A 57671-nucleotide genomic window follows, 5' to 3' on the forward strand; every position below is an offset into this window, starting at 1 on the left:
TTGAATGGCGGACAAAACCAAATCAAGGCCATTGACGCAAGCCGGAGCGAGGCGTAAGCCGGTTTTATCCCGTGGTGATTTGGCCGGTCGGCTTGCAGCCACGTTAAACAAGTGGCTAAAAAGACCGGGATGAAAGCCGGTCTGCTTTTGCGGCCGGTTTTTTTGTATCACGAAGGTGGTCAGTCCATGAGCAAAACTCCCAACAAGAATTGGCGCCCGGCAACGACACTCGTGCATGGCGGCACGCTGCGCTCGCAATATGGCGAGATGTCGGAAGCGATCTATCTGACGCAGGGTTTTACCTACGACAGCTCGGAAGCCGCGGAAGCACGTTTCAAGGGCGAGGAAGAGGGCTATATCTACGCCCGCTACGGCAGCCCCACCAATGACATGTTCGAAAAGCGCATGTGCGCGCTGGAAGGCGCCGAGGAAGCCCGCGCCACTGCCTCTGGCATGGCCGCGATCACGGCAGCGCTCCTGTGCCAGTTGAAGGCCGGCGACCACATTGTTGCCGCCCGCGCCCTGTTCGGCTCCTGCCGCTGGGTGGTCGAGACGCTGGCACCGCGTTACGGCATCGAATGCACGCTGGTCGATGGCCGCTACCTCGAAAACTGGGAAAAGGCGATCAAGCCGAACACCAGGGTGTTCTTCCTCGAAAGCCCGACCAACCCGACGCTGGAAGTGATCGACATTGCCGGCGTGGCGGCCCTTGCCAACCAGATCGGCGCCCGCGTCATGGTCGACAACGTGTTTGCCACCCCACTTTTCCAGAAGCCGCTGGAACTCGGTGCGCATGTGGTGGTCTATTCCGCGACAAAACATATCGACGGACAGGGCCGCAGTCTGGCCGGCGTCATTCTTTCCGACAAGGAATGGGTGACGGAGCATCTGCAAGATTATTACCGCCATACCGGCCCGGCCATGTCGCCGTTCACCGCCTGGACGCTGATCAAGGGTCTCGAAACCCTGCCGATCCGCGTGAAGCAGCAGACCGAAAACGCCGGCCGCATCGCCGATTTCCTGGCCGAGCAGAGACAGGTCGCCAGGGTTATCTATCCGGGCCGCAAGGACCATCCGCAGGCCGATATCATCGCCAAGCAGATGACGGGCGGCTCGACGCTGGTGGCCTTCGAGCTGAAGGGCGGCAAGGAGGCGGCATTCAAGCTGCAGAACGCCATGGAGGTCGTGACGATCTCCAACAATCTCGGCGACACGCGCTCGATCATCACCCACCCGGCGACGACGACGCACAAGAACCTCACCGATGAGGCGCGCGCCGAACTGGGCATTTCCGCAGGCACGGTCCGCTTTTCCGCCGGCATCGAGGACCCGGACGATCTGATCGAGGATTTTGCGCAGGCTTTGTCGAAAATTTCCGCGTAAATATCAGCTTTGCGTCAAAAGCCCGCCATTTACCATGGCAGTTATCCCTAATATACGGAATCCCGGCCGCAAATGCCCTCTGCGGCCGGGATTTCTTGACGTCAGCCACGCTCTATACGATACGGATAGTATCAGCGTGAGGTGTATCGGGCATGTATAGTGCGCGAACGAAAGATATCGAAGTGGCGGTCGAGCCCTATTATCTGGAGGAGCAATCCGATCCGGACGATAGCCGATATGTCTGGGGCTACCGCATCGTCATTTCCAACCACTCGTCACGGTCGGTGAAACTGGTGCAGCGCTACTGGCACATAACCGACGAGAACGGATTGGTCGACGAGGTCGAGGGTCTGGGTGTCGTCGGCGAGCAGCCGCATTTGAAACCCGGCGACAGTTACGAATATTCCTCCGGCTGCCCGCTCGACACGCCTTCGGGCATGATGTTCGGCCATTACCAGATGGAAACCGACGACGGCGAGACCATGATCGTCAACATTCCAGCGTTCTCGCTGGATTCACCGGGGCATTTGCGGATTTTGAACTGATGTGTTTGTCATCCTCGGGCCTGTCCCGAGGATCCAATCACATCAATCGCAGCACGCCGGTGCAGATCCTCGGGGCAGGCCCGAGGAGGATGGTGGAGAGGGTTGCGACCCTTCCGTCGCCGAAGCCGTCAGGACCTTACGCCACTGCAAATTCCGCCACATCATACCGATAGGTGGTCGAGCAGAATTCGCAGCTGACGGCAATCTGGCCGTCCTCCTGGCTGGCGTCGATCTCTTCCGCCGTAAAGCCAGAAAGCACACTCTTGATCTTGTCGCGCGAGCAGCTGCAACGGTCGAAAACCGTCTGCGGATCGTAGATGCGCACGCCGCGCTCGTGAAACAGCCGATAGAGAAGCCGTTCGATGCCGACCTGCGGATCGGTCAGCTCGTCGGTATCGACGGTTTCGACCAGCATGCGGGCTTCCGACCAGGCGTCGTCCAAGGAATGGTCCTCGGCCTCGCGCTCATCACCATCGCCGCCATGCAGATCCGGCTGGCGCATACGCTCGGGCGCCTGCGGCAGGAACTGCGCAACGATGCCGCCGGCCCGCCAGTTGTGGCGCGGCTTGCCGTCCTCGTCACGGTCGAACAGTTCCGCGACACCGAGGCGGACCTTGGTCGGGATCTGTTCCGACTGGCGGAAATAGACGCCGGCAATTTCCTCCAGCGTCGAGCCGTCAAGCGGCACGATGCCCTGATAGGGCTGCATGCCCGTACCCTGATCAATGGTGAAGGCAAGAATGCCCTCGCCCAGCAATTCCTGCGGCAACGTCCTGCCGGCCTCGACGGCGGCGGCCAGTGCGTCTTCGTCGTAACGGGCATAGGCGCGAAGCGCGTCGGGCGTCGAGAAATCGGCAACCAGAAGATCGACCGGGCCGTCGCCCTTTGTCTGCACCGTAAACTTGCCCGAGAATTTCAGCGAGGTCCCGAGCAACGCGGTGAGCACGATCGATTCCGCCAGCAGGCGGGCAACCAGCGCCGGATAGTCATGCCGTCGCAGAATGGTGTTCAAAAGCGGCCCGAGCTGAACCGCACGGCCGCGCACGTCCAGACCCTCGACCTGGAAGGGCACGACGCGATCATCACCGGCAAGGGTGAGATCGGTGAGTTCGACGGTTGCTTCTGCCATTTTTCCGCTCCTTTTGCGCCGCTCATCGCAACTTGACACAGGCCCCTGCCGAGCGGAACCGCTGGCCGGGGCGAAGGACGACGCCGATATAGGTTGAAAGGCCGGCGCGACCAAGTCGCCCAGCCCGTTTGAAGTGCATGAAGTGGTGAGAGCAGCCGCCGAATTCAAGCGGGTGTGCCGCCCTCCATGGCCTCGACCTCAAACGGCGCCGAAGCACCAGGCGAGGATCGATTTTTGCGCATGGAGGCGGTTCTCGGCCTCGTCGAACACAACCGATTGCGGGCCATCGATGACGCTGTCGGTGACTTCCTCGCCGCGATGCGCCGGCAGGCAGTGCATGAAAAGCGCATCGTCCTTGGCCCGTTTCATCAGCGCGTCATTGACCTGATAGGGCTGGAAAATGTTGTGCCCGCGCGCCTTGTGCTCCTGGTTCATCGAAACCCAGGTATCGGTGACGACCATGTCCACCCCGGTGACCGCCTGTTCGGCATCGTGGTAGAGTTTGACGTTACCGCCATTGTTGCGCGCCCAGTTCAGGAACTTGTCGTGGGGTTCAGATCCCATGGGAACGGCCATGTTCATCGTGTAACCGAAACGGGCAGCACCTTCGACGAAGGAATGCAGCACGTTATTGCCGTCACCGGTCCAGGCGAACGTCTTGCCTTCGACGGAACCGCGATGTTCCTCGAAGGTCATCAGGTCGGCCATGATCTGGCAAGGATGCGTATCGTCGGTCAGTGCGTTGATGACCGGCACGGTGGCGTGTTCGGCGAGTTCGAGAAGGCGCTTGTGATCGGTGGTGCGGATCATGATCGCATCGACGTAACGCGACAGCACCTTCGCCGTATCGCCGATCGTCTCAGCGCGACCGAGCTGCATCTCGGTGCCGGACAGGAACAGGGTTTCCCCGCCGAGCTGACGCATGCCGACATCGAAAGAGACGCGGGTGCGGGTGGACGGCTTTTCGAAGATCATCGCCAGCATCTTGCCGGCCAGCGGCTTGTCGGCCGTGCCGGCCTTGGTGGCCTCCTTGCGGACCTTGGCGTCGTCGAGGATCGTGCGCAGATCCTGCTTCGAGACGGCGGACAGATCTAGAAAATGCTTGGGAGATGCCATTTCAAAAATTCCCTTCACGAGGGAACCCGAAACGGCGTCCCCTCTCCTGCCCTCAGGCGGTTTTCTTCAACTGTTCGGCGGTAAGTGCTTCCGCCGCGCGTTCGATGCGGGCCAGTCCCTCGCGGGCTTCCTCCGCAGTGACGACCAGCGGCGGCAGCAGGCGCACGACATTGTCGCCGGCCGGCACCGACAGCATCTTTTCGTTGCGCAGGCCGGTAACCAGATCGCCGGCCGGGATTTTCGCCTTGATGCCGAGCAGCAGGCCTTCGCCGCGGATATCCTCGATCACGTCCGGGAAACGATCCTTAAGCGCCGCAAGGCCCTGACGGAAGACGAGCGCGACATCACGGACATTGTCGAGGAAACCGTCGGCAAGGACGATGTCGAGCACGGCGTTGCCGCAGGCCATGGCCAGCGGATTGCCGCCATAGGTCGTACCGTGAATGCCGGGTTTCATGCCGGAGGCGGCTTCGGCCGTTGCAAGGCAGGCGCCGAACGGAAAACCGCCGCCGATGCCCTTGGCAATCGCCATGATGTCGGGCGTCACGCCCAGCCACTCGTGTGCGAAAAACTTGCCGGTGCGGCCGACGCCGGTCTGAACCTCGTCGAGGATCAGCAGCAGGCCCTTTTCATCGCAGATGCGACGCAGCTCGCGCATGAATTCCTTCGGCACGGGGCGCACGCCGCCCTCTCCCTGGATCGGCTCGATCAGCAGGGCGCCAGTATTTTCGGTGATGGCGGCATTGAGCGCATCGAGATCGCCGAACGGCACCTGATCGAAACCCTGCGCTTTGGGGCCAAAACCTTCCATGTATTTTTCCTGCCCGCCGGCGGCGATCGTTGCGATCGTGCGGCCGTGGAAGGCACCTTCGAAGGTGACGATGTGGAATTTTTCCGGATTACCCTTGGAGAAGTGATAACGACGCGCCGTCTTGATGGCGCATTCCAGCGCTTCCGCTCCCGAATTGGTGAAGAACACTTTGTCTGCGAACGTCGCTTCCGTCAGGCGGCGGGCGAGCCGCTCCTGCTCCGGGATTTCATAGAGGTTGGAGAGGTGCCAGACCTTTTCCGCCTGCGCCTTCAGCGCATTGACCAGATGCGGATTGGAATGGCCGCAGGAGGTGACTGCGACGCCCGCACCAAAATCGAGATATCGCTCGCCGCCTTCCGTCACAAGCCAAACGCCCTCGCCGCGCTCGAAGCGAAGCGGAGCCCGGGCAAACGTGTCGAAAAGGGCGGCTTCAGCCATGGCGACATATCTCCTGAATGCTCACAGATCGACCGCGTTCGCCACGGCCGGAATTGAAAATGCCGCCTGGAAAGGCGGCGGGAGGACTATCCGCATTTCCCTGTGCGCTGTCAACAAAACACCTTTCAAAGCAGGCAATTTCGCCCTATCCCGCGCGACGGTTCACTCGCCCAGAAGCTGTGACAAATATGACTCGCCGGGCCAGCAAGTTGGGGAAAACCGGAAAATCGATTCGCGGTGATTCGCCCGACTCTTGCCACGGAGTCACCCCCACACTAGGTTATTCTCAATTACTAGGCTGCATGCGGCGGAACTGGTCACCAAAAGTATAGATGTAGTATTTTCTGGCGGATTCATTCGCCGGATCGGTGATCGATTCAAGCCACGTTCAGCACCTCACGGCGGAGAGACAGCATGAACTGGACTGACGAGCGGGTCGAGCGACTGACGAAATTATGGGCCGAAGGTCTGAGCGCCAGCCAGATCGCGGCGCAACTTGGAGGCGTAAGCCGCAACGCGGTGATCGGCAAGGTCCACCGCCTCAATCTGCCGGGCCGCGCGAAAGCCGGCGGAGCAGCGAGTGCTGCACCGCGCCCGGCCAAGCGCGTCGCTGCTTCCGCACCGCGCCCGCAGAGCAATTTTGCGGCCCGTCCGCAGGCTCGCACCGCGCAGCGCCCGGCCGGCGCTACCCTGGTCCGCGAAGAGATGGAGATGGAGGCGACGACGCAGGACGTTGCCGTCTACAAGCCGGCCGGCAACATCGTCGTGCCGATCAACCGCAAGCTGGCGCTGACGGAACTGACCGAGCGCACCTGCAAATGGCCGATGGGCGATCCGCTGAAGGACGACTTCCACTTCTGCGGCGCCGAATCCCCGGACAATTCGCCCTACTGCAAATACCATGGCCGCATGGCCTACCAGCCGGTCAACGAGCGTCGCAACAAGGCCGTTGCCCGCGCCTGAGCAGGCAAGGCCGCTAGCGCAAGAGATGAAAGCGGGCTTCCAGCCCGCTTTTTTTTGCGCCTACCGATCCGGCATTTGCCTGGTTGCAAGGCAGGTTTGCCGTAACGCCGCTTGCCATTAGATGGGCAAACACCTAATTACGGCTTGCGAGGACGACCTCCCCCGTACTGGGCATGAAACACCGGGACGACCCGGCCAAACCCAAGGGGTTGACTATGCGCACCACGCGCGATCGTATTCGTCATGCCATTAGCTTTGAGGTCATCGGGCTGGCAATCTTCACGCCACTCGCATCCTTCGTTTTCCACCTGCCCGTCGAGCATGTCGGCGTCGTCGGCATCGTTTCGGCAACCGTCGCCACGGCCTGGAACTATGTCTACAATCTCGGCTTCGACCATCTGATGCAGAAATTCCGCGGCAGCACTCAAAAGACGCTGCCCTTGCGTGTCGCCCACACCTTCCTGTTCGAGCTCGGCCTGCTGGTCGTGCTGCTACCGTTCATCGCCTGGTATCTTGGGGTGACGATCTGGCAGGCGCTGGTGATGGATATCTCGTTTGCGACCTTCTATCTGGTCTATGCCTTCGTCTTCAACATGGCCTATGACCGGATCTTTCCGCTGCCGGAATGGCGCGAGGCGCAGGCTCCCGCCGAGTAAATCACAGCGGATGAATGAGAAAAGGCCCGGATGCGCGATGCACATCCGGGCCTTTTCAATTTCAACGCAGATAAAGCGTCTCAGGCTTCCATCGAATAGCCCGCGCCACGAACGGTGCGGATGACATCCTGCATGTTGGAGAAGTTCAGCGCCTTGCGCAGGCGCCCGACATGCACGTCGACGGTGCGCTCGTCGACATAGATATCATGGCCCCAGACGCCATCCAGCAGCTGCGAGCGCGAGAAGACGCGGCCGGGTGACACCATCAGGAATTCCAGCAGGCGAAACTCGGTCGGTCCAAGCCGGACTTCGCGGCTCTTGCGGTGAACGCGGTGGGTTTCGCGATCGAGCTCGATGTCGCCGCATTTCAGGACGCTTGAGAGCACTTCCGGACGGGCACGGCGCAGCATCGCCTTGACGCGGGCCATCAGTTCGGGCGTGGAGAACGGTTTTACGACGTAATCGTCGGCGCCGGTGGCCAGGCCACGAACCCGTTCGCTCTCCTCGCCGCGTGCCGTCAGCATGATGATCGGCAGTCGTTCGGTCTCCGGCCGCATGCGCAGCCGTCGGCACAGCTCAATGCCGGAAACGCCCGGCAGCATCCAGTCGAGGATGAGAAGGTCAGGAACGCGTTCCTGAAGTCGGATTTCGGCTTCGTCACCGCGCAGCACGGTGTCGACCTCGTATCCTTCGGCTTCGAGATTGTAACGAAGAAGCACGCTCAGCGCTTCTTCGTCTTCAACGACCGCGATCTTGGGTAGCATGTCTGATCTGCTCCGTTCCGCCCGTCACTCGACGAGCGCACCAACCGTGTTTGCCGTATCGTCCTTCGGACGTTCGCCTTCGAGCTGGGCACCGGTCTTGATGTAATAGATGGTCTCGGCGATGTTGGTGGCGTGGTCGCCGATGCGCTCGATGTTCTTGGCGCAGAACAGGAGATGGGTGCACGACGTGATGTTGCGCGGATCTTCCATCATGTAGGTCAGGAGCTCGCGGAACAGCGACGTGTACATCGCGTCGATTTCCTCGTCGCGCTGGCGGATGATTTCCGCCTTCTCGGCCGAGCGGCTGGCAAAGACGTCGAGGACGTCCTTGAGCTGCACCAGGGCAAGCTCGGAGAGATGCTCGAGACCGCGGGCAAGCTTGCGCGGCACACCGGTGCCCTGCACGGCAATGACGCGCTTGGCGGTGTTCTTGCCAAGGTCGCCGACGCGCTCGAGATCGGCCGCGATGCGCAGCGTCCCGATGATCTCGCGAAGGTCGGACGCCATCGGCTGGCGCTTGGCAATGGTCACGATCGCCTTGTCCTGGATCTCGCGTTCGGCGTGATCGAGGATCACGTCGTCGGAGATGATCTTCTGGGCAAGCGCCGTATCCGAGTTGACGAGGGCGCGCACGGCATCGGAGCACATCTGCTCGGCCAGGCCACCCATTTCGGAAATGCGGCGGTTCAGGTATTTCAGCTCTTCGTCGTAGGCCGAAAGAATATGGGTCGAAACCATTTTTCTGATCCTTGATGTCGTAAGGTCTGGCAATCCGGGTGAAGCACCCAAATCAGCCGAAACGGCCCATGATGTAATCCTGCGTACGCTGGTCATCCGGGTTGGTGAACATCTTGTCGGTGTCGTTTTCCTCGACCAGCTGGCCGAGGTGGAACATCGCCGTACGCTGCGACACGCGGGCGGCCTGCTGCATGGAGTGCGTGACGATGACGATCGTGTAATTGGCGCGCAGTTCGTGGATGAGTTCCTCGACCTTTGCGGTTGCGATCGGGTCGAGCGCCGAACAGGGCTCGTCCATCAGGATGACTTCCGGCGAAACGGCAACGGCACGCGCGATGCACAGGCGCTGCTGCTGACCACCGGACAGGCCGGTGCCGCCTTCCTGCAGACGATCCTTGACTTCCGTCCACAGACCCGCGCGCTGAAGGCTGGCCTCGACGATCTGGTCCATGTCCGCCTTGTTCTTGGCCAGACCATGGATACGCGGGCCGTAAGCGATGTTTTCGTAGATCGACTTCGGAAACGGGTTCGGCTTCTGGAACACCATGCCGACGCGCGCACGCAGTTCCACGACGTCGATTTCCTTGTCGTAGATATCGTCGCCATCGAGGGTGATCTTGCCGGTGACGCGGCAGCCTTCGATCGTGTCGTTCATGCGGTTCAGCGTGCGCAGGAAGGTCGACTTGCCGCAACCCGACGGGCCGATGAGAGCCGTGACCGTGTTTTCGCGAACATTGAGGTTGACGTCGAACAGGGCGCGTTTCTCGCCGTAATAGACGGAGACGTCGTTGCCGATCATCTTGTAGGACATGTCATTCATCTTCTTGTCTAGCGCCTTTTCCACTGCTGCTTCAGACATCATGTTCATAACAGAGCTCCTTCTACCAGCGCCGTTCGAAACGACGACGCAAGAGGATCGCGCCGACGTTCATGACAATGAGGAACAGGAGCAGGATGATGATCGCTCCCGAGGTTCTTTCGACAAAGGCGCGTTCCGCCTCGTTGGCCCACATGTAGATCTGAACAGGCAGGGCCGTGGACGGATCGAGCGGGGTCGTCGGGTAGTTGGCGACGAAGGCGACCATGCCGATCAGGAGAAGCGGCGCGGTTTCGCCGAGCGCGTGCGCCAGGCCGATAATGGTGCCGGTCAGGATGCCCGGCATGGCAAGCGGCAGAACGTGGTGGAAGATGGTCTGCATCTTCGACGCGCCGAGCCCGAGTGCGGCAGCCCGGATCGACGGCGGAACCGCCTTCAGCGCCGCGCGGGTGGCGATGATGATGGTCGGCAGCGTCATCAGGGTCAGAACGAGACCGCCGACCAGCGAAGCCGAGCGCGGCAGTTCCATGAAATTGATGAAGACGGCAAGGCCGAGAAGACCGTAAACGATCGAAGGCACGGCCGCGAGGTTGTTGATGTTCACCTCGATCAGGTCGGTCAGCCTGTTCTTCGGTGCGAATTCCTCAAGATAGATCGAAGCGGCAACACCGATCGGCAGCGACAGGACAAGCACGATCAGCATCATGTAGAACGAGCCGATCAGGGCGACGCCGACGCCGGCGGCTTCCGGACGGCTGGACGCACCGTTGAAGAAGATGCCGCCGTTGAAATGCTTGGCGAGCGCACCGGCTTCGGCCAGCTTGTTCATCCAGCCGACCTGCTGGTCGGAAACCTTGCGGTTGTCTTCCGACACTTCGAGGTTGATCTGGCCTTTCCAGGCACTGTCGATATCGCCGGCGGCGAGCAGCGAGACGGTCTGCGTGGTGCCGATGATCTGCGGGTTGGCAACAACCATGTCGCGCAACTGGGCGCGCACGCCGTTGGAGATCATCTGGTTGACCGCACGCAGGGCCGAAGTGTCGCTTTCGGCAACGCCGAGCGCCTTGGCGACCGCATTGCGGGCGACGATCGGATAGTTCGCCGTCATCAGCTTCTGCGGATTGGTGGCGCGCTCGTTATCCTTGTCGATGATCTGTTCGGAAAACTCGACCGGGACGGTGATCATCGTCTGCTGGAAGGCGGTGTAACCCTTGGAAACGACCGACCACAAGAGCAGGAAGAGGAAGAGAAGACCGAAGGACAGTGCGGCGATGCCATAGGCACGGAAGCGACGCTCTGCGCGGTAACGACGCTTGATGCCGATGTCGCGGCGGGCGGGCCTGGTCAGCACGTCGGCGGGGGAAGAAACCACGTCGGTCATTCATACTGCTCCCGGTATTTGCGCACGATGAAGAGCGCGTAGATGTTGAGGCAAAGCGTGATCGCAAACAGCGTGATGCCGAGTGCGAAGGCGACGAGCGTCTGTGGCGAGGTGAATTCAAGGTCGCCCGTCAGCTGGCTGACGATCTTGACGGTCACGGTCGTCATCGGCTCGAACGGATTGAGCTGCATGCGGGCGGCAACACCGGCGGCAAGCACCACGATCATGGTTTCGCCGATGGCGCGCGAAGCGGTCATCAGCAGAGCGCCGACGACGCCCGGCAGGGCTGCCGGCATGACGACCTTCTTGATGGTTTCGGACTTGGTCGCACCGAGACCGAGCGAACCGTCACGCAGGGCGCGGGGCACTGCGGTGATGATGTCGTCCGACAGCGAGGAGACGTAAGGGATCAGCATGATGCCCATGACGAACCCGGCCGTCAGAACGCTCTGCGCCTGGATGAAATTGGCATATTCGCCGGTAACGAGACCATTCAGCTGCGCCGAGATATCACGCAGGAACGGACCGACCGAGGTGAGCGCGAAGAAGCCGTAGACGATGGTCGGAATGCCGGCCAGGACTTCAAGCAGCGGCTTGGCGACCGAGCGCACCTTCGGGGATGCATATTCCGACATGTAGATGGCGGAGAACAGACCGACCGGAACGGCGACCAGCATCGCGACGAAGCCGATATAAAGCGTGCCGGCAAGCAGCGGGATGAGACCGAACTGGCCCTCCGATGCGGTGGCGCCGGCCGCCGCGAAACGCGGATCCCAGACGGTACCGAAGAAGAATTCCCAGGCCGGGACGCGGCCGAAGAAGTGCCCGGCTTCCGTCAGCATCGACATCACGATGCCGATCGTGGTGACGATGGCGATCGACGATGCTAGGACGAGCGCCGAAAGAATGACCTTTTCGACGCGGTTGCGGGCGCGGAAACGCGGTGCGATGCGGACATAGGACAGGCCGGCACCGGCGAGCGCAACGATCAGCACGACCGCGGTCATGACGCGATTGCTGATCTTCTGCATGGCGTTGAGATCGCCGGCCGATGCGACCATCCAGGGCTCGGGATCGCCGGCAAGAGCCACGCCCTTGGTGCCGAGCTTGGCGCGCAGTTCGGCCGGGTTTGCGCCGACGGCATCGATTTCCTCGAGCGTGAGGACATCCATGCCGCGCGCGAGCGAACCGACCATGCCGAAGCTCAGCCCCTGCTGCGCTTCCGACTGGGCCTGCACCTCTTCCGGAAAACCGTCACGCACGGTGGAATTGATGTAGAGCGGGCTGGCGATCAGCCAGACCACCAGGACGACAGCGGCAGGCACGGTCGCGCAGATCGCGACGAAGGTGCCGTAATAGCCCTGGCGTGAATGCAGCCTGGACGACACGCCGTCGGCAATGGCCATGGCGCGCCGCGTCCCGGCGACGTAACAGACGATCGCAATGATCGCCAATACCAATAAAATCAATGGTGTGCTCATCACTATCCCCCGGCCTACCGCCATCGGCGGCACGCTTACCGCACAATCCCGATCATCGGAACCGATTATTTCGCGGTTACACAACGCAGTCGCAACTGCGGGTCCGCTGCGGGCCAACCCCTGATCGGGTCACACCCCAAGGCCTTAGAAGAAGAAGACGGCGCCGCCTTTGGAAGGCGGCGCCGGGTCGTTCATTACATGGTCTTGCCGGCTTCGAAGTCCTTGCGAACAGCTTCGCGCTGATCGTCCGGAGCAGCAACCAGGCCGTATTCAGCCAGCGGGCTGTCCGGGCCAACCATGTCGTCGGAGATGAAGAACTCGACATATTCCTTAAGGCCCGGGATAACGCCCAGGTGAGCCTTCTTCACGTAGAAGAACAGCGGACGCGAAACCGGGTACTTGCCGTTTGCGATGGTTTCGGTCGACGGAACGACTTCCGAAACGGTCGCAACCTTCAGCTTGTCCTTGTTGTTTTCGTAGAAGGCCAGGCCGAAGACGCCGAGGCCGGTCTTGTTGGCAGCGATGCGTGCGAGCGTTTCGGTGTAGTCGCCGTCGATGTCGACAGCAACGCCGTCCTTGCGGATGGCGACGCACTTGGCGGCAGCCTGCTTGGCATCGGTGATGGCAGCCTTGATGACGTCGGTGGCGCCAGATTCCTTGCAGCCTTCAGCCATGATCTTCTCTTCGAAGACTTCGCGGGTGCCGTGCTTGGAGCCCGGGATGTAGGCGGCGATCGCGCCCTTCGGCAGCGAGGCGTTGATTTCCGACCAGTTCTTGTAGGGGTTGGCAACCAGCTTGCCGTCAACGACGACTTCAGCGGCGAGAGCCTTGTAGAGGTCCTTCGGCTCGATCTTCATGTCGCCGTTGGAGGAGTCGGATGCGAATACGATGCCGTCGTAACCGATGCGGATTTCCTGAACGTCGTTGACGCCGGCAGCCTTGCAGGCTTCGGCTTCAGCCTTGTTGATCTTGCGCGATGCGTTGGCAATGTCGATCGTGCCTTCGCCCACACCCGAGCAGAACGCCTTCAGACCGCCGCCGGTGCCGCCCGATTCAACGACCGGAGCCTTGAAGTTCGGGAAGGTTTCAGCAAACGTCTCGGCAACGATCTTCGCGTAGGGAAGAACGGTGGAGGAGCCGGCGACCTGAACCTGATCGCGGGCGACAGCTGCACCAGCGAAGGCAACAGAAGCCACCAGAGCTGCTGCGGAAAGTTTCAACATGTTCATCGATGTTCTCCCGGTATGGGTTTCTAAAAAGCGTTTGAAGCCGGTGTCTGGGCGCTTTCCGGCTCTCGGCAGCCACGTCTTAGCTGTCCTTGGCCACCGCTTTTATGTCACTTCGATGAAACAATTGTGACAGTTTATCTTCTTGAAAAATACCATTAATTTCCGTCGAATGAATCTCACATTCGACTTTTACGTCAAAACCGCACGGTAAATGTGGTTCCCCTGCCGATTTCGGACTTCACGATCAGCCGTGCACGGTGGCGTGTGAGAATATGCTTAACGATCGCAAGCCCAAGACCGGTGCCCTTCTTGGAGCGGCTGTCGGCAACGCTGACTCGGTAGAAACGCTCGGTCAGACGCGGCACGTGCTCGGCCGGAATGCCCGGTCCGCGATCAACCACGCTGAATTCGACCGGCTGCCCCTCTTCGCGGGTGAGGTAGACATCGACGACCTCGCCTTCCTGTCCGTATTTGCAGGCGTTCTCGATCAGGTTCTCGACGACCTGCACGAGTTCGTCGCGGTCCCCGGTCACTTCCACCTTGCCTTCGGGCATGTGCATGCGGATATCGACGCCGAGATCCGATGCCAGCGGCAGAAGCGCATCGCGGACATGACAAACCAGCGGTAACAGATCGACGCGCTGATCGGGTGCGATATGGGATTTCAGTTCCAGTCGCGATAGCGACAGAAGATCATCGACCAACCGGCTCATGCGGGTTGCCTGGTCATGCATGATGCCGAGGAATTTTTCCTGGGCCCTGGCATCCGCCTTGGCCGGACCCTGAATGGTTTCGATGAAGCCGCGCAGCGAGGCGAGCGGCGTTCGTAATTCGTGACTGGCATTGGCGACGAAATCGGAGCGCATACGGTCGAGCCGGCGCAGTTCGGAAACGTCCCGGAAGGACAGGACGTAGAAGCGCGCCGAACCGACGGGCGCGCCTTCAGCGAGAATGGGGGCAATGCGCAGGATATAGACACGTTCGGACGGCAGCCGCTCGGAATGTTCCATCTGGTTCGGCTCGCCGGTGGCCACGGTTTCGCGCACCATGTCGAGAATGCCGGGGGAACGCAGGCGGGCGGACAGATGCGCACCCTGGGGAAACTCGCCCAGCGCCCTTTCGGCAGCCGGATTGTGAAAGAGAACCGTGGCGTCGCTGGACAGGATGAGGATGGGGATATCAAGTGCGCGGTAGGCGCTTACCACTTCGGCTAGAGGCTGGTCGTCGGCATCGTCCTCGATTCCCTCTTCCTCCGGCGTATTGGTCACGGCCGCGGACCCGAGGCGGATGGCGAAGACGGACAGGGCGATCAGCACCCAGCCGGCGGCGACCATCAAAATGTCGATGTGCAAGAGCCAGGCAATGATCGCGACAAGTGTGGCGACGACGAAAATCGGCCAGCCGCGCCGGATCTTGGACGCCACCTGCATGCCTGTCTGCCTACCGTCTTTCTGCACCGCTTCCACCACGCTCATCCGCGCTCCCGATCGCCAACTTGTCGGAACGATAACGGGCGGTTTTATAGCGCGATCATGACAGATATGCATCGATCACCCCGGGCGGATGCTTTTTTGCACAGCTTTGCAACGACAGCGCTGAAAGCCGCGACGTCACAACTGGCCGTGTGCGCGCGACCGCCCTAGCTTGGTTCTTCAAGACAGAACGGAAATCCCGGAAGGACGCCACAATATGGATATCGATCAGAGCCGCGCCGTGGAACTGGAGATCAAGGGCAAGAAGCGCATCTTCAATATCGACGATCCGAACCTGCCCGACTGGGTGGAGGAAAGGGCCCTGTCCTCCGGCGGCTTTCCCTACGAGGACAAGCTGAACCGCGACAAATACAACGCGCAGCTGGAAGCGCTGCAGATCGAGATGGTCAAGCTGCAGTATTCGCTGCAATCCACCGGCAAACGCCTGATGGCGCTGTTCGAGGGACGGGACGCAGCCGGCAAGGGCGGCACGATCTTCAATCTACACGCCTATCTCAATCCACGTTCCGCCCATATCGTGGCGCTGGCCAAGCCCACCGAAAGGGAAGCAGGCCAGTGGTATTTTCAACGCTACGTTACGCATTTTCCAAGCGCCGGCGAGATTACCCTGTTCGACAGGTCCTGGTACAACCGCGCCGTGGTAGAACCGGTTATGGGGTTCTGTACGATCGAGCAATATCGCGACTTCATGAAGACGGTGCCGCATATCGAGCAGATGATCGTCGATGACGGCATTCACTTCTTCAAGTTCTGGCTGGATATTGGCCATGAAATGCAGCTGAAACGCTTTCACGATCGTCGCCACGACCCGCTGAAGACCTGGAAACTGTCGCCGATGGACATTGCCGGCCTGCCCAAATGGGACGACTATACCGCAAAGCGCGACGCGATGCTGGAGAGAACGCATAAGGACAATGCGCCCTGGACGGTGGTTCTGTCGAACGACAAGCGTCGGGCGCGCATCAACGTGCTGCGCCACATTCTGCGCTCGATCGATTATGTCGGCCGCGACATGGAGGCGATTGGCGAGATAGACGGTAAGATTCTCGGCGGTCCCAAAATGCTGCGCTGACCGATACTCTGTGTTTCCGACGGATGTGATCGATCCCTTTCTTGACAATCATAGTCATGAATGTGCATGAAGCCCGGAAGGATTCAACAGTCCGGGCGAAAGACATGGCAGCGACATATCAGACGGAAGGCCGTATCGCCGTGCAAGGCGGCGCGGCGTTGGAAGCGCTCAAGGAGCGCGCCAAGCTTTGGGATGTCGCGCTGGAGGAAGACGGTTCGGCTATCGCGCTCTGCGTTTGGAATTCGAAAGCCCGTTTCGTTCTCGAAGGCGATTCCGTCAAGGTGACTCTGATCTCTCCCGAGGAACGCCTGCTGCGCACCTTGCAGGACAGCGTGACGGAACTTCTGGAAGGGAAGAACCTCGCGATTGCCTGGGACAAAGTCGATGAAGGCGCGCTCGCACCCAGCCTGTCGCTGATGACGGTGGCCTCGGTCTCGCGTCGTTCGCCGGGATATCTGCGGGTGCGGCTGGAAGGCGACGACGCCGAACGTTTTGCCACCGGCAGCCTGCATTTCCGCATTCTCATCGGCCCGCGCGGCCGCACGCCGATCTGGCCGCGCACCGCCGCCAATGGCCGCACCGTCTGGCCGGAAGGCGCGGACGCGCTGCACAAGCCGGTCTACACGACGATGGCGACCGGCAAGAACTGGCTGGAATTCGACATTTTTCGTCATGAAGGCAGCCCGACATCCGACTGGGCCGACAGCAATCCGATCGGCGAGACCGTGGGCCTGATGGGTCCGGGCGGCGGCGGTTGCCCGGCGGCTGCCGAACTTCTGCTGTTCGGCGACGAAACGGCGATGCCGGCGATCTCGCGCATGCTGGCTGCGGCGCCCGGCAAGGTGAAGGCCTATCTGCAGGTTTCCAGGGAAAACCTCTGCGAGCTTGCCAGCGACGAGCGCGTCGTGTCGGTCGACAACCTGGTGGAAGCGCTGGAATGCTGCGAGACACCGGAAACCTGCCACGTCTGGTTCGCCGGGCATTGCGATGCCGCCAAGGCCGCCCGCACCTGCCTTCTGGCCCGCGGTTTCGGCAAGCGCGATTTTACCGCCGTTTCCTACTGGAGCTGACGTTACCGCCATTCTCTTCCCGGTGCGGCGCTCCCGCACCGGCGGCGGACAGTGCTGCGCCCGGCCAGGCCTATCGCGGCACCACCATCGGCGTACCGGTCACCGGATCGGGCATGACCAGCGCAGCCAGGCCAAAGGCGGTTGCCAGATTTTCCTGCGTCAGCACGTCCTGCGGCGATCCGGCCGCCACCATGCCGTTCGGGCCGAGCAGGACCAGCCTGTCGTAGAACCGGGCCGCAAGGTTGAGATCGTGAAGCACTGTGACGACGGTCACAGCCTGATCGCGATTGCGCTTGCGGATCAGCGACAGGACTTCGATCTGGTGGGCAAGATCCAGCCATGTGGTCGGCTCGTCGAGCAGAAGGCAGGACGTATTCTGCGCCAGAACGAGCGCGATCCAGGCGCGTTGGCGCTGGCCGCCGGACAGCTGGTCGATCGGTCGGTCGGACAGGTCGGCAAGCCCGACCTCGTTCAGGGCGCCGGAGACGGCGGCGGCATCCGCCTCGCTCCAGGGTGAAAAGAGGCCGCGCCACGGCGTGCGTCCGCGACGCACGAGATCGCCGACGGTAATACCCTCGGGCGCCTTGGAGGATTGCGGCAGGATGGCGAGCTGCCGGGCAAGCGCACGCGTATCCATGGCGAATACATCCTCGCCGCCCAGCCGGACCTTGCCCGCTGCCGGGACGATAAGACGGGCCAGCGCCCGCAGGAGCGTGGATTTTCCGCAGCCATTGGGACCAAGAATAGCGGTCATCTGCCCGGCCGGAAAATCCAGCGAAAGGGCGTTTATGACGGTCCGCTCGCCATAGCCGAGCGTCAGCTGGTCCGCCGTCAGTGCGTTGTCTTCCACATGTGTCATCAGATATCCCCGGCGTCCATTTCGCGCGACAGAAGCCATAGAAGGTAAGGCGCCCCGAAAATGCCGGTCATCACGCCGGCCGGCAGTTGCAGGCCGGGTATGACGGAGCGCGCCGCAAGGTCGGCGAGAACGGTGACGATCGCGCCGGTTGCAGCGGCCGAAACGATGCGGCCGGCAGGCTGGGTGGCGCCGGTAATGCGCATGCCGAGCGGGCCGGCCATAAGAGCGACGAAGGGAATGGGCCCGGCAACGGCGACGCCCGTGGAGGCCAGAAGCACGCCGGTGCCGGCAAGCAGCAGACGCGCACGATTGCTTTTCAGACCAAGGCCGGTGGCGAGATCGTCGCCGAGTTCGAGAAGGCCGAGCGCACGGACCTGGAGGGCGAGCAGGATGGCGAGCACGCCGCCGCATCCCAGCACCTGGACGGCGTGGCCCCAGTCGCGCGCGGCAAGCGAGCCGGCCAGCCAGCGTTGGGCTTCCGCTGCCTGTTCCGGCGGCAGGCGGGTCAGGATGAAGCCGTTGAAGGCAGTGGCGAGGAAACCGATGCCGAGCCCGACCAGCATCAGCGTGATCGGCACCTGGGTGCCATCGCGACGGGTGGCGAGGAGGGCGACGGCGCAGGCGGCGGCAAGTCCGCCAGCAGCGGCGATCAGGGGCATGGGCAAGGTCGTGCCGAGCAGCACGGCGGCGACGACGGCGACCCCTGCTCCCGAGGTCACGCCCATGACATCCGGCGCGGCCAGCGGGTTGCGCAACAAAATCTGGAAGATGGCACCCGATGCGCCGAACGCCGCGCCCGCCCCGATGGCGGTCACGACGCCGGGGCCGCGCAGCACCCGCAGGGTCAGCGCGCCGGGGCCCTTGCCAGTCACGAGGCCAGTCCACAAATCCGCCGCCGACAGCCGGATCTGACCGATCATCAACGACAGAACGATGGCAACCAGCAATCCCAGAGCCAGTAGCAGGCCGCCCTTAAACCCTTTCGTCATCGTGCCGTTCATGCCGGCGCTCCCGTACGCAGCCGTCGCGCCATCCAGATGAACATCGGTGCGCCGATCAGCACCGTCATGGTGCCGACCCGGATTTCCGCCGGGGGAATGATGATCCGGCCGATCGTATCGGCATAAAGAAGGATGGCGGCGCCAAGCATGGCGGCGGCGGCAAGTTCGCGGCGCAGAACATGGCCGCCGACCCGGCGGGCGATACGCGGCACGAGCAGGCCGAGAAAGGCGATCGGCCCGGCGACCCCGACGGCGGCACCCGTCAGCGCGGTGACGGCAATGAGCGCGCCGAACTGGACGCGACCCGGCCTTGTACCGAGACCACGGGCAAGCGCCGATCCCAGCGACAGGGCCTCGATGCGTGGCGCGATGACGAGGCCCAGAATGCCGCCGCACAGGGCTGCTGCCGCCATCGGCCCGAGCGGCCGCATGCCGGCCTGTGCCAGCGATCCCGTGACCCAGAAACGAAAGACTTCCAGCGCGTCGTTGCGGGCCAGAACGATGGCCGAGACGAAGGAAAGCAGCATGGCGCTGATTGCAACGCCGGCGAGCGTCAGGCGCACCGGACCGGCATCGCCACGCAACCCGCCGCCAAGCGCGAAAACGGCAATTGCGGCGGCGCCGGCGCCGGGAAAGGCGAGTGCTGCCATCAACCCGTTATCGGCGCGCTGGGCAATGAGAGAACCGACGACGACCGCAAAGGCCGCACCGGCGTTGATGCCGAGAATACCGGGATCAGCCAACGGATTGCGGGTGATGGCCTGCATGATCGTACCGGCCATGCCGAGCGCGGCGCCGGCAATCAGACCTGCGACCAGACGCGGCAGACGGATGGACTGGACGGCGATATGGGCAGGGTCGGCCGGATCAAACGCGCTCAACGTCTGCCAGAGCAGGACCAGGCCGCCGCCCCGCACGCCGATCGTCAATGTCAGCACCGCGGCCACGACGAGCGCGATTGCACACAGCGCCATAGCCTTCACGGGGCAAGCCCAGCCTTGACGCTGGACGCGACCTTCGTTGCCGGATCGCCATCAAGGGCGAGCGCCATTTCGTTTTCCAGTTCCTTAAGCGCAAAGGGTAGCGACAGGACGCTGCCGAAGGAAAGCGCGCCGGCAATCAGCGAGCCGGCCATCACCTCGCGGCCTTCCCGATGCGCCTTGAGCGTCTTGCGCATGGGAAGCGCGACGATATCCGGCACGGTATCGGAGGAGGAAACCCAGACCAGCAGATCGGCATCGAGTGCCGACAGATCTTCGGGCGACATCGGCGCGTAAAAACCCTGCGTCGTCTTCAGATCGGTCAACTGCTTGGTCGGCGTGAAGCCGAGTTCGGCAAGGAAGGTGGCTCGCGTATCGCTGCCGATGAAGGCGCCCGTCTCGCCATTGAAATTGTAGGCGCAAACGCCCGTCTTGCCGACCCACTCGGGGTGACGCGCGCGCGCCGCTGCAAACAGCGCCTTGTTGCTCTCGATCAGTTCCCTGGCCTTGTCGCTCTTGCCGAGCGCGCGGCCGAACATTTCGGTCTGGATATCCCAGCGGGTGCCGTAGGACGGGTTGTCAGCCGGCTGCATCAGCACCGGAGCGACCTGCGACAGCACGTCGTATTCGGCCTGGGAAATACCGGAACCGACGCCGACGATCAGATCGGGCTGAAGCGAAGCGATGATTTCGATCGAGACCTCCCCGGAGATCACCGTCGGCTTCGCACCACCGAGATAGGATTGCGCCCAGGGCCAGACGGCATGGGGCTGTCCACCGAACCATTCGCGAATGCCGACCGGCGGCGTACCGAGCGCCAGCAGCGGATCCTGCGTATTGTAGCCGATGGAGACGACACGGGTGGCCGGCTTTTCCAGGACCGTCGTGCCAAAGGCATGTTCGAAGCGGATTTCGCCATCCTGTGCCCGTGCCGGGCGGGCGAGAGACGGAAGCACCAGACCGGCGCCGATAAGGGCTGGCGCAGACAGGCCGGCGGCGAGACCATGCAGAAACTGGCGGCGGCTCGCACCGACGCTTGCGATCTCGGCGGGCATCGCCTCATTCGTCATCGTCATGCAGGTCTGCGGCTCGAATCCGGCGTCTTTCATAAACAGGCCCCAATCTCTCATGTTTTATCCGCTCCTAGCACGGCAGGCGCGGCGCGCCGAGACCCGAACGAACAAAAAAGCATTCCCCGGCGGATGGCCGGGGAATGCTTTTCGTGGATCAGCGCTTTACCAGGTGTAGCGAAGGCTTGCCCGGTAGGCGCGGCGGTTGCCGTAGAAGGCGGAGTCGTTGAAGCCAATTTCCGTAATGTACTCCTTGTCGAACAGGTTCTCGACATTGAGCGACAGGGCGACATTGTCGGTCACCATGTACTTGGCGGCGACATCGAAGACCGTTCGCGAGGGCAGCGTGATGGTGTTCTCGTTGTCGGCCTCGATGCCGGCTACGAAACGGGCACCGGCACCCAGCGTCAGGTCACCCAGAGTGCCGTTGCCCGGAATGGTGTAATCTACCCAAGCGGATGCCATGTGCTTGGGAACGATTTCCGGCCGGTTGCCGACGATGGCTGCATTGGCATCGGCCTTAATCTCGGCGTCGAGATAGGTGTAGGCCGCCGTCAGGTTCAACTGATTGGTCAGCGCAACCTTGGCTTCGAGTTCGAGGCCGCGGACGTTGACTTCGCCAAGCTGATTCTGGAAAGGCGTTCCACCAATCGACTGGGCGAGATTCGACTGCGTCAGATCGAAGACGGCCGCCGTGAACAGCGCATCCATGCCCTGCGGTTGATATTTGACGCCGAGCTCATACTGAGTACCTTCCTGCGGCTTGGGCGGTGTCAGGAATGCTGTGCGGTCAGCGCCGAGCGGGAGGAAGGACTCCTGATAGCTTGCGTAGAGCGAGACTTCGTCGCTCGCCTTGTAGGTCAGGCCAAGGCGCGAAGTGACGGCTTCATCGACGCTATCGGGCCCCGAAAGCTTGTCGTTCGTCTCGACATAGTCGTAGCGTGTGCCTGCTGTGATAATCCACTGCTTATCGATCGTCAGTTCTTCCTGCAGGTAGATGCTTTTTGCAGCCTGCGAACCGCGCGCCAGCAACGGTGCGATACCGCTCATGTCCACGCCGGTATAGACAGGATTGAAAGGGTCGATTGGATCAATACCGCCTGAAACAATGCCCGTAACTGGATCCCGGAAGGGGAGATTGTAATACCCTGCACTCGACGCGTCGTCATGCGCGTAGCTGAGACCGAAAAGCGTCTTGCTGTCGAAAGCGCCGAAACTGGCATCGTATTGCAGCTGATTGTCGATATCGAAACGCTGCACGTTACCGGTCACGCCATAGGCCGAACGACGGTCGGTCGGCAGCGCACCGCCCGGGAACACCTGCTTGTAGACCAGACCGATATCCGTATACCGCATGTTCTGGCGGAATTCGAAGCCATTGCCGAAATTATGGCGGAACTCGTAACCGATGTTCCACTCCTCGGTGTCCATCGCATCAAAGGTCGGTTCACCGAGATAGGTTTCAGAATCGATCTGCCCGCGCAGGCTGTATGGAATGGAATGCGCGGTCGCGCCATCGCGGCGCATGTAATTGGTCAAAAGCGTGAAATCGGTGTCATCGGTCGGAGCGAAGGTGAGCGCCGGCGCGATATAGATGCGGTCGTCGTCGAGGAAATCGTAGTCGGAACTGCCGTCCTGACCCTTCGCGGTCAGACGATAGGTCCAGATGCCATCGGCATCGATCGGGCCGCCGAAATCGATGCCGGTTTCGACATGATCCTCGCCGACCGTCGTATAGACTTCGCCGAATTTGACGTCCTGCGGACGCTTGGTGACGGTATTGACGATACCGCCCGGCTCCGACAGGCCGAAAAGGGTCGAATTGGCGCCCTTCAGGACCTCGACCCGCTGCAGACCGTAGGGTTCGCTGCGGCTGCCCGTAAACACGTTTATGCGCATTGGCAGGCCGTCGCGGAAGGTGCGACCGCTCGAGTAGAAACCGCGGATCTGGAAATAGTCGTAGCGATTATCGGACCCGTAGATATCCGAGGAAACGCCGGGCGTGTAGGCAACCGCCTCGTCCAGCGTCTTCACGCCACGGATTTCCAGTTCGCGCTGGGTTACCACCGAAACGGAAGCCGGTGCATCGAGAAGCGGGGTGTCGGTCTTGGAAGACGTACGGGAGCCCTTGGCGACAATGGTCGAATCCGGGCCGATGCCCGTATTGCCGCTGTCCGTGACGTCGATCGTCTCGAGCGTGGTCGTCCCGCCCGCATCTGCCGTCTGCGCGAGCGCCTGGGATGCCAGCAGCAGGGCAGAGCTTGAAAGCAGTGCCGCCGCAAGGCTGCGACCGACAAGAGCAGCCCCGGAACGGGCGGAGCGACGGGGAGACGTAATCAATCGAGGCGCCACGAGCGCTTCCTTTCTTCAGAACAAGCTTACTAAGCCTTTGCTTTCAAGGAGAGATCCAAGAGAATTCTCCCCCTCCTCCAAATCAGGAGTTCTGAAGTCAGGTATCGCCGGGGACCCGGCACGTGTCAATCAATCGTAACCCGTCTTTCACAGATTACGCCACACTGTTGCCCAATTGCGATGCAGGCGACAGTGTGGCGTATCTCTCCTTATCAGGGCTGGGTTGCCGGCGCGACGCCTGTGGGCGACGGATTGACCGGTGACGGCGCCACGGGCGCGGTGGCGGGAACAGTGCCGCCGGCAACCGCCGACACCTGATCGGTACCGACCGGCTGCGGCGTGACGCGGCCATCGGCAGGCGCTACCCGCCAGACCGTGTTGCCGGCATCGTCCGCGACCAGCAATGCACCGGTGCCGTCGATCCCGAGCCCGACCGGGCGACCGCGTGCCTGCTCGTTTTGCAGGAATCCGGTCACCACATCCTGCGACTTGCCGGAGGGCATGCCGTTTTCAAACGGCACATACACGACCTTGTAGCCATTGAATGCGCGACGGTTCCAGGACCCGCGCTGCCCGACAAAGGCACCGGATGCATAGGCCTGCGGCATCGCCGTATTCTGGGTAAAGGTCATGCCGAGCGCCGCCACATGGCTGGAAAGCGCATAATCGGGCTTGATGGCACGCTCGACCATATCCGGACGGGGCGGATAGACGCGGTGATCGACGTGATTGCCATAGTAGCTCCAGGGCCAGCCGTAAAAGCCGCCTTCCTTGACCGAGGTCATGTAGTCCGGAACGAGATCGGGGCCGAGTTCGTCACGTTCGTTGACGACGGTCCACAAGGCGCCCGTCTGCGGATTGAAGGTCAGTCCGTTGGGATTGCGCAGGCCCGAGGCGAAGACACGCGCGGCACCCGTCTGGCGATCGACCTGCCAGATGGCGGCACGTCCCTTTTCCGCCTCCAGACCGTTTTCGGCGGCATTGGAATTGGAGCCGACCGAGACATAGAGCATGCGCCCGTCCGGGCTGAGCGCCAGATCCTTGGTCCAGTGATGGTTGAGCGGTCCGCCTGGCAGCGGCGTGAGTACGCGCGGGGCACTCGAAATTTCCGTTTGCCCCAGTTCGTATGGGTAGGCCAGAACGGCGTCTGCCGCCGCGACATAGAGCGTGTTGTCGATCCAGGCGAGGCCGAAGGGCGAATGCAGATCCTTCAGCAGGTCATGGCGCTCGTCGACCGTGCCGTTGCGATCGGTATCGCGCAGCAGGGTGATGAGATTGCTGGGCGGCGGATTGCTGCCGCCGCCGCTTGCGATCGACATGATGAAGCCGCGGATGTAATCCTTGGGGCGCGACAGCGGCTTGCCTTCCGGCGCACGCGACTGCACGACCAGAACATCGCCGTTCGGCAATGTGTGGACCGTGCGAGGATTGGAAAGGTCCTTGGCATAGGCGGTAATCGCCAGGCCGTCTGCGACCGCCGGCGTTTCATTGTCCTTCCAGCCGACCACTTCGGCCACCTTGAGATCAGGCAGCAGAAGCGACACCGGCTCGGGCAGAACCGGATCCGGACCGACCTGCTGGGAAACATCGAAATTGTCGTTGCTATCGCTGCAGGCGGACAGCGCAAGGCCGAGCGAGACGGACAGGGCGACGGTGTAGGCGAGACGTTTGGTCATCAATCAGATCCTCCAGGCCAGCCGGGCATATTTGCGGGACGACAGGGCCGCCGTGAAAAGCATCAGCACGAAGGTGACCGCTGACGCGGCCAGACCGTAGGGCACGATGGCCGTCCAGCCGTCGCCCGCATGCAGGAAGCTGTTGAAGATCGCCAGCGCCAGGATGACGAGGTAGAGCAGGATGACGACAAACCCGGGACGCAGCGGGCGCGTGCGGGGCCGCACCATATCGAGGATGCCGGCAAGCAGGCCGAAAGCGCCGAACACGAGGCCAGCAAACAGCAGCCATGCGGAAAAATTCGTCCACATCAGATTGGCCGTCTGCCAGTAGGCCAGATCGGTCAAAAGGGCCAGGGTGAAGCAGACGAACGGGAAGGGTATGAAAACCGACTGATAGGGATAGGCGGCGGAATCGCGGGCGATCGGGGCAGTGCTCATCAAGGGCTCCCGGGTGGAAGAACTGCGGATGAGCAGGCAACACCGGGAGGCCGAATTTGTTCCAGCGGTATTCGAATACGGCAGAGCCGTCAGATAGCGACCTGTTCTCCCAGCTCCACGACACGGTTCGGCGGCAGCTTGAAATAGGCCGAAGGATCGATGCTGAAATCGGACAGGCCGATATAGAGATGCTCCTGCCAGCCCGCGAGACCGGTATTGGGCGTGCTGATGAGGTTGCGGCGCCCCAGATAGAACGAGGTCTGCATGATCTCGAACTTGAAGCCCTTCTTCTTGCACAGCGTCAGGGCGCGGGTGACGTTCGGCTCGTCCATGAAGCCGAAGGTGATGTCGAGCCGGATGAAGCGTTTCGACAGGCGGCGCATCTCCACGCGCTCGCTGTCGGGCACATAGGGCTTGTCCTGGGTCCAGACGGTGAGGATGACGTTCTGATCGTGCAGCACGTGATTGTGCTTGATATTGTGCAGCAGAACGCCGGGCGTGCGATCCGGCACGCTGGTAAGGAAGACGGCGGTGCCGGGCACGGTGACCGGGGCATGATCGCTTTCGCGATCGATCGAGCTTTCCACGGACTTGATGAAGGTCTCGAGCGGGATATCGTTGCGCGCCGTCTTTTCCTTCAGGTATTTCGATCCCTTGGTCCAGGTCCACATGATCATCATGATGGCGAGCGCCAGAACCACCGGTACCCAGCCGCCATCATGGATTTTCAGAAGATTGGCGGCAAGGAAGACCGCCTCGATGACGAGAAGCGGCAAAAGCAGGCAGGCCGCGGTCAATGCGGAATAACCCCGCACGGACCGCAGGAACTGGAATGACATCAGCGTGGTCACCACCATCGCGCCGGTCACGGAAATGCCATAGGCGGTGGCAAGCGATTCGGAATCGCCGAAAGAGAAGATCAGGATGATGACGCCGGTGAACAGCAGGGCGTTGACGGCCGGCACGTAAATCTGCCCGGTATTGGTTTCCGATGTGAACTTGATGGCAAGACGCGGCAGAAAACCGAGATGGACGGCCTGACGGGCCAGCGAGAAGGCGCCGGTAATCACCGCCTGGCTGGCGATGATCGTCGCCATGGTAGCCAGAATGACCACCGGCAGCAACGCCCAGTCGGGATACATCAGATAGAAGGGGTTGGCGATCGCCAGCGGATCCGTCAGGACCAGCGCGCCCTGACCCAGATAGTTGAGCGCCAGTGCCGGGAAAACCAGGATGAACCAGGCGGTCTGGATCGGCTTGCGGCCAAAATGGCCGAGATCCGCATAAAGCGCTTCGGCGCCGGTCACGGTCAGGAAGACCGCGCCCAGAATGATCAGGCCGACCGTGCCGGCATGGGTGATGAACCACAGGGCATTGAGCGGATTGAGCGCCGCGAGGATGGACCAGTCGTCGCCGATATGGATGATGCCGCCCCAGGCCATGACGAGAAACCACAGAACGGTGATCGGGCCGAAGAAATTGGAAACGGCGGCAGTGCCCTTCGACTGGACGGCGAAGACGCCCACCATGATGGCGGCCGACATCGGCAGGACATAATCGGAAAAGGCCGGCGTCACGAGTTTCAGCCCTTCGAGTGCCGACATGACCGACAGGGCCGGCGTAATCATCGCGTCGCCGATGAACAGCGCTGAGCCGATCAGCCCGGCAAAGAACAGCACCGGCATATAGCTGCCGGTCTTCTTCATTAGCAGCGCCAGAAGCGACAGGGTTCCGCCTTCGCCGTCATTATCGGCGCGCAGCAGGAAGAGTACATACTTGAAGGTGACGAGGATGGTGAGCGTCCACACCATCAGCGAAATCATGCCGATGACCTCGTCATGATGCACGCCGCCGTCCTTGGCAAACGGACGCAGAGCCTCCCGGAACGCGTAGAGCGGGCTGGTGCCGATATCGCCATAGACCACGCCGATGCACCCGAGCAGGAGGACGAGGAACTTGCGGGTTTCCGACGTCGCCTCCGGGGCGGCAGTATGAGAGGCAGTCATGGGGTCTCCAGGCGCTCGGCCTTCGTTGCGAAATGAGGGCGAATATGGGGCATCACCGACGCGATGGCAAACCGCCCCGTCTTCAACTTTGCTGCCATCGCTAGACATTTCGCGCCCATGCGATGACATTTGTCATGAACGTCGAAAAGCATCCGCTGTGTCTGGCTGTCATTGGAAGAGAAAAATGGTGCCGCTTACGTGACTCGAACACGTGACCCCGTCATTACGAATGACGTGCTCTACCAACTGAGCTAAAGCGGCCCACGCTTGCCGGACGCACCCGGCAGCGATGTGAAGGGGCTGATACAGGCAAAGGGCGAGGATTTCAAGACGCGATTTTAGGTGATCGCGCATTTCCGCCGTGATGATATCCACAGCCTGCGCGCAAAGCCGCCACGGGCCATCGATCGTCTGTGGGTCGGCCATGCAATTGCCGCGAGACGGTGATTGGCTGGTTGGTGCGCGTGACCATAATTACCCGGCCCCGGCTGCACGACTTGCAGTTCAATGCCTAAAAGTCTACCGAAAGAACACTATGAGCGGACATTTCGATATCAGGGCCCGGCAGTGAGCGGTTTGGAAAAAGCCATCAGGAACGCGCTCGCGCAATCCGAACGAAACAATGCGGATATCCGCGCGCGAATCTACCATTCCGCCCGCCAAGCGCTGGCTGCGGGCCTTCGCAAGCAGGACGTGACGGACCCTGACCTGATCGAGGCGCAAAGGCAGCGTCTGGAGGCCAAGATCCGCGAAATCGAATTTGAGGAACGCCAGCGGCTGGCGATCGAACGGGCCCAGGCACCGGCTGCCCAGACGCCTGAACCAACGCAGCCGACAGCCACGGTCGCAGCGGAGCCTCGGCCGTTCCAGACACCCGCCTCTGCGCCCCAGGCGGCACCTTCCGTCACCGCCCCGTCGCGCACACCCCTCGGAGCCCCCCCTGCCGGCGCTTCAACCGCTGGCGCTCATTCTCTTGGCGCTCCGCATCTGGACGCCGCCGATATCGGCGCGCCGGATGTCACCTCCTCCGCCACCGCTGCCGGCTCGGTTGTCCCGGCGCAAGACCGACAGACAACCGGAAGCCGCAATCCATATGCAAGACCGCCCCAACCATCGGCGGAACGGATCGCCGCAGCCAACCGGCATGACGACGATCTGGAAACCTTTGTCGGCGGCCCGCGCCGCTCAGGCGGGACCGATGGACTGGGGGACGCCGGAAACCTCGGCGATCTCGGCGTATCGCGCCGAAGCGGCAACGACCAGCCGGCCGAATTGCGGCCGCGGCAGGAAATCGATGCCGAGAAGCCGCGCCCGCGCCGCTGGTGGCAGGGCAAGCCCCGGGCGGAAACCGGCCGGCCGGTCGGCCGATCGGCAAAGCCGGGCGTCGCTCCACCGGTCCTTGCTGCCGACAGGCAGGCCCGGCCGCGCAAGCGTCGGCGGTGGATTTCCGGACTGGTCCTGCCGCTTGCGGTTCTGGGCGCTGCAGTATGGGGCCTTTGGTGGGCCGGTGAAAACGGCCTGATCGTCGTGCCAGACCTTTCCGAAACGGCGAACACCGCCGTCAACGGCAACAGCCAGGCGCCGTCCGGTTTCGCCCCGGGTCGTGGCTTTTCGCAGGACTGGGCCGAGGTCTTCGTGCCGGATGAACAGCAAAACCCGGTCGCCGGCGCAAGCGCCGCGGTCGAGACCGTCACCGCTTCCGGCGGCAAGGCGGTACGCATCGCCTCGCGCGCATCCGGTGCGGAGGGCGAGGTCGCCTTCGACGTTCCGGCAGATATCCTGCGGCAGATGGCCGGCCGGTCATCGACCGTTGCGATTACCCTTCAGACCGCCGCCGACCGTTCGGTGGAGGTGTCGGTGCGCTGCGATTTCGGCAGTCTGGGCGATTGTTCGCGGCACCGTTTCCGGGCGACGCAGGAAAAGACCGATGCGCTGTTTCGGGTGAATTTCGACCGCTCGCTCGCTCCCACCCAAGCGGGCCGCATCTATCTCAACAGCGACGTGCGCGGCGGCAATCTGCCGGTCTACGTGTTTTCCCTGCGCATCCTGCCGGGACAATAGGCTTTTGCGCCGCATGGCCACAGCGACCAAGACAACGCCCTGCGTGGGCAGAGCGCTGTCCTTCTTCACGCTTCAGGGTCGACCTAGAACCGTGCCGACACGCGAGCCCGGGCGCCGACGCTGACGTCGCCCTCGCCTTCGATATCGAACAGCACCGCGACATCGAACATCCAGGCCGCTTCGGTTTGCAGCGAAACGCCGGCGGTGACCGTGGCGAACGTCCCCTCGCCGTCAAGACCAGCAAAGCCGACCGTGGCGCCGAGGCTTGGGGTCAGCACCATGCCGTTGCTGAGCACGATGCGTCGTTCGACTTCGGCCCCGATGCTCGCCCGCAGCTGTTCCATGGAGAAGCCCTCCAAAAGCAGCCGGTCGCCCGCATCGTTGCTGACGGCATAATCCTTGACCGTTTCGGTGAGATAGACCGCCCGTAGTTTCGGCGTCACCACAGTCGCTTCGTCGAGATACCATTCGCCCTTGATCGACCCGTCAAACATCCAGCGGGTCGTATCGAACTTGCCCTCGAAGAAGGGCGTGTCGATATCGTTCCAGGAGCCCCCATAGAGCAGGCTGGTGTCGAAGAAAATGCCGTTGGCGATTTCCATCGACAGGTACGGGCCGGCAAACCAGCCATTGCCTGTCAGTTCCGCGTCCTCGTCGGCTGGATCGGTCATCCGGTCGAAATGGGCGGAAATGCCGATCAGGGCCCGGTCGCTGAGGAGATAATCCATGCCGACCGACAAGAGGGCGAAGCTGCCCCAGCGATCGTCCTCGTCATCGTCGTCGCCGCCGGCATGGGCCCGGATGGCGCCGTCGATCCAGACATTGAACCGGCGCGACTCGGCCGCATCCAGACCGTCTGCGCGGTCCCTCGCGGCTTCCATCTGCACCAGGCTTGTCGAAAAGGCGGCACGCATGCCGTCCTCCTGCGGCGACATGCGGATCGTTACCGGATCGCGGGCATTTTCCATGCGCCGCCGCTCCAGAAGGCCGGGCACCTTGATGGTGGACGCGAGAAGATTTTGCCGGGTGCGCACGAAATCGTGCACCAGCTTGTCGATATCCTCAGCTACGACGGCGGCATTGAAATTGAGGTTATAGGCGACGGTGCCGACATTGGAGGTGCCGAGCGCACTGACGAGCCGATAGCCTACGACCGCGCGCCCCGAGAAGCCCGGATTGGGTGTGAAGCGCAGATAGAAGCCGGTGGGCGCCACGGGTCCTGTCTGGGCCAGTTCGCCGCGAATGATCTCGGCCGTGCCAGCGGACGGCGGCGACACATCTGCGAGTACGGCGTCCACGAAGGGGCCGCCGGTTGCACCGCTATTGAGATAGACGTTGGGGGGTGTGCCGCCCGGGGCCACGCTGACTTCCTTGTTGGCGACGGTGACGGCGCGCGGCTGGACCTGCAGCGTGAAACTGGCCGAGCCCGTTGCACCACTGGCGTCGCGCACCTCGATGGTAAAATTGTAGGTGTCTGGCGCGGCGTCTGCCGCCAGCGGGCCGTTGAGATCTCCATTGGACACGTTGAGGACGAGGCCGGCGGGCAGGCTACCCGCTGCCAGACGATAGATCAGCGGTGCCGTGCCGCCGCCTGCGGAAATATCCTGGCTATAGGCCTCGCCCGGCATGGCCGGGGGCAACGCGCCGCCCGCGGGCGTGAAGACGAAGGTGCTGGCGGCCGCATTGACGACCAGATCGTAGGTGGCGGTCGCGACGGCGCCTGCGGGATCAGTCGCGGTGACGGTCGGCGTATAGCGGCCGGACACGCTCGGCGTGCCGCTGATCGCGCCATTGGCGGCGATGACCAGGCCGGCAGGCAGGCCAGTTGCAGAGAAGCTTGCCGGTCCGCTGCCGCCGGTGGCGTTTATGCCCGCATAGGAATAGGCGGCATTGACTGTTGCCGGCGGCAAGGCACTGCCATTGGGGGGCGAGAGCACGAGCGCTGCGGGCTGGATGCGCAGCGAATAGCTGACGACCCCAGTCGCTCCGCCGGCATCGGTGGCGGTGATCGAGAGACTGTAGGTTCCAGCAACCGTTGGTGTGCCGGCGATGACATTGCTGCCGGAAGCGATCGCGAGGCCGGGCGGCAGAGCGCCGCCCGTGACGGTGAAACCGTAGGGTGCCGTGCCTCCGGACGCGCTTAGTGTCTGGCTATATGCCGCACCAAGCGTACCGTCGGGCAAGGGACCCGCCGCAGGCGCAAGCGTCAGCACCGGGTTCGCGACGGTGATCGAGACGGTGGCCGGCGCCGAAGCGCCAGAGGCATTGCTGGCCGTATAGTCGAAACTGTCAGTCCCGACAAAGCCACCGGTTGGCGTATAGGTGATCGCGGTTCCTGCGACATTGACGCTGCCATTGGAAGGACCCGCGGTCACAGCGACCGTGGTGGCCGGACCACCGGTGATGCTGAGCGTGATCGGATTATTGACCGAGCCCCGGACAACGGTTGCCGTGACGGGATTGGCGACCGGCAATCGTTCGGCGATGGCAAGCGTATAGCTGCTGCTGCCCGTTGCCCCGAAGGTGTCGGTTGCGGTGACCGTGAACGTACTGGTTCCGACTGCCGACGGCGTGCCGGCGAGCGCACCGGTGGTGGGATCGAGCGTGATTCCCGGCGGAACGGCGCCGCTGCTTACCGTATAGGAATAGGGTGCGGTGCCGTTGGCGGCGACGAAGGTCTGGCTGTAGGCGATCGCGACGGTGCCGCCCGGCAGAGCGCCGGCCGGCGGCGAGAGCGCAAGCGTCGGTGCGGTGACGGTGATCGTCACGGTGGCGGGTGCCGAGGTTCCAGAAGCGTTGGTGGCTGAATAGGTGAAACCGTCAGTCCCGGAATAGCCCGGTGACGGCGTGTAGGAAAGGGTCGTGCCGCTGATCGAAACCGAGCCCCTGGCGGGTGGCGTGTTGACCGTGATGCTTGTCGCCGCGCCCCCAGACAGCGCCAGTGTCAGCGGTGTTGCCGACGAGTTTGCAGCGACGGTCAGTGATACATTGCCGGCCGTTGGAGGCGGCAGCACTACCGCAAGCGTGTAGCTGACCACACCGAATGCGCCTGTCGTATCCGTGGCGGTGATCGTGAAGGCAGCGTTTTCGACGGTAGTTGGCGTGCCCGAAATCACGCCGGCCGACGACAGTGTCAGTCCTGCCGGCAAGGCGCCGGCCGTCACGGCATAGCTGTAATTGCCGTTGCCGCCGCCGGTGGCGATCGTTTGCGTATAGCTGATGCCCTGCGTCGCGGTCGTCAGGGCGCCGCCCGGCGGCGTGAAGGTAAAGGTCGGTGCGGCAACGGTAATGGTCACTGTCGCCGGTCCCGATGTTCCGCCGGCATTCGTGGCCGTATAGGCAAATGTATCCGGTCCCGAATATCCCGGTGCCGGCGTGTAAAGGATGGATGTGCCGGAAGGAACCGCCGAGCCGTTTGCAGCCGGCGTCGAGACGGCGACCGAGGTCGCGGCGCCGCCGGTAATGTTGAGTGCGATGACATTGTTGCTGGACCCGATCGCCACGGTGGCGGTAGCGGCATTGGCGATCGGCGCCTGTTCGGCAACCGTCAGCGTATAGGCGGCGGAGCCGCTGGCGCCGTATGTGTCCGTGGCGGTAACCGTGAAACTGAACGTCCCCGCCACAGTCGGTGTGCCGGCGAGCGCGCCGGTCGCCCCGTCGAGCGTCAGCCCTGCCGGCGCCGCGCCGACGGTTATGGCATAGGCATAGGGCGTGGTGCCGCTGGCGGCGGCGAATGTCTGGCTGTAGGCCGTACCGACCTGGCCGGACGGCAACGCCCCCGGCGCCGGCGTCAGGACCAGCGTCGGCGCAGTAACGGTGATGGTGATCGTTGCGGGCGCGGATGTGCCGCCGGCATTGGTGGCCGTGAAGGTAAAGCTGTCCGTCCCGGAAAATCCGGGATTGGGCGTATAGACGAAGCTGGCGCCCGCGGCGGCGATGCTGCCGGAGGTCGTGGGTGTTACGACCGCGACGCTATCGGGGGTGCCACCGGACGTGACGGGAGCGACCGGGGCATTGGTGCTGTTGGCCGCAACGACCACGCCAGTGTTCACGGCGCCAGGCGCGGTGACATAGGTGAACTGGCGGCCGACGCCGCCGGTACTCGCCCCGCCGAGCGTGGTAACGATGACATCGACGGACCCCTCGCTGCCTGCCGGCGATATGGCCGTCAGGCTTGTGGCGCTGTTGAAGGAGATGGAGGTGGCCGGCACGCCCCCGAACGTCACCGTGGCGTCGGGGGTAAAGCGCGTTCCGGTAATGGTCACCGCCGTACCGCCCGCAAGCGGCCCCGCCGTCGGGGACAGCGAACTGACTTCGGGTGCAGCAACATAGGTAAAGGTGCTGGCAGCACTGGCGACGCTGGTGCCGCCGGCGGTGGTGACCGCCACATTGACCGGTCCTTCCGCTCCGCCGGGCGCCGTGACGGTGATCGCGGTTGCGCTGACGGACTGGATGGTGGCAGCGACGCCGTTAAATGTCACGCCGGTCGCACCGGCAAGATCGCTGCCGGCAATGACCACCGACGTGCCGCCCGCAAGCGGTCCAGACGCGGGCGAGAGGCCCGAAATCGACGGCAGCGGTCGGTAGGTGAATGAGCCCGCCCCCGCGGTGCCGCCAGCAGTCGTCACGGAGATGGCTGCAGAGCCCGCCGCGGCCGGCGGCGTCGTGAAAACGACTTCGGTTGCGGTGTTCGACGTGAAGGGGACCGGCGTACCGTTAAGCGTCACCGTCGCGCCCGTCAGATTGGTGCCGGTGATGGTGACGCTGGTTCCGCCAGCGACCGGTCCTTCGGTCGGGGTGACGCTGTTGACCGTCGGCGCGGCCACATAGGTATAGGGACGAGCAGCGCTGGTGCCTCCGAGCGCGGTCACGATAATGCTGACCCCGCCCGGCGCGCCGGCCGGGGCCTGCGCGGTGATCTGGTTGACGCCGCCGATATTGAAGGAGGTTGCCGGAACGCCGCCGAATTCGACGGCGGTGACATCGACGAAATTGCTGCCGGCAATGATGACGCTGTTGCCTCCGGCGGATGGGCCCTGAGCTGGCGTCAGCGACGAGATCGTGGGAGCAGCGACATAGGAAAAGGTCGAGCCAGCGCCTGCCGTACTGGTGCCGCCGGGGGTGGTGACGGCAACGGTGACGCTGCCGGCGGACCCGGCGGGAGCGACCGCGGTGATCTGGGTGTCGCTGTCGAACGTGTAGCTGGTCGCAGCCGTTCCCCCGAAGGAAACGCCACTGACACCGGTGAACGCCGTGCCGGTGATGACGACCTCAGTGCCGCCCGCCGTCGACCCGCGTAACGGCAGGAGCGACGTGACCGTTGGCACGGCGATATAGGTGAACCTCCCTGCCGCAATCGGTCCGCCGGTGCTTCTGGCCACCGCCACGTCGACCTCGCCGGCCGCATGCGCGGGCGCGATTGCAGTGATCGTCTGCGCATCCACGACCGTCAAGCCCGTCGCGGCGACCCCGTCGAACGTGACCGACGTGATGCCGGCTACGTTGGTGCCGGTAATGGTCACCGGCGTTCCGCCAATGGCGGAGCCGCTGGTCGGCGTCAGGCCGGATACGGTGGTCGTGGCGCCAGAACAGATCATGCGGAAACGCAAGGATCCGGTGCCACCATCGAGGAGCGACCCGCCTTGCGCGTAGATCTCATAGCCCGGCGCCGATGTCAGCTCCAGCGTGCCCGTCACGCTTCGGTCCACGACACGTGCCTCGACCAGGACAAGAGGAGCAGGGTTGATATTCAGGTTGGTGACTTCGAAACGCGCCCTGATGTTGCGGTCATCCATCGGGTCCAGCTCCGCCGCGGAACTGCCGAATGTCTGGGCCTGATACCACAGCGTTTCCCCGTCCTCGAAATCATCGAAAAAGTCTCCGTTATCGTTATCATCGTCGGGTCCGTAAACCTGCGTGGTGCCGAACTTGGTTGTCAGATCCGAGCAGGCCTGAGATGCAAGCGTCGCTTGTACGCCGGCAAACAGCAGAACGATCATCCACACAAAAGCCCGCATGCGGCGAAGCCATGCCCCCATGACGCTTCGCCCCCACAATCCCCTGCCCCGTCGCTGCATAAACCACCTCGCCCTGCGAGGCATCAGCACCTCGCTGCAATCTATGGTATTGCAACCCATGATTCTTAGACAGCCATTCAGCATCCCAAGATTACATTATTTTCTTCTTATATCTTTATTGCAACAGTGGCGGCGGGCGGTTCTTTCCCGCCGCCGGCACGGGTGTTACGGCCGGGGTGGGAAAAGGCCGTTGACGAGAATGCATTGCGTCAGCCCCAGTCCGGGCGATTGGATGGAGAAGGGCACTGGACCGCCGCTATTGGGCTGAACGGTGACCGTTCCCCCGGTAATGCCCGAATTGACGCTGAACGTGAGTTCCGGCGTGCCGGCCGTTCCGGTGAGATTGGCCGAGACCCCGCCAAGTGCGATGGGATCGGCCGTGGAGGTGGAGGGCACGTAGATGTTGGCGCCACCACCGCCCGAGCCGCCATTGCCAAAGAATGCGCCGGCGCTGATCGTTCCCGCTCCATTGGCCACTCTGCCCTGAAAGCTGGTATTGACTGCCAGATTGCCGGTTGTGGCGGGGATGGTCACTGTCTGCGACCCGCCGCCTCCGGTGCCGTTAAATGTCGCCGGATGAGTATGGGGCGGCAGGTTCTGGGCAAGAAGCGTAGCGTTCGACTGACCGACGGGCTCGCCGAGCGTGACCGGGTTCAGGCCTTGGCCCTGCCCACTGCCGACAACACTGCGCGACTGCAGGTTGGGAAGCGCAAACGTGCTTGTTCCGTTACCGCCATAGGTGGTACCGAGCAAGGCGAAAAGGGCGGAATTGCTGCTGATCGCCAGGATAGCACCGTTGGCCGGCAGAAAGTCACGCGGGCAGAAATTGGACGCAAAAGTGCAGACGCTTCCGATGTAGCTTTCCGGCCCGCAGGCCATGGCCGTGCGCGGACTGCCGAAAAAGATCACGCCCGCGCTGACGGTCGCTGCGGCAACAGCCAAGACATTGATACCAGCCGATGGTAGCCGGCTTTTCGAAAATGAGAACGGCATGTTTCCTCCTCTTGTTCCGACCTTGCAGCGGGCGAATGCCCGTCTGTGCGTCGGCGCAAGCGAGTGTAGAACAGCCGCTCCCACCCACAATCCGCAGATTGCTGCTGGTTTATCGATTTAACCTTGGGTTGTCTGCGCTTTCAGTGACGGACGGCGGTATCGCCCATGACATCGTGGCGCTTCAACTGATCGATGGCGCTCAAAGCTTCGTCGGCCGACCAGCCGGCGCGCAGCGCGGCCTCGAGCAGCTTGGCTTCTGCCTCGACCTCAAGTTTGAGATAAAGCGGCTCCAGAGCTTCCTGAACGGTGAGCAGGTGCTCGTCGGGTGAAATGATGCCATCAAAGCGCATTGTCATGTTTCAACCTCTTCTCCTCACTGTAGGCCAGCGTTCGTAACTTCACGCAATCCAAACTGTTCCTGAACTATTCCGATTTACCGGCGAATTTTTGCCAGGCACGCTTTAGCGAAAGATAAAGGGATAGCGGCCAATATGCGTGCCATGAACGGTGCCGGGTATGGGACATGGCACCGCACGATCCGCGGCTTTGCGAGGAGGCCTGCGGTTTTGACAACGACAAGGAAAAGGCGATGGCCGACTACAGGAGCAGCATACGCAGTTTCATCGCCGAAAACTTTCTGTTTCGGGCCGATGCCGACATCGCCGACGATCAGTCTCTGCTCGATAGCGGCGTGATGGATTCCACAGGTGTGCTCGAACTCATCGCCTTTCTCGAAAACACCTACGGCATCACCGTTGCCGACCACGAGATCGTGCCGGACAATCTCGACAGCATCACGCGGGTTTCGAACTACCTGGCGTCGAAGGCGGTTGCCGCCTGATAGCGACCATGCCGGAAGGGGGGCGGGCATGCGGATCGAAACGCTTCTTTCGCAAAACCTGCGCGAGCGGCCGACCAAGACGGCCGTGGCGGCAGGCGACCTGCGCCTGACCTATGGCGACCTCGATCGACAATCCGATCGGCTGACGAGACAGATGGCAACAAGGGGCGCCGTCTGCGGCGATCGCATCGTCTTCCTGCTCGATAACGGATGCGAGGCCGTGGTTGCGTTCTTCGCAGCCTGGAGACTGGGCGCTGTGGCCTGTCCGCTGCACCCGACCATCAAGGCGGAAAAGCTGGCGGACATCCTGCGCAGCGTCGAACCGACGGTCATTCTTTGCGCAGCCCGCCTGGTTCCCGTGGTCGAGGCCGCCTGCCGGCTGGCAGGCAGCGACCCGGTCCTGATCGCAGTCGCGGGCGGCGCCGCCCCACCCGTCGGCTTCCTTTGCTTCGAGGATCTGGTGGCGGCAGACGGCCTGTCGCACGATGCTACGTCACCGGCACCGGCTGTGGATTCGGTCGACGCGCTGGCCTTGCTCATTCACACCTCCGGCTCCACCGGCCGACCCAAGGGCGTGATGCTGAGCCACGCCAATGTTTTCGCCGCCTGCACGTCGATCGTCGGTTACCTGGACAATGCCGAGGACGATATCGTGCTCAGCGTCCTGCCGCTGTCGCATGGCTATGGCATCACCCAGATGGTGACGATGGCAATGGTGGGCGGCACGCTCATTCTCGAAAAAAGCTTCGCGTTTCCGCAAGTCATCCTGTCGCGGCTCAAAAGCGAAACCGTCACCGGCTTCCCGCTGGTGCCGGCCATGGCGACCCAACTTGTCGGGATGGCGGATTTTTCCGAACAGACGCTGGCGCATCTGCGCTACATCACCAGTGCCGCGGCCGCCATGCCACCGGTCACGACGGCGCATCTTCTCGAAAAGCTGCCGCAGGCCAGGCTTTATCTGATGTACGGGCAAACGGAATGCCTGCGCACCGCTTACCTGCCTCCGTCCGAAGCTGCGGACCGACCGCTATCGGTCGGGCATGCCATCCCCGGCACGCGGGTCGCCATTCTCGACGATGAGGGCATGCCCGTCGAGCCGGAAGTGGTCGGCGAACTCGTGGTGGAGGGCCCGCATGTGATGCAGGGCTATTGGCGCGACGCGGTCGCGACGACCGCCGCCCTGCGACCGGGGCCGAACGGCCCGCGGCTCCATACCAGTGACCTTTTTCGCGTCGACCATCAGGGGTTTCTCCATTTCGTGGCCCGGCGCGACGACATCATCAAGACGCGCGGCGAAAAGGTGAGCCCACAGGAGGTCGAGCGGGTGCTCTACGCCCTGCCGGGTATTCGGGAAGCGGCAGTCGAAGGGGTCGCCGATGCGCTCTACGGCCAGGTGGTCAAGGCCCATATCGCGGCCGAACCTTCAGCCGGTCTGACCGAACGCCTGGTGCAGCGCCATTGTGCCGCGCATCTGGAGGACTTCATGGTGCCGAAACTCGTGGAATTTCACGATGTCCTGCCGAAGACGGCGACGGGCAAGATACGGCTCAACGCCGAACCGGCGGATGCGCACAACATCAACGAAGGGAGCAGGACAGCGTGATGGCAGGAACCAAAGGATTTTCCGCAGACAGCCTAAAACTGGACGCCGAGGCCGAGATCGCGCGCATCTGCGTCTGGCTGCGCGATACGGTGGGCAAGGACCTGCGCAAGCGCGGCGCGGTGCTTGGCCTCTCGGGCGGCATCGACTCCAGCGTGACGGCAGCGCTTTGCGCCCGTGCCCTGGGGCCGCAGAAGGTCACCGGCATTTTCATGCCCGAACATGACAGCGACCCAGAAAGCCTGCGCCTCGGCCAGGCTTTGGCCGCTGCCGTCGGCGTCGAGACGGTGCTCGAGGATATCGGACCGGCGCTCGCGGCCGCCGGCTGCTACACCCGCCGCGACGGTTTCATCCGTCAGGTCGTGCCGGAATTCGGCGAAGGCTGGGGTTGCAAGGTGGTTCTGGAAGACGCCCTGACCGGCCGCGGCTACAATATTTCCTGGTTGGTGGTGGCCGATCCGGCCGGCAAGCAGAGCCGTCACCGCATGCCGCTCGATGTCTATCTCGGGATGATCGCCGCTGCCAACATGAAGCAGCGCACCCGCAAGCAGATCGAGTATTACCATGCCGACCGGCTGAACCATGCGGTTGCCGGGACCCCGAACCGGCTGGAATACGATCAGGGCTTCTTCGTCAAGAACGGCGATGGCGCCGCTGATTTCAAGCCGATCGCCCATCTCTACAAGACCCAGGTCTACCAGCTGGCAGAAGCGCTCGGTGTGCCCGAGGACATTCGCCGCCGCCCGCCGACCACCGACACGTGGTCGCTGCCGCAGGGCCAGGACGAATACTATTTTTCGTTGCCCTATGATCGCATGGATCTTTGCCTCTACGCGCTCGACAACGGCGTTCCTCGCGAAGAGACGGGCGCGGTCGTCGGCCTGACGGCCGATCAGGTGGACGCCGTTTGGCGCAATATCGCCGCCAAGCGCAAGGTCGCCGACTATCTGCATGCCGAGCCGAAAAGACTGACCGGCTGACGACTGGAGCGAACACGGAGGTTCGCTCGGACAATCCGATCCGTGGGCGGTTTCAGAGGTCGAAGCGGTCGCCGATCAGGCGCATCCAGCTTTCGCCGGCAAGCCCGCTGATCAGCGCCTGACCGGCCTTGACGGGCTCCAGCAATGTCTTGTCCCGGGCATGGGCGACATAAAAGGCACGGCCGACGAACAGAGCGCGCCGCTGCATCAGGGCGGGAACGAGCCATGGGTGGGCAGCGCCGCGAAGGGCGGCGCAACCGTAGGCATGTGCATGCGCAAACAGGTCGTCGACCAACCCCTCTCGTTGCGTGGACAGCGATACGGCCTGCAGGACCCAACCGATGCCGCCCGCGCTGGCGAAATAGGCATAGGCCGCGATCGGACGGCCATCCGGTCCATCGGCGACCCGCCATTCGGGATAGCCGAAACTGCGCTTCTGCTCCGCCTGTCTGACAAACCAGTCAAGCGAGCCGGCATCCCAGCGCGGCCGTAGGGGGTAGGCATCCTTCAGGACAAGGAGCGCACGAGCGAAATCATCCCGGGTGACATCATGAAACATCGGCCGCCGGCCTTGCGGCTGATCGAGCGGCGCAGGACGGCGCACCCAACCGACGGCGCGATCGGCAATGCGACCGAGCGGTCGCGCAAGTTGCAACGCGGGAACAGTCCGCTCTGCAAGCTGAACGCCGGTCGAGACCGGGCGCAAAACTTTCAGCCAGTTGAGGCTGTAGGCGGGGTCGAGCGGGTGCCCGAGCTTCTGCCACATGTTGAGGGCAGTGGCATTGGCTGTTTCGGTCAGCGAAATATCCTGCGGGCCCGCCAGGAACGCCCGCAGGAGGCGCGCGCCGACCAGCGGATTTGCCTTGGGGTCGTCGACCATCATCGAACCCGCAAAAGCTGCGAGGACGTTTCTTCCCTCGAGTTCAAGCCTAGCCGGCACGATGCCGATGAAGCCGCAAGGGTGGCCGTTGCCATCGATGGCCACCTTCGAGCGCAGCCCCGGTTCGTCCCATGGATGCCGCAAGAACGACTGCTCGAGACTGTCGTTGAGCGACGCGGACGCTTTCGCCCTCCCCCGGAAGGTCTTTTGAAACAGACGCGCAACGCCGTCGATATCGTCGCGTTCGAGGTCGCGTATTGTGGTCGCTTGTCCGCTCATGCAGGGGCCATGGCCAATCTCGTCCGTCGATCAGGTCGCCTATAGGCCAAGGCTTAATCAACGAAAGGAGGCCCCGCAAGCGGAGCCTCCAATCAAAATTACCGGACGATGATGGACGCCTTACATCCAGTAGGGCGGCACGCCGTAGTAGTCGTAGACCTTGCGGTCGTTTTCCTTGTACCAGCTGTCGTCATTGAGATCGGAATAGCGCGGCGCACCGGTGATCTGATCCTTGGTGAGGTCGATACGGTAACCGTCGAGTTGCTCGTCGTAGCGCAGCTTTTCCCAGGGCAGCGGGTAATGGTCGTCACCGATGCCGAGGAAGCCGCCGAAGCTCAGCACCGCATAGGCGACGCGACCGCCGCGCTTTTCGAGAAGAATGCGCTCGATAGAGCCGATATGCTTGTTGTCGGCGCCATAAACCTTGGTGCCTTCGACCTTGTCGCTGGCAATCAGGGAATGGCTGTCCTTGACATAGGGGTCCTGGCCGGCGCGGGGTTCCTGATGCAACATGATGCACCTCCTGTTTGATGTTTCCGTCGAATTACGAAAACCCAACTCGCAATCGCCGGCATTGGTTCCGGCACTCCTTCGCGAACGCCCGCGGGTCGCTGCCATGCTACGGCGGTCCGCAGCAACAGCGCGCGCGAGACGATTGCCAAGGATTCGAGCGTGCGCCGATCGCGGCGTTTAACGGCTCTCCCCACAATTGACGTTTACGTCAAGGTTATCTAGGTTGCTGTTGGCTGGCCTTGACGGCCATATCCGTGCGATACTGTCGGCGGCCAGGGGTGGGAGGACCTTTGCGCTTGTCACGACCCGGCAGTATGGCTTCCGGTTCCCGAAGAGGTGAGCGGAGACGGATGCTGACAACAGGGAGGAAGAATAGATGACTGATCTTGCTGCTGCACCGGCGCAAGCGCCTGTCGAGAAAATCTGGCTGGCATCTTATCCGCCGAACGTTCCGGCAGAGTTGCCGCCGCTCAGTCGTCAGTCTCTGGGTGAGCTGTTCGAGGAAAGCTGTCAGCGTTATGCCGCCCGCACCGCTTTCACCAGCATGGGCAAGGGCCTCACCTATGAGGCGATGGAGCGCGAAAGCCGCAAGATCGCCGCGTTCCTTCAATCACAGGGATTGAAGAAGGGCGATCGCGTTGCGGTGATGATGCCCAACATTTTGCAGAACCCCGTCACGGTGTACGGCATTTTGCGCGCCGGGATGATCGTCGTGAACGTCAACCCGCTCTATACGCCGCGCGAGCTGGAACACCAGATCAGGGATTCAGGCGCGACCGCGATCTTCGTGCTCGAAAACTTTGCAAATACCGTGCAGCAGGTGCTGGGCAAGACGCCGCTGCGCCATGTCGTTGTGACCACGATGGGCGACATGCTTGGCCTCAAGGGCCATGTTGTCAATCTCGTCGTGCGCCGGGTGAAAAAGCTGGTGCCGGCATGGTCGATACCATCAGCCCTCACCTTTAAGTCGGTACTTTCCAAGGGCGCCGGCCAGACACTGAAACCGACAGAGGTTTCGCTCGGGGATATCGCCTTCCTGCAATATACCGGCGGCACGACCGGCGTCTCCAAGGGTGCGGTCCTGACCCATGGCAACCTTCTCTCCAATCAGGAGCAGATGGGCTACTGGCTGGAAACGGCCTTCATCAACAAGCAGAAGCCGGAAGTCCTGAACTTCGTCTGCGCGCTGCCGCTCTACCACATCTTTGCGCTGACGGTGAATTCGCTTATGGGGGTGGCGACCGGAGCCAACAATATCCTCATTCCCAATCCGCGCGACATTCCCGCCTTCGTGGCAGAACTTGCCAAATGCGAGCCGCATGTTTTTCCGGGCCTCAATACGCTGTTCAACGCGCTGATGAACAATGCCGCGTTCCAGAAACTCGATCTCTCCTCTCTGATCCTTGTGTTCGGGGGCGGCATGGCCGTGCAGCGGCCGGTGGCCGAGCGCTGGCTCCAGATGACAGGCTGCCCGGTGACGGAAGGGTACGGCCTGTCGGAGACCTCGCCGGTCGCCACCGCCAACCGCCTGGACACGACCGAGTTTACCGGCACGATCGGCCTGCCGATCTCCTCGACCGACATCACGATCCGCGACGATGACGATACGGTTCTGCCGAACGGCGAAGTCGGCGAAATCTGCATCCGCGGACCGCAGGTCATGGCCGGTTACTGGCAGCAGCCAGCCGAAACCGCCAGAGTGATGACACCGGATGGCTATTTCCGCTCCGGCGACATGGGCTTCATGGACGGCAAGGGCTATGTGAAGATCGTCGACCGCAAGAAGGACATGATCCTCGTCTCCGGCTTCAACGTCTATCCCAATGAAGTCGAGGAAGTCGTGGTGGCGCATCCCGGCGTTTTGGAATGCGCGGCGATCGGAGTGCCATGCGAACATTCCGGCGAGGCGGTGAAGATCTTCGTGGTCAAGAAGGATCCGAACCTGACGGAAGCGGACGTGAAGGCGCATTGTGTGGCCAACCTGACCAATTACAAGCGGCCGCGCTTCATCGAGTTCCGCGCCGAGCTGCCAAAATCCAATGTCGGCAAGATCCTGCGCCGGATGTTGCGGGAATAGGCGCTGGCCCTTGCCGGTGTCTGTCGTACACCACAGCGTCGCCACCCGTTGCATCGCGGCGACAGGCCGCGCCGCATCGCGCGGCAATGCGGATCAAGGACATCGCAGCGATGGACGATCGATGCGCAATACACTAGTTGTCCGATGAGCCGGCAATCTGGAGCATGCGTGCGTATCATCCTCTCTCACCGTTTCATCGCGATGGTGGCACTGCTCGGCATGCTGAGCGGTTGCGCCGGACGGCCCGAAGGCGTGCTGATCCCGACGGCGAATGCGGCGGTCGCCGGCGCTTCCAAGGTCGACGTTCTGGTCGCCACGACCCGTCGCCCGTCTCAAACCCCGGGCGTGCTCTATTCCGGAGAGCGTGGTGCTCATCCGGCCATTACCGAAATCGCCGTTTCCATTCCGCCCGACAGCGTACGTGAGACCGGCCAGGTCCAATGGCCGAGGAAACTGCCGGCCGATCCGGCGAGGGAATTCGCGACACTCTCCGTAACGCCGACGACGAGACCCCAGGCGCATCGCTGGCTGCATGAGAACCTGCCTGCGAGCAAACGGGTGATGGTGTTCGTCCACGGCTTCAACAATCGCTACGAGGACGCCGTCTACCGTTATGCGCAGATCGTGCACGACAGCGGTGCCGATGTGGCGCCGATCCTATTCACCTGGCCGTCGCGCGGCAGCATCTTTGCCTATAACTACGACCGGGAAAGCACGAACTATTCCCGCGACGCGCTGGAAGACATGCTGCGCACTATCGCCCGCAACCCGGAAGTCGGCGAAGTGGTGGTGATGGCACATTCCATGGGCTCGTGGCTGACCGTGGAAGCGTTACGACAGATGGCGATCCGCGACGGCCGCGTGGCACCAAAAATCCGCAACGTCATTCTTGCCTCGCCCGATCTCGATGTCGATGTGTTCGGCCGGCAGATCGCCGAGATCGGCACCAAGGGGCCTCGTTTCACCCTGTTCGTTTCGCGCGACGACCGCGCACTCAGCCTGTCGCGCAGGATTTCCGGCAATATCGATCGGCTGGGGCAGGTCGACCCGACCATCGAGCCCTATCGCTCCGAATTCGAGAAGCAGGGCATCGTCGTTCTTGACCTGACCGCCCTGAAGGGCGGCGATCGCCTCAACCACGGCAAATTCGCCGAAAGTCCCGAAGTGGTCAAACTTCTCGGCAACCGACTGATCGCGGGCCAGACCGTGACCGACAGCGACGTCGGATTTGGCGAGCGCATCGGCGCCGTCGCGCTCGGCACGGCGCAGACGGTGGGTGGCGCGGCAAGCGTGGCCGTCAATGCGCCGATCTCGATCTTCGATCCGAAGACAAGACGCAGTTACGGCGATCAGGTTGACCGCCTCGGGCGCTCCGTCGGCAACACGGTCGAGACCGCGGTCGGCCGCTGATCCGATTCATTATCCGGCTGACCAGATGCTGTCTCCTTAGTCCGCACCGGGGTGCGACAAGGCTTGATTTGACGTCGAAAGCGAATAGGTTCCCGATGATCCTATCCGTACCGCCCTTTCCGCACCTCCCGTGCGCACCGTCAGGAGCAAGCCATGCAGGCGATCGTCGAAAAACTGAAAACCACCGCTGCCGCCACCAAGGCGACCGACATCCGCGCCGCCTTCGCGGCCGATCCGCAGCGTTTCGAGAAATTCAGCGTTTCCGCCGATGACCTCACCATGGATTTTTCGAAGACGGCCGTAAATGCCGAAATCCTCAGCCTACTCGTGGAACTGGCGGAAGCGGGTGGCGTGCCCGAGAAGCGCGAAGAGATGTTCTCCGGCGTTGCTATCAACTTCACCGAGGACCGTGCGGTCCTGCACACGGCTCTGCGCAACCGTTCCAACAATCCGGTTCTGGTCGACGGCAAGGATGTGATGCCCGACGTCAATGCCGTGCTGGCCGCGATGGGCGAGTTTGCGCAGGGCATCCGCTCGGGATCGCTAAAAGGTGCCACTGGAAAGGCGATCACTGACGTCGTTAATATCGGCATCGGCGGATCTGACCTCGGCCCGGTCATGGCGACGCTGGCGCTTTCCCCCTACCATAGCGGTCCTCGCGCGCATTTCGTCTCCAATATCGATGGCGCCCATATCGCCGACACACTGAAGCTCGTCGATCCTGAAACGACGCTGTTCATCGTCGCCTCCAAGACCTTCACGACGATCGAGACGATGACCAATGCCCAGACGGCCCGCAAATTCGTGGCCGATGCATTGGGTGACGATGCCGTCCAGCATCATTTCTGCGCTGTTTCCACCGCCCTCGACAAGGTCGCCGCCTTCGGCATCGACAAGACACGCGTGTTCGGCTTCTGGGACTGGGTCGGCGGCCGCTATTCGATCTGGTCGGCGATCGGCCTGCCATTGATGCTCGCCATCGGCCCGGAAAATTTCGGGCATTTCCTCGACGGCGCCCATGCCATGGATACGCATTTCCGCACCGCGCCGACGGAAAAGAACCTGCCGATGCTGCTCGGCCTGATTGGCTATTACCATCGCAACGTGCTGGGCTACCCGACCCGCGCCATCCTGCCCTATGACCAGCGCCTGTCGCGCTTTCCGGCCTATCTGCAGCAGCTCGACATGGAATCGAACGGCAAGGGTGTCACCATCGACGGCACGCCGGTCGAGGGTGAATCCGGCCCCGTGGTCTGGGGCGAACCCGGCACCAATGGCCAGCATGCCTTCTACCAGTTGATCCATCAGGGCACGAGCATCATCCCGGCCGAGTTCATGATCGCTGCCAACAGCTTTGAGCCGCAACTGCGTCACCAGCACGACCTGCTGATCGCTAACGTTCTGGCGCAGTCGGAAGCGCTGATGAAGGGCCGCACATTCGAAGAAGCCAAGAAGCAGCTGACCGACAAGGGCATGGACGACAAGAAGGCGGACTTCATCGCACCGCACCGCGTCTTTACAGGCAACCGCCCGTCGATCACCTTCGTCTACGACAAGCTGACACCGTTTGCCTTCGGTCGTCTGGTGGCGCTTTACGAACACCGGGTGTTCGTCGAAGGCGTGCTGTTCCGCATCAACTCCTTTGACCAGTGGGGCGTGGAGCTCGGTAAGGAACTGGCGACGGGGCTGCTGCCGGTGGTGGAAGGCAAGGAAAGTGCTGCCGGGCATGACAGCTCAACGCAGGGTCTCGTGAAGACGCTGGCGGGGCTTAAGAAATGAGCGATACATAATCGCCTTTATGTTTAAATGATCCCGTCAGATCGATTATCGAGCGGGATCATGATGGCGCTATTCGGCAGGGCACTTTTTTGTACTGACGGCACCTATCTGCTCGCTTGCCAGAAGGGTAGGAAGCGAGTTGATAGGCCGTTCTGCACCTGAACAGCCGACGATCATCCGGGACGAAATACTGAAACTTCGTGCATCTTCTGCCGACAGCCTCTCTACCGCCTGCTTTTCAGTTGGAGCGGCAGGTGTCGTCGCGCCACTATTCGCACCCATATTTCAGAGCGGGCCGACGATCCCAAAACCTATATCGAGATGCTGATGATCTTCGGTGCCACCCTGATTTGGCTGACAATGGGCTTTGTGCTAAATATGATCGGCGAAGCTTTTCTGCTCAAGCTCGGAGACAGGTGAATGGATGCACTCTCGCTTTATGCTGGCAGCGGCGCGGTGCTTTTGATCATTGCACTGCTCGTTCTCTATCGCCTGCGTCATAGCTGACGCAGGCGTCCGGGCCTGATCTTACAGCCCGATCTCTGCCGCAAATGGCGGATTGGCCCCTGCCCGCGATACCGTGACTGCCGCAGCCTTCGCACCCAGTGCCAGCGCGCTCGCGATCTGGTCTTCGCTCAGGTTCGCCACCTGTGTCTTGGTGAGCAGGCTCTGCATCTTCAGTGACGCCAGAATGCCGGCATCGAATGTATCGCCGGCGCCGACCGTATCGACAACCGTGACACGTTCGCTCGGCACCGCCACCTTATGGGCAGACGTGTAACCCACGGCACCTTCGGCGCCACGCGTCACCACCACGAGCTTTGCGCCGTGACGCAGCCAATGGCGGGCAAGCGTGTCCTCGTCGCCTTCCATTCCGAACCAGGCGAGGTCTTCATCAGAGAATTTGACGATGTCCGACATCGCCGCCATGCGGTTGATTCGGGCCAAATGTGCCGCCTTGTCCTTGATGAAACCGGGGCGGATGTTGGGATCAAGCGAGATGACGCGAGTGGCGGCTTCGCGCTTCATCAGCGCCTCGTAAGTCGAGCCGCAGGGTTCCGGAATGAGGCTGATCGCGCCGAAATGCAGAGCCTCGCAATCATCACTCAGTGCCGGCAAGTCGGCTTCGGTAATCATGCGACCGGCTGTGCCTTCGTCGTAGAAGGCATAAGTTGCGTGACCATCAACGAGCTTGACGAAGGCGATCGTGCTGGGGCGCGAGGCAAGCGCGCAATAACTGAAATCGACATTGCTCTTGCGCAGCGTGTCGCGAAGGATGTCACCCATCATGTCATCGGCAAGGCCGGTGAAGAAGCCGGTATCGATACCCAGGCGTCCGAGAGCGATGGCCGTGTTGAACACGGCACCGCCGGCATAGGGCGAAAATGCCGGCTCACCGAGCGTCGTTTCGCGCGGAAGCATGTCGATAAGGGCTTCACCGCAGCACAGAATCATGAATTTCCCTCCCGAGGAAGAACCTGTTTGGCACAGGAATAAGCGAGCTTTTGACAATTGACCAGAGCAAAAGCTCGCTTCGTGGATGGCCGTTCAGCGGGGCAATTCGGCGATGCCGCCATTGCGGGCGGACCATTCCAGCGGCGCATCGAGGAAGGCTTCCACTTCCGACAGCGTCTTTTCATCGAACAGTTTTTGATCACGCGCGACGGCGAGAACATTGCGCCAGGTGGCGATGTGATGGAACTGCACCTTGCCATCGGCAAAGCGCAGCGCGCCTTCGTCGAAAATGCCGTAGTAAAACAGCGCCATGCCGTGATCGACGACGCCGCCGGCTGCGCGGATCGCATCGATGAACTTGAACATCGAACCGCCGGCCGTGGTCAGGTCCTCGATGACGAGAACGCGCGACCCTTCCGGCATGTTGCCTTCGATCTGGGCATTGCGGCCATGGCCCTTCGGCTGCTTGCGGACATAGATCATCGGCAGGCCGAGACGGTCGGCCAGCAGGGCCGCGAAGGGAATGCCCGCCGTTTCACCACCGGCAATGCAGTCGAACTTTTCGAAACCGGCATCGCGCAGAAGCGTGGCGACGGCAAAATCCATGATTGTGGAGCGGACGCGCGGATAGGAAAGCAGCTTGCGGCAATCGATATAGACGGGGCTCATCATGCCCGAGGCGAATTTGTAGTGCTGTGCCGCGTTGAAATGCACCGCCCCGATTTCCCAAAGCATCTTCGCCATGAGGTCTGCCATGACCGTGCGATCGGTGAATGTCGTGTGCATGTTTCCGCTCCTTGCGATCCGTTGCGACGATGTTTCTGAAAGGAGCACTGCCCGCTCCCGAAATCGCGCCGATTTCCGGGTCGATCCTGTAGCAGCAACATGGTTGCGCTTCCAGTGATCACGGCAAGCCTGGATAAACAAACTGCCCATGTTGAAAGCCGCCGAAACGAACAGACCGCGTGCCAGGGCCGGTCGTGCTTTCAGAAACGCGCGGCGAATCCCGACGCAGTGGCGATCGATTGCCTGCCGAACACCCGAAACCAGGATCCTGCTTTCGGTTACACGGCCGTCCAATAGAGGGGAAACATCGGATCAAAGACCGTGACGGGACCGGCCCCCGTCTCGCGCTTTGCAGGAAACTGTACGGGTTCCGCTTGCCTCTCCAGCGTGATGCGGTCCTCGTTCGGTGCCAATCCGTACCAGGCCGGACCGTTCAAGGAGGTGAAGGCTTCGAGCCGATCAAGCGCATCCTCCTCTTCGAAGACATGGGCAAGGCAGCTCATTGTATTGATCGAGGTATAGATGCCGGCACAGCCGCAACCGCATTCCTTCAGGGGATCGACATGCGGGGCGGAATCCGTCCCCAGGAAAAAGCGACTGTCGCCCGACGTTGCCGCGGCACGCAGCGCAAGACGGTGGCTTTCACGCTTTGCGACCGGCAGGCAGTAGTAATGCGGGCGGATGCCGCCGACCAGAATGGCGTTGCGGTTGATGATCAGGTGATGGGTGGTGATCGAACCCGCCAGATTATTTTCCGCGGAGAGGATATAATCGATCCCGTCGGACGTCGTGACATGTTCCATTGTGACCTTGAGGTCCGGCAGTCGCTTGCGCAGTGGATCGAGAACCGTATCGATGAACACCGCCTCCCGATCGAAAATATCGACTTCCGGCGTCGTCACCTCGCCATGTACGCAAAGCGGCAGGCCGATTTTCGCCATCCTTTCCAGCACCGGCATCACCTTGTCCAGGTCGCGCACGCCGCCATGCGAATTGGTGGTAGCGCCGGCCGGATAAAGCTTTACCGCATGGATCAATCCGCTCGCCTTGCCGGCCTCGACATCGTCCGGATCGGTGTGTTCGGTCAGGTAAAGCGTCATCAGCGGCTCGAAACGATCACCGGCCGGCAGGGCTTCCATGATGCGCGCGCGATAGGCCTTGGCATCCTCTACCGTTACGACCGGGGGCACGAGATTGGGCATGATGATGGCACGGGCAAAGTGGCGGCTGGTATCGCCGACCACGCCCTTCAACATGTCGCCATCACGAAGATGAAGGTGCCAATCATCGGGGCGACGGATGCTGATGCGGGTCATGAGACGAGGCCTTGTTGTCAACAGAACCTTCGCCATACCACCGAAAGACCCGCAGAAACAACTGCGCACCAAAGCGTGATTAAAATTCTGCTTTTGAAGGAAAGCGACTGTAATTCAGCGCTTTAGGCCCGCGTTCCCGCACGCTTTCCGGGCGCAACACCCTTCGAACGGCCGCGAAAGCGCCAGGAAAATCGGAACCCCCGCGCAATTTCAGCGTTCGGTCATAAAATCTTTAAGTGATCATGAGCCGGAGGCGAGGATGAAGTCCCGTTCCAATAAAGTCAATCGAATGATGTTGCTGACCACAGGAAGTGTCGCTGCACTTTGCATGCTGACCGTTTCCCTGAACGCCGAACAGCGTGCCAAGGTCGAGCAGACGGCGGCATTGCAGAGCGATTGCGACCGCCTGGCCGGCAGCGCCTATGACAAGGATCGCAACGCAAGCTTTGCCCCGGTGGGTATCGACGAAATCGGCGCAGGCGCCATCGATGCCTGCCGCACCGCTTATGAGGCCACCAAGAACCCACGCTTTGCCTTTCAGCTCGGCCGTGCGCTGAACAAGGCGCAGGAACCGGATGAAGCAATGTCCGCCTATCAGGCGGCTGTGGATGGAGGCTATTCCGCCGCGAAGGTCAATTTCGGCATGCTGATGGGCCGCATGGGTGATGTCCAGGCTGAGTTCAAGCTCTATAGCGAGGCTGCAGCCAGCGGCAACGTGCTTGCCCAGTACAATCTCGGCGTTGCCTATCGCGACGGCCTGGGCACTTCGGCCGATGGTCAGCAGGCGCTGCACTGGTTCGAGGAAGCCGCATTGGGCGGCGACGATACCGCTGCATTCAATATCGGCGCAATGTATGACGAAGGCACGCTTGTCCCCGAGGACAACCAGACGGCCATCGCATGGTACGATCTGGCCGCTCAGCGCGGCAGCACGGATGCCATGATCAACCTTGGCCTGATGTACGAGACTGGCGAAGGCATTGCCAGCAATCCCGAACGGGCCGCCGAAATGTTCCGTTCCGCCGCCGAGAAGGGTGACGTGTTCGGCGCCTACAAGCTTGCCCAGATCGAAGAGCGCGGTGTCGTCCCGCCGGCACCGCAGCAGGACGACCTGGCTGAAAGCGTCAGCACGCTGGTGCTTAAGCAGGGCGATGTCGAGCCGTTTGGCGTCAAGCCCAAGGATATCTGAGGCGGGAATATCGGAGGCCAGGTAGAAGCCAGGGATATCTGGGCCAAGCCTCTGTCTGCACCCGCGATACGGAAGCGCCGTCCGTCCATCCCGGACATGCGCTCTCAAAGCCCGGACCGTTCGCACGGTCCGGGCTTTTGCTTCTCAGGCCTCCGGTATGTCGCCGGCCGATGGACCCCATACGTCTGTCATGGCAAAGCCGCCGGCCAGCGGATCGAACGGATCGAGCGCCACCTGATGCAGACCGAAAGTGAAGCCGCGACCGGTGATGGTTGGGACGATGGCGGATTTTCCGGCGATCGTGGTTTCTCGCTCCAGCCCGACCTTGAATTCCGAGCCGATGATGGAGCGGGAAACGAAGACATCGCCGACCTTGACCTTGCCGCGGGCATGCAGCGCCGCCAGATTGGCGGAATTACCGGTGCCGCACGGCGAACGATCCGCCCGACCCGGCCACATGGTGGTGCAGGTGCGCACGGCGCCATCGGCGTCACGGTCCCGGAACATCACATAGGCGATGCCGGAAATGGCCGGAATTTCCGGATGCGCGACCGGAAGTGCCGCATTGGCAAGTTGCTTGATGACCATGCCCGCCTTGACCAGCGCTGCGGCATTGCCCTTTTCGATGGTCAGGCCGATCTGGCCGACATCCACCAGCGCATAGAAGATGCCGCCGTAACAGACATCAAGAACGATTTCGCCCCATTCCGGGGTCGTCAGCTTCTGATCGAGTACGTGCACGAAGGAAGGCACCATGGTGAGCCTGACCTTTTCGCAACGTCCATCCCGGCAGGTGGCGACGGCGCGAACGAGCCCGGCCGCGGTTTCCAGCGTGACGACGGTTTCCGGCTCGCGCATTTCGACGATGCCGGCTTCGAGAAGGGCGGTGGTGACGCAGATCGAATTGGAGCCGGAGCTCGCATGCGCCTGATCCGGCTGCAGGATGACGAAGGCGGCATCCGCGGACGGATCGGTCGGCGGCAGCAGAAGATTGACCGAGCCAAGCGGTGTGCCGCGCGGTTCGAGGCAGAGGAAGCGACGCAATTCCTGACCTTTCGGATCGCTGTTCAGCCATGCCAGTTTCGCGGCCGTCGTCTCACCTGGGATTTTCGGCACGCCGCCGATGGCCACGCGACCGATCTCGCCTTCGCAATGGACATCCAGCAACTGGATCGTGCGCTTCCACCTCATTTAGGTCTTCCTTGTATGAGCAGGTCTATTTTTCCGTTGTCCGCATCCTCGATCGGGTGCAGAAGTGAGGATAGTTCTAGACCGGTCCGCCACGGCAAATCGAGGGAAAAAGCGTCGGATGCTCGCCATATTCGGAAAAGCCGCCCTGACAGCGGGTGCTGCTATTCTCGATGTCTATCGCAACGGCATGGACGTGTCGCTGAAGGCCGATGCGAGCCCGGTTACGCAGGCGGATGAAATTGCCGAGGGGATCATCGTTTCAGCCCTGACTGAGGCCTTTCCCGATATTCCCGTGATTGCCGAAGAGGCGGTCGCGGCCGGCCATGCGCCGGATATCGACGCTCGCTTCTTCCTCGTCGATCCGCTGGACGGCACCAAGGAGTTCGTTGCCGGAAAGGCCGACTTTACCGTCAATATCGCTTTGATCGACCAGGGTGTGCCGGTTGCCGGCATCGTCTATGCGCCGGCACTGAACGTGGCCTATGCCGGCGAGGGCGACAGGGCGTGGAAGATGGCGGTCTCGCCCGAGGGCGCGGTGAGCATCCGCGTGCCGATCACCAGCCGTACCGTGGTCGAGCCGCCCGTCGGACTGATCAGCCGTTCGCATTGCGATGCGCAGACCCACGCCTTCGTGGCGGAGCACGCGGTCACGGACTGTCGTAGCGTCGGTTCGTCGCTGAAATTCTGCATGCTGGCGGAAGGCGGGGCCGACGTGTATCCTCGCTTTACCCGCACGATGGAATGGGACACGGCGGCCGGCGATGCGATCCTGCGGGCAGCGGGTGGGCGCACATTGGGCCTGGACGGCAAACCGCTCGTCTATGGCAAGCGCAACCAGGCCCATGACAGCGACTTTGCCAACCCCTCCTTCATCGCCTGGGGGCGGGCGGCTGAACCAGCCTGAACATGCTCAGCAAGCATGTAACGAGACGCTTCGAAAGACGCGGCATATCTGAACCGGAGTTTGTCATGGCATTGATGGAGAAGATTGCTTCTGCGGCCCCACCATCCGGACCCGACGAAATCTGCTCAGATTTCGAAATGCGTGTTGGAAAACACATGACCATGCGGGCGAGCGCTCGGATTACACCGGCAGGCGTGATCAGCGTCGGGCTTGCGGTGGCGGTCATGACATGGGCGCTGGGCTATGTTGCCGGCACGCTTTGGCGACGCCATTAGTCGACGACAACGGTCCAGGCCATACGCAGGACGATTGGCTTAAACTTCATTACGATATCAAAGGGAGAGAAATGGCGCACCCGAAGAGATTCGAACTCCTGACCCCCAGATTCGTAGTCTGGTGCTCTATCCAGCTGAGCTACGGGTGCGTCTGTCGGCGGTGTGTCCCGCCTCGTCAGCGGCGTTTCCCGCTGGCGTGGCGATCCTCTAAAACGTCCCGGAAACGAATGCAAGCGATTTTCCCGCCCGATTTGTCATTTTACCGACATAAGTCGTTCGCAGCATTGAATTCGTTGCACAAAACGTGATCAGGCACGTGCCCGATAGTCTTCGAAGGAAACCGGACGGTCCGGAATCTCGATGCGGAACTGCGTTCCCGGCCCCGGTTTTTCCACCAGGCCGATCGTGCCGCCATGGGCGAGAACCAGTTCCCGGGCGATAACCAGACCAAGGCCGGTGCCGCCGGAACGCGCCGAGCCCCGAAATGCGGAAAACAGGTTTTCACGCGCCTTGCGCGGCATGCCGGGACCGGTGTCATCGACGGTAATGCTGACCACGCTGCCGACACGCTGCGCCGTCAGGGCGACGCGCCGGCCAAGCAGCGGGTCCATCACGTCGGCCTGCGCCAGAGCCTGCACGGCGTTGCGGCAGAGGTTGTGAATGACGCGGAAGAGCTGTTCGCCGTCGGCATCGACCTCCAGATCGGCCGGAATCTGCTCGACATAGTCGATGCCGCCTTCCGGATCGAGCGCCAGCATGTCGCGGACTTCCTGGCAGAGTGTCGACAATCGGATGAGCCGGCGTTTCGGAGCGGCTTCCCGCGCCTGACCGTAAGCCAGCACCTCGGTCGAATATTCCACGGCGCGATCGATCGTGCGGAGCAGTTTTGGCGCAAAACTGCGCACCATCGGATCCTCGACATCGACCAGCCTATCGGACATCAGCTGCGCGGAGGCGAGGATGTTGCGCATGTCATGATTGATCTTGGATACGGCAAGGCCAAGGTCGGCGAGGTTCTTCTGCTGTTTCAGCGTGCGTTGCAGCTCCACCTGCATTGCCGTCAGGTGGCGGCCCGCAACCGCGAGCTCGCCTTTTTCCCGGCCCGGGCTGAACAGCCGTCCCGGATCCTCGGGATGTTCGGAAAAGATCTGCATGCCGCGCGTCAGCCGACGGATCGGCTTGATCATCATCCGGTTGATGGCGACGTAGATCATGAAGGCCGTGATCAGCGAGATCATCAGCGACAGGATGAACATGTCGCGTGAGAAGCTGAGCATGGCCTTGTGCAGGACCTTGTCGCTCATCACCAGTTCGATGATCATGTCGCTTTCGCCGATCGGACCGTAGACGCGCATGATACGGTTGCCGCCGAAGATCAGTGTCTCGATCGAATCGCGCATGGAGACGAGCGGCGTCTGGGCAGCCAGATTGATCTGTTCGTCGACCTGTGGCGGCATATCCATGGCGGCAAGAAGGCGCGACGTGCCGTCCTTGCGCAGCGCGATCACCTTGGTGCCGGTGGCAAGCAACGTATCGTCCTGAACGGCGCGCGGCAGTTCGGCCGGCTGCAGACCGTCGATGACGATGCCCGCGGCGGCCGCCGTATCCAGCCGATCGCGCAGCCAGCCGTCGCGCATATTGGCAACGGTCGGCACGAAGATCAGGATTTCTGCCAGCATGACGAAAATGACGGTGAGCCAGAGAAGCCGCCCCGACAGCCCGCCAAAGACACGCGGCATCGGCTCCAGCGGCAAATCGGCCGCCGGCCGTGTCTCGGCTTCCCGAGGCAATACCGCCGCGTCGTCTGTCATGCATGTCTCCCTTCGATCAGCGCCAGACATAGACGCCGGGTGGCGGCCATATTAGCGCCAGGCGACAATTTTTCCAATCCTTCGCCCAATGCCCCAGAATGGAACGGCAACGGCGGCCGTTTTAGCGACCGCCGTTGCCGGATTGCGTCGATTGAGCGCGCGATAAAGATCAGAATTCTTCCCAGCTATCGCCCGATGGGGCAACGGCTGCAGCACTGCCGCCTCCGAACGCTCGCGTCAGCGACCCGACCATTCGGCGCGCGGGTGAAACTTGTGGCGCTGCAGGCGTGTTGGCGGCGACGGCCCGCAGCGTGCCGGCTGGCGCCGTGCGTGACTGAGCCGTGCGCGACTGGGCTGCGCGTGACTGGGCCGCACCGCCGGAGCCGATGTCGAAGCGCGAGACGAGTCCGAAAAGGTGGTCAGCTTCCGACGAGAGCTTGTGGGTGGCGGCAGAGGTTTCCTCGACCATGGCGGCATTCTTCTGCGTCACCTGATCCATCTGGTTGACGGCGGTGTTGACCTCAGCCAAGCCGGTTGCCTGTTCGCGCGCAGCCGTGGCGATCGAATGGATATGATCGTTGATGCTGTGGACACGGCTTTCGATCTCGGTCAGGGCCTCGCCGGTCTTGCGCACCAGCGTCACGCCGTTCGACACTTCCTGGCCAGACTTGGTGATCAGCGACTTGATGTCCTTGGCGGCATTGGCGGAGCGCTGGGCAAGCTCTCGGACTTCCTGCGCCACGACCGCAAAGCCCTTGCCGGCCTCGCCCGCCCGAGCTGCCTCGACGCCGGCATTGAGGGCGAGAAGATTGGTCTGGAAAGCGATCTCGTCGATGACATTGATGATCTGGCTGATCTCGCCGGAGGCCTGCTCGATACGACCCATGGCGCCGATCGCGCTGCGCACCACCTCGCCGGACTGGGCGGCGCTCTGCTTGGCTTCCGTCACCATCGTGCTCGCCTCCTGGGCGCGATCGGCGGAGTTGCGCACCACGGCCATGATCTCGTCGAGCGCGGCCGATGTCTCTTCCAGAGCGGAAGCCTGCTGTTCCGTGCGCTTCGAGAGGTCGTCCGTCGCCGAGCGCAACTCATTGGAATTGTCGTTGATCGAGCCGGTGGCGCCCCGCACGTCCTTCATGGTGTTGCGCAGATTGCTCATGGCGCCATCGACATTCTGCTGAAGTTCGCCAAAGGCGCCGCGGAACTCTCCGTGCATGGTTTGCGTCAGATCGCCCTGGGCGAGACCGGCGACGACGCGTCGAACCTCGGACACGCCCGCATCAACGCTGCCCACCAGTTGGTCGACATCGCGACCAAAGGCATCGAGGCCCGGCTCACCGAAAGAATGGTTGATGCGGCGGGTAAAATCGCCACCGACGGCAGCACTGACAACCTCGCCCATGCGGCGGCGGAATTCGTCGTTCTTGGCGCGCATGTCGGCTTCACCCGCATTCATGCGAGACACTTCGATACCGTTGCGCTTGAACACTTCAACCGTTTCGGCCATGTCGCCGATTTCGTCCTTGCGGCCGACCGACGGCACCTGCGTGCCGAAATCGCCGCCGGCGATCCGGGTCATCGCGCCGGTCAATTCGACGATCGGTCCACTGAGATGACGGCGGCCGGTGATCAGGCCAAACGTTGCACCGGCCAGCACTCCCAGCACGGTAATGGCGGAAACCAGAAGGATGACGATCTGACCGAACGCATCCAGTTCCTTTTCGAGCGCCACGAGTTCGGACTGGTCTGCGGCGACGATCTTGTCGATACTGGCCTGGAAAGCCTT

Annotated in this window: 45 protein-coding genes, 2 tRNA genes and 1 riboswitch (1 of these 48 only partly in view); of the genes, 16 read left to right on the forward strand and 31 right to left on the reverse strand. The window is 62.2% G+C overall.

What is annotated here, in order from left to right; genetic code table 11:
* Positions 1-61 precede the first annotated feature (61 nt).
* A riboswitch (SAM riboswitch) is annotated at positions 62-140 on the forward strand.
* Between the two features lie 46 nt (positions 141-186).
* Positions 187-1383, forward strand: coding sequence for an O-succinylhomoserine sulfhydrylase (locus ACQKKX_RS16635; RefSeq protein WP_427572166.1), 1197 nt, complete (start codon positions 187-189; stop codon positions 1381-1383).
* Positions 1384-1535: 152 nt separating this feature from the next.
* Complete coding sequence (apaG, locus tag ACQKKX_RS16640) at positions 1536-1928, forward strand: Co2+/Mg2+ efflux protein ApaG (protein WP_427572167.1); 393 nt, start codon at positions 1536-1538, stop codon at positions 1926-1928.
* Between the two features lie 136 nt (positions 1929-2064).
* On the opposite strand, the gene ACQKKX_RS16645 is transcribed toward apaG, so the two are convergent.
* From ACQKKX_RS16645 to ACQKKX_RS16655, 3 genes are all read right to left on the reverse strand, one after another.
* Positions 2065-3057: an Hsp33 family molecular chaperone gene (locus ACQKKX_RS16645; protein WP_427572169.1), complete on the reverse strand. Its 993-nt coding sequence runs from the start codon at positions 3055-3057 to the stop codon at positions 2065-2067.
* Positions 3058-3255: 198 nt separating this feature from the next.
* A complete protein-coding gene (gene argF, locus ACQKKX_RS16650; RefSeq protein ID WP_427572170.1) occupies positions 3256-4173 on the reverse strand; it encodes an ornithine carbamoyltransferase in 918 nt (305 codons plus the stop codon).
* 52 nt (positions 4174-4225) lie between these two features.
* Positions 4226-5422 (reverse strand): aspartate aminotransferase family protein, encoded by a 1197-nt coding sequence (locus ACQKKX_RS16655; protein WP_427572172.1) that lies wholly within the window; start codon positions 5420-5422, stop codon positions 4226-4228.
* Positions 5423-5836: 414 nt separating this feature from the next.
* Between ACQKKX_RS16655 and ACQKKX_RS16660 the strand changes: the two genes are divergently transcribed.
* Together ACQKKX_RS16660 and ACQKKX_RS16665 are read left to right on the forward strand one after the other, a co-directional pair.
* Complete coding sequence (locus ACQKKX_RS16660) at positions 5837-6385, forward strand: GcrA family cell cycle regulator (RefSeq protein ID WP_427572173.1); 549 nt, start codon at positions 5837-5839, stop codon at positions 6383-6385.
* A gap of 215 nt (positions 6386-6600) precedes the next feature.
* Positions 6601-7041, forward strand: coding sequence for a PACE efflux transporter (locus ACQKKX_RS16665; RefSeq protein ID WP_427572175.1), 441 nt, complete (start codon positions 6601-6603; stop codon positions 7039-7041).
* Between the two features lie 80 nt (positions 7042-7121).
* Here the strand turns inward: ACQKKX_RS16665 and phoB are convergent, their stop codons facing one another.
* The 7 genes from phoB to phoR all read right to left on the reverse strand — a co-directional run bounded on the left by phoB (position 7122) and on the right by phoR (position 14926).
* Positions 7122-7805, reverse strand: coding sequence for a phosphate regulon transcriptional regulator PhoB (gene phoB, locus ACQKKX_RS16670; RefSeq protein ID WP_427572176.1), 684 nt, complete (start codon positions 7803-7805; stop codon positions 7122-7124).
* Between the two features lie 24 nt (positions 7806-7829).
* Positions 7830-8543, reverse strand: a complete 714-nt coding sequence (phoU, locus tag ACQKKX_RS16675) for a phosphate signaling complex protein PhoU (RefSeq protein ID WP_427572177.1) — start codon at positions 8541-8543, stop codon at positions 7830-7832.
* Positions 8544-8595: 52 nt separating this feature from the next.
* A complete protein-coding gene (pstB, locus tag ACQKKX_RS16680) occupies positions 8596-9411 on the reverse strand; it encodes a phosphate ABC transporter ATP-binding protein PstB (RefSeq protein ID WP_427572179.1) in 816 nt (271 codons plus the stop codon).
* 13 nt (positions 9412-9424) lie between these two features.
* Complete coding sequence (gene pstA / locus ACQKKX_RS16685; RefSeq protein ID WP_427572180.1) at positions 9425-10741, reverse strand: phosphate ABC transporter permease PstA; 1317 nt, start codon at positions 10739-10741, stop codon at positions 9425-9427.
* A complete protein-coding gene (pstC, locus tag ACQKKX_RS16690) occupies positions 10738-12222 on the reverse strand; it encodes a phosphate ABC transporter permease subunit PstC (protein ID WP_427572181.1) in 1485 nt (494 codons plus the stop codon). The genes pstA and pstC overlap by 4 nt, the downstream gene beginning before the upstream one ends.
* A gap of 194 nt (positions 12223-12416) precedes the next feature.
* Positions 12417-13451, reverse strand: a complete 1035-nt coding sequence (locus tag ACQKKX_RS16695) for a substrate-binding domain-containing protein (RefSeq protein ID WP_427572183.1) — start codon at positions 13449-13451, stop codon at positions 12417-12419.
* Between the two features lie 194 nt (positions 13452-13645).
* Positions 13646-14926, reverse strand: a complete 1281-nt coding sequence (phoR, locus tag ACQKKX_RS16700) for a phosphate regulon sensor histidine kinase PhoR (protein WP_427572184.1) — start codon at positions 14924-14926, stop codon at positions 13646-13648.
* Between the two features lie 214 nt (positions 14927-15140).
* Between phoR and ppk2 the strand changes: the two genes are divergently transcribed.
* Positions 15141-16016: a polyphosphate kinase 2 gene (gene ppk2, locus ACQKKX_RS16705; RefSeq protein WP_427572186.1), complete on the forward strand. Its 876-nt coding sequence runs from the start codon at positions 15141-15143 to the stop codon at positions 16014-16016.
* Between the two features lie 104 nt (positions 16017-16120).
* Positions 16121-17086 (forward strand): siderophore-interacting protein, encoded by a 966-nt coding sequence (locus tag ACQKKX_RS16710; RefSeq protein ID WP_427572187.1) that lies wholly within the window; start codon positions 16121-16123, stop codon positions 17084-17086.
* A 70-nt stretch (positions 17087-17156) separates the two neighbouring features.
* Here the strand turns inward: ACQKKX_RS16710 and ACQKKX_RS16715 are convergent, their stop codons facing one another.
* The 9 genes from ACQKKX_RS16715 to ACQKKX_RS16755 all read right to left on the reverse strand — a co-directional run bounded on the left by ACQKKX_RS16715 (position 17157) and on the right by ACQKKX_RS16755 (position 27729).
* Positions 17157-17945 carry an ABC transporter ATP-binding protein gene (locus ACQKKX_RS16715; protein ID WP_427572188.1) on the reverse strand — a complete coding sequence of 263 codons (789 nt, stop codon included), beginning with the start codon at positions 17943-17945 and terminating at the stop codon, positions 17157-17159.
* Positions 17945-18946, reverse strand: a complete 1002-nt coding sequence (locus ACQKKX_RS16720; protein ID WP_427572190.1) for a FecCD family ABC transporter permease — start codon at positions 18944-18946, stop codon at positions 17945-17947. Before ACQKKX_RS16720 ends, ACQKKX_RS16715 begins: the two co-directional genes overlap by 1 nt.
* Entirely contained in the window at positions 18943-19920 is a 978-nt protein-coding gene (locus ACQKKX_RS16725; RefSeq protein WP_427572192.1) for a FecCD family ABC transporter permease, read from the reverse strand. The genes ACQKKX_RS16720 and ACQKKX_RS16725 overlap by 4 nt, the downstream gene beginning before the upstream one ends.
* Positions 19921-19925: 5 nt before the next feature.
* Positions 19926-21002 carry an ABC transporter substrate-binding protein gene (locus ACQKKX_RS16730; RefSeq protein WP_427572193.1) on the reverse strand — a complete coding sequence of 359 codons (1077 nt, stop codon included), beginning with the start codon at positions 21000-21002 and terminating at the stop codon, positions 19926-19928.
* A gap of 159 nt (positions 21003-21161) precedes the next feature.
* Entirely contained in the window at positions 21162-23348 is a 2187-nt protein-coding gene (locus tag ACQKKX_RS16735; RefSeq protein ID WP_427572195.1) for a TonB-dependent siderophore receptor, read from the reverse strand.
* Positions 23349-23560: 212 nt separating this feature from the next.
* Positions 23561-25024, reverse strand: a complete 1464-nt coding sequence (locus tag ACQKKX_RS16740; protein WP_427572196.1) for a PQQ-dependent sugar dehydrogenase — start codon at positions 25022-25024, stop codon at positions 23561-23563.
* 3 nt (positions 25025-25027) lie between these two features.
* A complete protein-coding gene (locus ACQKKX_RS16745) occupies positions 25028-25462 on the reverse strand; it encodes a DUF2231 domain-containing protein (protein WP_427572198.1) in 435 nt (144 codons plus the stop codon).
* A gap of 89 nt (positions 25463-25551) precedes the next feature.
* Positions 25552-27468, reverse strand: a complete 1917-nt coding sequence (locus tag ACQKKX_RS16750; protein WP_427572199.1) for a potassium transporter Kup — start codon at positions 27466-27468, stop codon at positions 25552-25554.
* A 185-nt stretch (positions 27469-27653) separates the two neighbouring features.
* Positions 27654-27729: transfer RNA gene (locus tag ACQKKX_RS16755), tRNA-Thr, on the reverse strand.
* 306 nt (positions 27730-28035) lie between these two features.
* Between ACQKKX_RS16755 and ACQKKX_RS16760 the strand changes: the two genes are divergently transcribed.
* On the forward strand, positions 28036-29529 hold the full coding sequence (locus tag ACQKKX_RS16760; protein ID WP_427572200.1) for a hypothetical protein: 1494 nt from the start codon (positions 28036-28038) through the stop codon (positions 29527-29529).
* A gap of 83 nt (positions 29530-29612) precedes the next feature.
* On the opposite strand, the gene ACQKKX_RS16765 is transcribed toward ACQKKX_RS16760, so the two are convergent.
* The 3 genes from ACQKKX_RS16765 to ACQKKX_RS16775 form a co-directional block, all read right to left on the reverse strand.
* On the reverse strand, positions 29613-35546 hold the full coding sequence (locus ACQKKX_RS16765; RefSeq protein WP_427572201.1) for an IPT/TIG domain-containing protein: 5934 nt from the start codon (positions 35544-35546) through the stop codon (positions 29613-29615).
* Positions 35547-35771: 225 nt separating this feature from the next.
* Entirely contained in the window at positions 35772-36599 is an 828-nt protein-coding gene (locus ACQKKX_RS16770; protein ID WP_427572203.1) for a phage tail protein, read from the reverse strand.
* 140 nt (positions 36600-36739) lie between these two features.
* Entirely contained in the window at positions 36740-36955 is a 216-nt protein-coding gene (locus ACQKKX_RS16775; protein ID WP_427572204.1) for a hypothetical protein, read from the reverse strand.
* 233 nt (positions 36956-37188) lie between these two features.
* Between ACQKKX_RS16775 and ACQKKX_RS16780 the strand changes: the two genes are divergently transcribed.
* The 3 genes from ACQKKX_RS16780 to nadE are packed head-to-tail and all read left to right on the forward strand — an operon-like array spanning position 37189 to position 40020.
* Positions 37189-37440 carry an acyl carrier protein gene (locus ACQKKX_RS16780; RefSeq protein ID WP_427572301.1) on the forward strand — a complete coding sequence of 84 codons (252 nt, stop codon included), beginning with the start codon at positions 37189-37191 and terminating at the stop codon, positions 37438-37440.
* A gap of 28 nt (positions 37441-37468) precedes the next feature.
* Positions 37469-39043, forward strand: a complete 1575-nt coding sequence (locus ACQKKX_RS16785) for a class I adenylate-forming enzyme family protein (RefSeq protein ID WP_427572206.1) — start codon at positions 37469-37471, stop codon at positions 39041-39043.
* Positions 39043-40020 carry an NAD(+) synthase gene (nadE, locus tag ACQKKX_RS16790; protein WP_427572208.1) on the forward strand — a complete coding sequence of 326 codons (978 nt, stop codon included), beginning with the start codon at positions 39043-39045 and terminating at the stop codon, positions 40018-40020. The genes ACQKKX_RS16785 and nadE overlap by 1 nt, the downstream gene beginning before the upstream one ends.
* A gap of 52 nt (positions 40021-40072) precedes the next feature.
* Here nadE and ACQKKX_RS16795 read toward each other — a convergent pair whose 3' ends face one another.
* Both ACQKKX_RS16795 and ACQKKX_RS16800 read right to left on the reverse strand, forming a co-directional pair.
* Positions 40073-41179 (reverse strand): hypothetical protein, encoded by a 1107-nt coding sequence (locus ACQKKX_RS16795; protein ID WP_427572210.1) that lies wholly within the window; start codon positions 41177-41179, stop codon positions 40073-40075.
* A 120-nt stretch (positions 41180-41299) separates the two neighbouring features.
* Entirely contained in the window at positions 41300-41692 is a 393-nt protein-coding gene (locus ACQKKX_RS16800; protein WP_427572211.1) for a PRC-barrel domain-containing protein, read from the reverse strand.
* 376 nt (positions 41693-42068) lie between these two features.
* On the opposite strand from ACQKKX_RS16800, the gene ACQKKX_RS16805 reads away from it, so the two are divergent.
* From ACQKKX_RS16805 to pgi, 3 genes are all read left to right on the forward strand, one after another.
* Complete coding sequence (locus ACQKKX_RS16805) at positions 42069-43769, forward strand: long-chain-fatty-acid--CoA ligase (RefSeq protein ID WP_427572213.1); 1701 nt, start codon at positions 42069-42071, stop codon at positions 43767-43769.
* Between the two features lie 201 nt (positions 43770-43970).
* Positions 43971-45179, forward strand: coding sequence for an alpha/beta hydrolase (locus ACQKKX_RS16810; protein WP_427572302.1), 1209 nt, complete (start codon positions 43971-43973; stop codon positions 45177-45179).
* A gap of 153 nt (positions 45180-45332) precedes the next feature.
* A complete protein-coding gene (pgi, locus tag ACQKKX_RS16815) occupies positions 45333-46958 on the forward strand; it encodes a glucose-6-phosphate isomerase (RefSeq protein ID WP_427572215.1) in 1626 nt (541 codons plus the stop codon).
* A 528-nt stretch (positions 46959-47486) separates the two neighbouring features.
* Here pgi and ACQKKX_RS16820 read toward each other — a convergent pair.
* From ACQKKX_RS16820 to pyrC, 3 genes are all read right to left on the reverse strand, one after another.
* Entirely contained in the window at positions 47487-48413 is a 927-nt protein-coding gene (locus tag ACQKKX_RS16820; RefSeq protein ID WP_427572216.1) for a carbohydrate kinase family protein, read from the reverse strand.
* 93 nt (positions 48414-48506) lie between these two features.
* Complete coding sequence (locus tag ACQKKX_RS16825; RefSeq protein WP_427572217.1) at positions 48507-49199, reverse strand: orotate phosphoribosyltransferase; 693 nt, start codon at positions 49197-49199, stop codon at positions 48507-48509.
* Positions 49200-49477: 278 nt separating this feature from the next.
* Positions 49478-50515: a dihydroorotase gene (gene pyrC, locus ACQKKX_RS16830; RefSeq protein WP_427572218.1), complete on the reverse strand. Its 1038-nt coding sequence runs from the start codon at positions 50513-50515 to the stop codon at positions 49478-49480.
* A gap of 328 nt (positions 50516-50843) precedes the next feature.
* Here pyrC and ACQKKX_RS16835 point away from each other — a divergent pair, with 328 nt between their 5' ends.
* Positions 50844-51704 (forward strand): tetratricopeptide repeat protein, encoded by an 861-nt coding sequence (locus ACQKKX_RS16835; RefSeq protein WP_427572219.1) that lies wholly within the window; start codon positions 50844-50846, stop codon positions 51702-51704.
* Positions 51705-51848: 144 nt separating this feature from the next.
* On the opposite strand, the gene ACQKKX_RS16840 is transcribed toward ACQKKX_RS16835, so the two are convergent.
* Positions 51849-52895, reverse strand: coding sequence for a proline racemase family protein (locus ACQKKX_RS16840; protein ID WP_427572221.1), 1047 nt, complete (start codon positions 52893-52895; stop codon positions 51849-51851).
* Positions 52896-53013: 118 nt separating this feature from the next.
* On the opposite strand from ACQKKX_RS16840, the gene cysQ reads away from it, so the two are divergent.
* Both cysQ and ACQKKX_RS16850 read left to right on the forward strand, forming a co-directional pair.
* The gene (cysQ, locus tag ACQKKX_RS16845) at positions 53014-53799 is read left to right on the forward strand and encodes a 3'(2'),5'-bisphosphate nucleotidase CysQ (RefSeq protein ID WP_427572222.1); all 786 of its coding nucleotides are present in this window, start codon (positions 53014-53016) and stop codon (positions 53797-53799) included.
* Positions 53800-53864: 65 nt separating this feature from the next.
* Positions 53865-54074, forward strand: a complete 210-nt coding sequence (locus tag ACQKKX_RS16850) for a hypothetical protein (RefSeq protein WP_427572224.1) — start codon at positions 53865-53867, stop codon at positions 54072-54074.
* Positions 54075-54146: 72 nt separating this feature from the next.
* Here ACQKKX_RS16850 and ACQKKX_RS16855 read toward each other — a convergent pair.
* The 3 genes from ACQKKX_RS16855 to ACQKKX_RS16865 all read right to left on the reverse strand — a co-directional run.
* Positions 54147-54223: transfer RNA gene (locus ACQKKX_RS16855), tRNA-Arg, on the reverse strand.
* A gap of 159 nt (positions 54224-54382) precedes the next feature.
* Complete coding sequence (locus tag ACQKKX_RS16860; protein WP_427572226.1) at positions 54383-55885, reverse strand: sensor histidine kinase; 1503 nt, start codon at positions 55883-55885, stop codon at positions 54383-54385.
* A gap of 169 nt (positions 55886-56054) precedes the next feature.
* Positions 56055-57671, reverse strand: partial view of a methyl-accepting chemotaxis protein gene (locus ACQKKX_RS16865; RefSeq protein ID WP_427572228.1) — the 3' portion only. It continues 450 nt past the right edge of the window; 1617 of the gene's 2067 nt are visible here — the last part of the coding sequence; its start codon lies beyond the right edge, outside the window — the gene reads right to left on this strand; the stop codon is at positions 56055-56057.

The sequence above is a fragment of the Neorhizobium sp. NPDC001467 genome, assembly GCF_050275975.1.
Classification (GTDB): domain Bacteria; phylum Pseudomonadota; class Alphaproteobacteria; order Rhizobiales; family Rhizobiaceae; genus Neorhizobium.

Bases quoted from the DNA above. Each gene is read 5' to 3' on its own strand.
- ACQKKX_RS16635 (WP_427572166.1), top strand. From the start codon at position 187: ATGAGCAAAACTCCCAACAAGAATTGGCGCCCGGCAACGACACTCGTG.
- apaG (WP_427572167.1), top strand. From the start codon at position 1,536: ATGTATAGTGCGCGAACGAAAGATATCGAAGTGGCGGTCGAGCCCTAT.
- ACQKKX_RS16645 (WP_427572169.1), bottom strand. From the start codon at position 3,057: ATGGCAGAAGCAACCGTCGAACTCACCGATCTCACCCTTGCCGGTGAT.
- argF (WP_427572170.1), bottom strand. From the start codon at position 4,173: ATGGCATCTCCCAAGCATTTTCTAGATCTGTCCGCCGTCTCGAAGCAG.
- ACQKKX_RS16655 (WP_427572172.1), bottom strand. From the start codon at position 5,422: ATGGCTGAAGCCGCCCTTTTCGACACGTTTGCCCGGGCTCCGCTTCGC.
- ACQKKX_RS16660 (WP_427572173.1), top strand. From the start codon at position 5,837: ATGAACTGGACTGACGAGCGGGTCGAGCGACTGACGAAATTATGGGCC.
- ACQKKX_RS16665 (WP_427572175.1), top strand. From the start codon at position 6,601: ATGCGCACCACGCGCGATCGTATTCGTCATGCCATTAGCTTTGAGGTC.
- phoB (WP_427572176.1), bottom strand. From the start codon at position 7,805: ATGCTACCCAAGATCGCGGTCGTTGAAGACGAAGAAGCGCTGAGCGTG.
- phoU (WP_427572177.1), bottom strand. From the start codon at position 8,543: ATGGTTTCGACCCATATTCTTTCGGCCTACGACGAAGAGCTGAAATAC.
- pstB (WP_427572179.1), bottom strand. From the start codon at position 9,411: ATGAACATGATGTCTGAAGCAGCAGTGGAAAAGGCGCTAGACAAGAAG.
- pstA (WP_427572180.1), bottom strand. From the start codon at position 10,741: ATGACCGACGTGGTTTCTTCCCCCGCCGACGTGCTGACCAGGCCCGCC.
- pstC (WP_427572181.1), bottom strand. From the start codon at position 12,222: ATGAGCACACCATTGATTTTATTGGTATTGGCGATCATTGCGATCGTC.
- ACQKKX_RS16695 (WP_427572183.1), bottom strand. From the start codon at position 13,451: ATGAACATGTTGAAACTTTCCGCAGCAGCTCTGGTGGCTTCTGTTGCC.
- phoR (WP_427572184.1), bottom strand. From the start codon at position 14,926: ATGAGCGTGGTGGAAGCGGTGCAGAAAGACGGTAGGCAGACAGGCATG.
- ppk2 (WP_427572186.1), top strand. From the start codon at position 15,141: ATGGATATCGATCAGAGCCGCGCCGTGGAACTGGAGATCAAGGGCAAG.
- ACQKKX_RS16710 (WP_427572187.1), top strand. From the start codon at position 16,121: ATGGCAGCGACATATCAGACGGAAGGCCGTATCGCCGTGCAAGGCGGC.
- ACQKKX_RS16715 (WP_427572188.1), bottom strand. From the start codon at position 17,945: ATGACACATGTGGAAGACAACGCACTGACGGCGGACCAGCTGACGCTC.
- ACQKKX_RS16720 (WP_427572190.1), bottom strand. From the start codon at position 18,946: ATGAACGGCACGATGACGAAAGGGTTTAAGGGCGGCCTGCTACTGGCT.
- ACQKKX_RS16725 (WP_427572192.1), bottom strand. From the start codon at position 19,920: ATGGCGCTGTGTGCAATCGCGCTCGTCGTGGCCGCGGTGCTGACATTG.
- ACQKKX_RS16730 (WP_427572193.1), bottom strand. From the start codon at position 21,002: ATGACGATGACGAATGAGGCGATGCCCGCCGAGATCGCAAGCGTCGGT.
- ACQKKX_RS16740 (WP_427572196.1), bottom strand. From the start codon at position 25,024: ATGACCAAACGTCTCGCCTACACCGTCGCCCTGTCCGTCTCGCTCGGC.
- ACQKKX_RS16745 (WP_427572198.1), bottom strand. From the start codon at position 25,462: ATGAGCACTGCCCCGATCGCCCGCGATTCCGCCGCCTATCCCTATCAG.
- ACQKKX_RS16750 (WP_427572199.1), bottom strand. From the start codon at position 27,468: ATGACTGCCTCTCATACTGCCGCCCCGGAGGCGACGTCGGAAACCCGC.
- ACQKKX_RS16765 (WP_427572201.1), bottom strand. From the start codon at position 35,546: ATGCGGGCTTTTGTGTGGATGATCGTTCTGCTGTTTGCCGGCGTACAA.
- ACQKKX_RS16770 (WP_427572203.1), bottom strand. From the start codon at position 36,599: ATGCCGTTCTCATTTTCGAAAAGCCGGCTACCATCGGCTGGTATCAAT.
- ACQKKX_RS16775 (WP_427572204.1), bottom strand. From the start codon at position 36,955: ATGACAATGCGCTTTGATGGCATCATTTCACCCGACGAGCACCTGCTC.
- ACQKKX_RS16780 (WP_427572301.1), top strand. From the start codon at position 37,189: ATGGCCGACTACAGGAGCAGCATACGCAGTTTCATCGCCGAAAACTTT.
- ACQKKX_RS16785 (WP_427572206.1), top strand. From the start codon at position 37,469: ATGCGGATCGAAACGCTTCTTTCGCAAAACCTGCGCGAGCGGCCGACC.
- nadE (WP_427572208.1), top strand. From the start codon at position 39,043: ATGGCAGGAACCAAAGGATTTTCCGCAGACAGCCTAAAACTGGACGCC.
- ACQKKX_RS16795 (WP_427572210.1), bottom strand. From the start codon at position 41,179: ATGAGCGGACAAGCGACCACAATACGCGACCTCGAACGCGACGATATC.
- ACQKKX_RS16800 (WP_427572211.1), bottom strand. From the start codon at position 41,692: ATGTTGCATCAGGAACCCCGCGCCGGCCAGGACCCCTATGTCAAGGAC.
- ACQKKX_RS16805 (WP_427572213.1), top strand. From the start codon at position 42,069: ATGACTGATCTTGCTGCTGCACCGGCGCAAGCGCCTGTCGAGAAAATC.
- ACQKKX_RS16810 (WP_427572302.1), top strand. From the start codon at position 43,971: ATGGTGGCACTGCTCGGCATGCTGAGCGGTTGCGCCGGACGGCCCGAA.
- pgi (WP_427572215.1), top strand. From the start codon at position 45,333: ATGCAGGCGATCGTCGAAAAACTGAAAACCACCGCTGCCGCCACCAAG.
- ACQKKX_RS16820 (WP_427572216.1), bottom strand. From the start codon at position 48,413: ATGATTCTGTGCTGCGGTGAAGCCCTTATCGACATGCTTCCGCGCGAA.
- ACQKKX_RS16825 (WP_427572217.1), bottom strand. From the start codon at position 49,199: ATGCACACGACATTCACCGATCGCACGGTCATGGCAGACCTCATGGCG.
- pyrC (WP_427572218.1), bottom strand. From the start codon at position 50,515: ATGACCCGCATCAGCATCCGTCGCCCCGATGATTGGCACCTTCATCTT.
- ACQKKX_RS16835 (WP_427572219.1), top strand. From the start codon at position 50,844: ATGCTGACCGTTTCCCTGAACGCCGAACAGCGTGCCAAGGTCGAGCAG.
- ACQKKX_RS16840 (WP_427572221.1), bottom strand. From the start codon at position 52,895: ATGAGGTGGAAGCGCACGATCCAGTTGCTGGATGTCCATTGCGAAGGC.
- cysQ (WP_427572222.1), top strand. From the start codon at position 53,014: ATGCTCGCCATATTCGGAAAAGCCGCCCTGACAGCGGGTGCTGCTATT.
- ACQKKX_RS16850 (WP_427572224.1), top strand. From the start codon at position 53,865: ATGGCATTGATGGAGAAGATTGCTTCTGCGGCCCCACCATCCGGACCC.
- ACQKKX_RS16860 (WP_427572226.1), bottom strand. From the start codon at position 55,885: ATGACAGACGACGCGGCGGTATTGCCTCGGGAAGCCGAGACACGGCCG.